Origin of the sequence: Lentibacter sp. (genome assembly GCF_965658795.1) — a bacterium.
In the GTDB taxonomy this organism is placed as follows: Bacteria; Pseudomonadota; Alphaproteobacteria; order Rhodobacterales; family Rhodobacteraceae; genus Lentibacter.
This window is the reverse complement of the sequence record NZ_CBFHTG010000005.1, coordinates 1-56554: the sequence shown is the minus strand read 5'-3', so window position 1 is coordinate 56554 and position 56554 is coordinate 1. Positions and strand designations below refer to the sequence as shown.

53 protein-coding genes and 1 other RNA gene (1 of these 54 cut by a window edge) are annotated in these 56554 nt (G+C 57.8%); 20 read left to right on the top strand and 34 right to left on the bottom strand.

Annotated features, from left to right (window positions below):
- The 3 genes in view from ACTG3X_RS05140 to ACTG3X_RS05130 are tightly spaced (at most 40 nt apart) and all read right to left on the bottom strand, a layout consistent with a single transcriptional unit that may run on beyond the window.
- Positions 1–871, bottom strand: partial view of a branched-chain amino acid ABC transporter permease gene (locus ACTG3X_RS05140; protein WP_439110173.1) — the 5' portion only. Its footprint begins 131 nt before the window's first position; the window shows 871 of its 1002 coding nt (coding positions 1–871); its start codon is at positions 869–871; the stop codon falls past the left edge of the window.
- A 40-nt stretch (positions 872–911) separates the two neighbouring features.
- Positions 912–1733, bottom strand: a complete 822-nt coding sequence (locus ACTG3X_RS05135; RefSeq protein ID WP_439110172.1) for an ABC transporter ATP-binding protein — start codon at positions 1731–1733, stop codon at positions 912–914.
- Positions 1730–3703 (bottom strand): AMP-binding protein, encoded by a 1974-nt coding sequence (locus ACTG3X_RS05130; protein ID WP_439110171.1) that lies wholly within the window; start codon positions 3701–3703, stop codon positions 1730–1732. The genes ACTG3X_RS05135 and ACTG3X_RS05130 overlap by 4 nt, the downstream gene beginning before the upstream one ends.
- A gap of 206 nt (positions 3704–3909) precedes the next feature.
- On the opposite strand from ACTG3X_RS05130, the gene ACTG3X_RS05125 reads away from it, so the two are divergent.
- Positions 3910–5820 carry a PAS-domain containing protein gene (locus ACTG3X_RS05125; protein ID WP_439110170.1) on the top strand — a complete coding sequence of 637 codons (1911 nt, stop codon included), beginning with the start codon at positions 3910–3912 and terminating at the stop codon, positions 5818–5820.
- The gene (locus tag ACTG3X_RS05120) at positions 5817–6518 is read left to right on the top strand and encodes a response regulator transcription factor (protein WP_439110169.1); all 702 of its coding nucleotides are present in this window, start codon (positions 5817–5819) and stop codon (positions 6516–6518) included. The genes ACTG3X_RS05125 and ACTG3X_RS05120 overlap by 4 nt, the downstream gene beginning before the upstream one ends.
- A 28-nt stretch (positions 6519–6546) precedes the next feature.
- On the opposite strand, the gene ACTG3X_RS05115 is transcribed toward ACTG3X_RS05120, so the two are convergent.
- Genes ACTG3X_RS05115 through fdhF form a run of 3 tightly spaced genes read right to left on the bottom strand, consistent with a single transcriptional unit; the run spans position 6547 to position 11476 of the window.
- Positions 6547–7752, bottom strand: coding sequence for a hydantoinase/carbamoylase family amidase (locus ACTG3X_RS05115; RefSeq protein ID WP_439110168.1), 1206 nt, complete (start codon positions 7750–7752; stop codon positions 6547–6549).
- Positions 7749–8660 carry an HNH endonuclease gene (locus ACTG3X_RS05110; RefSeq protein ID WP_439110167.1) on the bottom strand — a complete coding sequence of 304 codons (912 nt, stop codon included), beginning with the start codon at positions 8658–8660 and terminating at the stop codon, positions 7749–7751. Before ACTG3X_RS05110 ends, ACTG3X_RS05115 begins: the two co-directional genes overlap by 4 nt.
- Before the next feature lie 38 nt (positions 8661–8698).
- Positions 8699–11476, bottom strand: coding sequence for a formate dehydrogenase subunit alpha (gene fdhF / locus ACTG3X_RS05105; RefSeq protein WP_439110166.1), 2778 nt, complete (start codon positions 11474–11476; stop codon positions 8699–8701).
- A 233-nt stretch (positions 11477–11709) separates the two neighbouring features.
- Here fdhF and ACTG3X_RS05100 point away from each other — a divergent pair, with 233 nt between their 5' ends.
- The 4 genes from ACTG3X_RS05100 to ACTG3X_RS05085 all read left to right on the top strand — a co-directional run bounded on the left by ACTG3X_RS05100 (position 11710) and on the right by ACTG3X_RS05085 (position 15251).
- Positions 11710–12336, top strand: coding sequence for a thermonuclease family protein (locus ACTG3X_RS05100; protein WP_439110165.1), 627 nt, complete (start codon positions 11710–11712; stop codon positions 12334–12336).
- Positions 12337–12398: 62 nt separating this feature from the next.
- Positions 12399–13049 carry a histidine phosphatase family protein gene (locus tag ACTG3X_RS05095; protein ID WP_439110164.1) on the top strand — a complete coding sequence of 217 codons (651 nt, stop codon included), beginning with the start codon at positions 12399–12401 and terminating at the stop codon, positions 13047–13049.
- A 13-nt stretch (positions 13050–13062) separates the two neighbouring features.
- Positions 13063–14106: a saccharopine dehydrogenase gene (locus ACTG3X_RS05090; protein WP_439110163.1), complete on the top strand. Its 1044-nt coding sequence runs from the start codon at positions 13063–13065 to the stop codon at positions 14104–14106.
- A gap of 2 nt (positions 14107–14108) precedes the next feature.
- On the top strand, positions 14109–15251 hold the full coding sequence (locus ACTG3X_RS05085; RefSeq protein ID WP_439110162.1) for a saccharopine dehydrogenase family protein: 1143 nt from the start codon (positions 14109–14111) through the stop codon (positions 15249–15251).
- Between the two features lie 89 nt (positions 15252–15340).
- On the opposite strand, the gene ACTG3X_RS05080 is transcribed toward ACTG3X_RS05085, so the two are convergent.
- The 5 genes from ACTG3X_RS05080 to ACTG3X_RS05060 all read right to left on the bottom strand — a co-directional run bounded on the left by ACTG3X_RS05080 (position 15341) and on the right by ACTG3X_RS05060 (position 20517).
- Positions 15341–15667, bottom strand: a complete 327-nt coding sequence (locus ACTG3X_RS05080) for a DUF3775 domain-containing protein (RefSeq protein ID WP_439110161.1) — start codon at positions 15665–15667, stop codon at positions 15341–15343.
- A gap of 75 nt (positions 15668–15742) precedes the next feature.
- Positions 15743–16897 (bottom strand): DNA recombination protein RmuC, encoded by a 1155-nt coding sequence (locus ACTG3X_RS05075; protein ID WP_439110160.1) that lies wholly within the window; start codon positions 16895–16897, stop codon positions 15743–15745.
- On the bottom strand, positions 16894–18732 hold the full coding sequence (gene mutL / locus ACTG3X_RS05070; protein WP_439110159.1) for a DNA mismatch repair endonuclease MutL: 1839 nt from the start codon (positions 18730–18732) through the stop codon (positions 16894–16896). Before mutL ends, ACTG3X_RS05075 begins: the two co-directional genes overlap by 4 nt.
- Positions 18733–18840: 108 nt before the next feature.
- Positions 18841–20157 carry an ammonium transporter gene (locus ACTG3X_RS05065; protein WP_439110158.1) on the bottom strand — a complete coding sequence of 439 codons (1317 nt, stop codon included), beginning with the start codon at positions 20155–20157 and terminating at the stop codon, positions 18841–18843.
- A gap of 21 nt (positions 20158–20178) precedes the next feature.
- Positions 20179–20517, bottom strand: a complete 339-nt coding sequence (locus tag ACTG3X_RS05060) for a P-II family nitrogen regulator (RefSeq protein ID WP_439110157.1) — start codon at positions 20515–20517, stop codon at positions 20179–20181.
- 255 nt (positions 20518–20772) lie between these two features.
- On the opposite strand from ACTG3X_RS05060, the gene ACTG3X_RS05055 reads away from it, so the two are divergent.
- Positions 20773–22974, top strand: coding sequence for a transglycosylase domain-containing protein (locus ACTG3X_RS05055; protein WP_439110156.1), 2202 nt, complete (start codon positions 20773–20775; stop codon positions 22972–22974).
- Here the strand turns inward: ACTG3X_RS05055 and ACTG3X_RS05050 are convergent.
- Complete coding sequence (locus tag ACTG3X_RS05050; protein WP_439110155.1) at positions 22971–23312, bottom strand: hypothetical protein; 342 nt, start codon at positions 23310–23312, stop codon at positions 22971–22973. The genes ACTG3X_RS05055 and ACTG3X_RS05050 overlap by 4 nt on opposite strands.
- A gap of 145 nt (positions 23313–23457) precedes the next feature.
- Here ACTG3X_RS05050 and ACTG3X_RS05045 point away from each other — a divergent pair, with 145 nt between their 5' ends.
- Positions 23458–24672, top strand: a complete 1215-nt coding sequence (locus ACTG3X_RS05045; RefSeq protein ID WP_439110154.1) for a TsoY family (seleno)protein — start codon at positions 23458–23460, stop codon at positions 24670–24672.
- 119 nt (positions 24673–24791) lie between these two features.
- The gene (locus tag ACTG3X_RS05040) at positions 24792–25559 is read left to right on the top strand and encodes a FadR/GntR family transcriptional regulator (protein WP_439110153.1); all 768 of its coding nucleotides are present in this window, start codon (positions 24792–24794) and stop codon (positions 25557–25559) included.
- Between the two features lie 67 nt (positions 25560–25626).
- On the opposite strand, the gene ACTG3X_RS05035 is transcribed toward ACTG3X_RS05040, so the two are convergent.
- From ACTG3X_RS05035 to ACTG3X_RS05015, 5 genes are all read right to left on the bottom strand, one after another.
- The gene (locus ACTG3X_RS05035; RefSeq protein WP_439110152.1) at positions 25627–26199 is read right to left on the bottom strand and encodes a F0F1 ATP synthase subunit B; all 573 of its coding nucleotides are present in this window, start codon (positions 26197–26199) and stop codon (positions 25627–25629) included.
- A 4-nt stretch (positions 26200–26203) separates the two neighbouring features.
- Positions 26204–26740, bottom strand: a complete 537-nt coding sequence (locus ACTG3X_RS05030; RefSeq protein ID WP_439110151.1) for a F0F1 ATP synthase subunit B' — start codon at positions 26738–26740, stop codon at positions 26204–26206.
- Between the two features lie 82 nt (positions 26741–26822).
- Positions 26823–27047: a F0F1 ATP synthase subunit C gene (locus ACTG3X_RS05025; protein WP_439110150.1), complete on the bottom strand. Its 225-nt coding sequence runs from the start codon at positions 27045–27047 to the stop codon at positions 26823–26825.
- A gap of 43 nt (positions 27048–27090) precedes the next feature.
- The gene (locus ACTG3X_RS05020; protein ID WP_439110149.1) at positions 27091–27846 is read right to left on the bottom strand and encodes a F0F1 ATP synthase subunit A; all 756 of its coding nucleotides are present in this window, start codon (positions 27844–27846) and stop codon (positions 27091–27093) included.
- Between the two features lie 2 nt (positions 27847–27848).
- A complete protein-coding gene (locus ACTG3X_RS05015) occupies positions 27849–28178 on the bottom strand; it encodes an AtpZ/AtpI family protein (RefSeq protein ID WP_439110148.1) in 330 nt (109 codons plus the stop codon).
- A gap of 272 nt (positions 28179–28450) precedes the next feature.
- Here ACTG3X_RS05015 and ACTG3X_RS05010 point away from each other — a divergent pair, with 272 nt between their 5' ends.
- Positions 28451–28780, top strand: coding sequence for an ArsR/SmtB family transcription factor (locus ACTG3X_RS05010; RefSeq protein WP_439110147.1), 330 nt, complete (start codon positions 28451–28453; stop codon positions 28778–28780).
- Here ACTG3X_RS05010 and ACTG3X_RS05005 read toward each other — a convergent pair.
- Both ACTG3X_RS05005 and ACTG3X_RS05000 read right to left on the bottom strand, forming a co-directional pair.
- The gene (locus ACTG3X_RS05005) at positions 28777–29652 is read right to left on the bottom strand and encodes a LysR family transcriptional regulator (protein WP_439110146.1); all 876 of its coding nucleotides are present in this window, start codon (positions 29650–29652) and stop codon (positions 28777–28779) included. The two genes, ACTG3X_RS05010 and ACTG3X_RS05005, sit on opposite strands and share 4 nt — an antisense overlap.
- 205 nt (positions 29653–29857) lie before the next feature.
- Positions 29858–30079, bottom strand: coding sequence for a hypothetical protein (locus tag ACTG3X_RS05000; protein ID WP_439110145.1), 222 nt, complete (start codon positions 30077–30079; stop codon positions 29858–29860).
- A 311-nt stretch (positions 30080–30390) separates the two neighbouring features.
- Between ACTG3X_RS05000 and ffh the strand changes: the two genes are divergently transcribed.
- The 7 genes from ffh (at position 30391) to ACTG3X_RS04965 (ending at position 35394) form a co-directional block, all read left to right on the top strand.
- On the top strand, positions 30391–31890 hold the full coding sequence (ffh, locus tag ACTG3X_RS04995; RefSeq protein WP_439110144.1) for a signal recognition particle protein: 1500 nt from the start codon (positions 30391–30393) through the stop codon (positions 31888–31890).
- A gap of 3 nt (positions 31891–31893) precedes the next feature.
- The gene (locus ACTG3X_RS04990) at positions 31894–32442 is read left to right on the top strand and encodes a GNAT family N-acetyltransferase (protein WP_439110143.1); all 549 of its coding nucleotides are present in this window, start codon (positions 31894–31896) and stop codon (positions 32440–32442) included.
- The gene (locus tag ACTG3X_RS04985) at positions 32442–33047 is read left to right on the top strand and encodes a GNAT family N-acetyltransferase (protein WP_439110142.1); all 606 of its coding nucleotides are present in this window, start codon (positions 32442–32444) and stop codon (positions 33045–33047) included. Before ACTG3X_RS04990 ends, ACTG3X_RS04985 begins: the two co-directional genes overlap by 1 nt.
- 120 nt (positions 33048–33167) lie before the next feature.
- Complete coding sequence (locus ACTG3X_RS04980) at positions 33168–33464, top strand: chorismate mutase (protein ID WP_439110141.1); 297 nt, start codon at positions 33168–33170, stop codon at positions 33462–33464.
- A 39-nt stretch (positions 33465–33503) separates the two neighbouring features.
- Entirely contained in the window at positions 33504–33908 is a 405-nt protein-coding gene (gene rpsP / locus ACTG3X_RS04975; protein WP_439110140.1) for a 30S ribosomal protein S16, read from the top strand.
- Positions 33909–34108: 200 nt separating this feature from the next.
- Entirely contained in the window at positions 34109–34612 is a 504-nt protein-coding gene (gene rimM / locus ACTG3X_RS04970) for a ribosome maturation factor RimM (protein ID WP_439110139.1), read from the top strand.
- Complete coding sequence (locus ACTG3X_RS04965) at positions 34612–35394, top strand: hypothetical protein (protein WP_439110138.1); 783 nt, start codon at positions 34612–34614, stop codon at positions 35392–35394. The genes rimM and ACTG3X_RS04965 overlap by 1 nt, the downstream gene beginning before the upstream one ends.
- A 3-nt stretch (positions 35395–35397) precedes the next feature.
- Here ACTG3X_RS04965 and ACTG3X_RS04960 read toward each other — a convergent pair whose 3' ends face one another.
- The 7 genes from ACTG3X_RS04960 to nudC all read right to left on the bottom strand — a co-directional run bounded on the left by ACTG3X_RS04960 (position 35398) and on the right by nudC (position 42810).
- On the bottom strand, positions 35398–37425 hold the full coding sequence (locus ACTG3X_RS04960) for an FAD-dependent oxidoreductase (protein WP_439110137.1): 2028 nt from the start codon (positions 37423–37425) through the stop codon (positions 35398–35400).
- A 123-nt stretch (positions 37426–37548) separates the two neighbouring features.
- Positions 37549–37929: a hypothetical protein gene (locus tag ACTG3X_RS04955; protein WP_439110136.1), complete on the bottom strand. Its 381-nt coding sequence runs from the start codon at positions 37927–37929 to the stop codon at positions 37549–37551.
- 9 nt (positions 37930–37938) lie between these two features.
- Positions 37939–38715, bottom strand: a complete 777-nt coding sequence (locus ACTG3X_RS04950) for a DUF6478 family protein (RefSeq protein ID WP_439110135.1) — start codon at positions 38713–38715, stop codon at positions 37939–37941.
- A gap of 150 nt (positions 38716–38865) precedes the next feature.
- Entirely contained in the window at positions 38866–39510 is a 645-nt protein-coding gene (locus tag ACTG3X_RS04945) for a hypothetical protein (RefSeq protein ID WP_439110134.1), read from the bottom strand.
- Positions 39491–41248: a dihydroxy-acid dehydratase gene (gene ilvD, locus ACTG3X_RS04940; RefSeq protein WP_439110133.1), complete on the bottom strand. Its 1758-nt coding sequence runs from the start codon at positions 41246–41248 to the stop codon at positions 39491–39493. Before ilvD ends, ACTG3X_RS04945 begins: the two co-directional genes overlap by 20 nt.
- Positions 41249–41322: 74 nt before the next feature.
- The gene (locus tag ACTG3X_RS04935) at positions 41323–41790 is read right to left on the bottom strand and encodes an SRPBCC family protein (RefSeq protein ID WP_439110132.1); all 468 of its coding nucleotides are present in this window, start codon (positions 41788–41790) and stop codon (positions 41323–41325) included.
- Positions 41791–41838: 48 nt separating this feature from the next.
- Positions 41839–42810: an NAD(+) diphosphatase gene (gene nudC, locus ACTG3X_RS04930; protein WP_439110131.1), complete on the bottom strand. Its 972-nt coding sequence runs from the start codon at positions 42808–42810 to the stop codon at positions 41839–41841.
- Positions 42811–43068: 258 nt separating this feature from the next.
- Between nudC and ACTG3X_RS04925 the strand changes: the two genes are divergently transcribed.
- Entirely contained in the window at positions 43069–44901 is a 1833-nt protein-coding gene (locus ACTG3X_RS04925) for a 5'-nucleotidase C-terminal domain-containing protein (protein ID WP_439110130.1), read from the top strand.
- An RNA gene (ffs, locus tag ACTG3X_RS04920) (signal recognition particle sRNA small type) lies at positions 44899–44996 on the top strand. Before ACTG3X_RS04925 ends, ffs begins: the two co-directional genes overlap by 3 nt.
- Before the next feature lie 66 nt (positions 44997–45062).
- Here ffs and ACTG3X_RS04915 read toward each other — a convergent pair.
- The 3 genes from ACTG3X_RS04915 to ACTG3X_RS04905 all read right to left on the bottom strand — a co-directional run bounded on the left by ACTG3X_RS04915 (position 45063) and on the right by ACTG3X_RS04905 (position 51314).
- Positions 45063–48470 (bottom strand): translocation/assembly module TamB domain-containing protein, encoded by a 3408-nt coding sequence (locus ACTG3X_RS04915; RefSeq protein ID WP_439110129.1) that lies wholly within the window; start codon positions 48468–48470, stop codon positions 45063–45065.
- Positions 48470–50263 carry an autotransporter assembly complex protein TamA gene (locus tag ACTG3X_RS04910; protein ID WP_439110128.1) on the bottom strand — a complete coding sequence of 598 codons (1794 nt, stop codon included), beginning with the start codon at positions 50261–50263 and terminating at the stop codon, positions 48470–48472. The genes ACTG3X_RS04915 and ACTG3X_RS04910 overlap by 1 nt, the downstream gene beginning before the upstream one ends.
- Positions 50264–50417: 154 nt before the next feature.
- Positions 50418–51314 carry a LysR substrate-binding domain-containing protein gene (locus ACTG3X_RS04905; protein ID WP_439110127.1) on the bottom strand — a complete coding sequence of 299 codons (897 nt, stop codon included), beginning with the start codon at positions 51312–51314 and terminating at the stop codon, positions 50418–50420.
- Between the two features lie 124 nt (positions 51315–51438).
- Here ACTG3X_RS04905 and katG point away from each other — a divergent pair, with 124 nt between their 5' ends.
- A complete protein-coding gene (gene katG, locus ACTG3X_RS04900; protein ID WP_439110126.1) occupies positions 51439–53604 on the top strand; it encodes a catalase/peroxidase HPI in 2166 nt (721 codons plus the stop codon).
- 65 nt (positions 53605–53669) lie between these two features.
- On the opposite strand, the gene ACTG3X_RS04895 is transcribed toward katG, so the two are convergent.
- From ACTG3X_RS04895 to ACTG3X_RS04875, 5 genes are all read right to left on the bottom strand, one after another.
- Positions 53670–54368, bottom strand: coding sequence for a fumarylacetoacetate hydrolase family protein (locus ACTG3X_RS04895; RefSeq protein ID WP_439110125.1), 699 nt, complete (start codon positions 54366–54368; stop codon positions 53670–53672).
- A 57-nt stretch (positions 54369–54425) separates the two neighbouring features.
- On the bottom strand, positions 54426–54935 hold the full coding sequence (locus ACTG3X_RS04890; RefSeq protein ID WP_439110124.1) for a PhnA domain-containing protein: 510 nt from the start codon (positions 54933–54935) through the stop codon (positions 54426–54428).
- A 55-nt stretch (positions 54936–54990) separates the two neighbouring features.
- Positions 54991–55176 carry a CTP synthetase gene (locus ACTG3X_RS04885; protein ID WP_439110123.1) on the bottom strand — a complete coding sequence of 62 codons (186 nt, stop codon included), beginning with the start codon at positions 55174–55176 and terminating at the stop codon, positions 54991–54993.
- 84 nt (positions 55177–55260) lie between these two features.
- The gene (locus ACTG3X_RS04880; RefSeq protein ID WP_439110122.1) at positions 55261–55575 is read right to left on the bottom strand and encodes a TraR/DksA family transcriptional regulator; all 315 of its coding nucleotides are present in this window, start codon (positions 55573–55575) and stop codon (positions 55261–55263) included.
- A 363-nt stretch (positions 55576–55938) separates the two neighbouring features.
- On the bottom strand, positions 55939–56514 hold the full coding sequence (locus tag ACTG3X_RS04875) for a hypothetical protein (protein WP_439110121.1): 576 nt from the start codon (positions 56512–56514) through the stop codon (positions 55939–55941).
- Positions 56515–56554 lie beyond the last annotated feature (40 nt).

Genomic DNA, 56554 nt, shown 5'->3' with positions numbered 1-56554 from the left:
GCTTCTCACCCACACCAATGATCAGGCCACCGACGATCGCCCCAGGAATAGAGGTGAAACCTCCGAGCATGAGAACGGGCAGCGCCTTGAGAGCAATCAGCGAGAGCGAGAATTGTACGCCCGACTTTGTACCCCACATGATGCCTGCGACAAGGGCAACAAACCCCGCCAAAGACCAGACCATCACCCAGATAAAGTTGAGGTTGATCCCGACAGACAGAGCAGCCTGGTGATCATCCGCCACAGCGCGCATGGCACGGCCCTGCTTTGTGTACTGGCTGAATATCACCAGAGACAGAACAAGGATTGCGGCGATAGCCGTTGCCACCATATCGAGCTTGTCGATGAAGAAGCCGTAGAAGTTCTCGTTGCCAAAGCCGAGCCACTGCGTGTTTTCTTCGAGCCAGAAGCTCGCACCCTGCGGCAGGCCAACATCAAGCTTCTTGATCTCGGAACCCCACATCAGATCGCTCACGCCCTCAAGGAAGTAAGCAAGGCCAATGGTAGCCATGAAAAGAATGATCGGCTCTTGGCCCACCAGATGGCGGAACACAAACTTCTGTACCAGCCAGGCCAATACAACCATGACAGCCGCAGTCAGCAAAATTCCCGCAATCGCGGGCAAATGCCAACCGAAGTAATGCAGGTCTGTGCCAAAGATCGCATTGATCAGGTGGCTGAAGGGCACTTGCCCCTTCATGATGCCCACAAGCGTTGCTGCCGCGAAAAGCGCCATCACACCTTGAGCATAGTTAAAGATACCCGACGCCTTGTAGATAAGAACAAAGCCCAGAGCCACAAGCGCATAGAGCACCCCGGCCATCAGGCCGTTGAGGAAGACTTCAGCCCCGAAGATTAAGTTGTCAGACATGGCTCAGGCCTCCAGATTTCGTTGGATGTTCAGGGTGTGATCAGTCATGGCTCACCCCCAAATATGCGTCGATCACAGCTTGGTTGTTGCGCACCTCATCAGGCGTGCCATCACCGATCTTCTTGCCGTAATCCATCACGACAACACGGTCGCTCAAGTCCATAACCACGCCCATATCGTGCTCGATCAGCGCAATCGTCGTGCCAAATTCGTCGTTCACATCAAGAATAAAGCGGCTCATGTCCTCTTTTTCTTCAACGTTCATACCGGCCATCGGCTCGTCCAGCAGCAAAAGCGAAGGCTCCGCCGCAAGCGCACGCGCCAACTCAACACGCTTCTTCAGGCCATAGGGCAGCCGCGAAACGGGCGTCTTGCGGATCGCCTGAATCTCGAGGAAGTCGATGATCTTCTCGGCCTTCTCACGGTTTTCTACTTCTTCAGCCTCGGCTTTGCCCTTCCAGAGACCTTGGGCAAAAAGCCCTGTCGTCATGTGGTTCAGGCGGCCTGTCATCACGTTGTCGAGCACGCTCATACCGTCAAACAAAGCAATGTTCTGAAATGTCCGCGCAATCCCGAGACGGGCCACTTCGTAGGGCTTCATCTGGGGGCGCTTCTCGCCTTTGTACCAGACTTCACCCTGCTGCGGGATGTAAAAGCCCGAGATCACATTGAGCATCGAGGATTTGCCAGCGCCATTCGGGCCGATAATGGCACGAATTTCACCTTCCTTGATGTCAAAACTGATATCCGTGATCGCTTTCACACCACCAAAGCTCAGCGTGATGTTCTTCATCTCCATCAGAGTGCCGCCAATTTTGCGGCCGTCTTCGGTGGTGTAGCCCTCTGTGCTCATATCGTTCATTCTGCTGCCACCTTCTGTGTCGTCACGGCCTGAACTTTGGCGTCCATGATGCTCAAAGTTGCGCTGATCGAGCCTTTACGGCCGTCCTCATAGGTCACTTCCGTTACTGTCGAGATTTCGCTGGAGCCGTCATAAAGCGCATCGACAATATCCTTGAACTTGTCGGCTACGATCACGCGGCGCACTTTGCGGGTACGCGTCATTTCACCGTCATCCGCATCAAGCTCTTTGTGCAGCACAACAAAGCGGTGCACCTGACAGCCCGAAAGCATCTCGTCTTGAGCAACCGATTTGTTCACCTCTTCAACATGGCTCTGGATCGAGGCAAGAACCTTGGGGTGACCCGCAAGCTCTTGGTAGGACGCGTAAGCGATGTTATTGCGCTCGGCCCAGTTCCCCACCGCGGTCAGGTCAATGTTGATAAACGCAACACAACGGTCTTTGCCGTTACCAAAGAGCACGGCTTCGAGAATATCGGGGTAGAACTTGAGTTTGTTCTCAACATACTTGGGCGCAAACAGGCTTCCATCAGCCATTTTGCCAACATCTTTGGCACGGTCGATGATGCGCAGATGCCCTGTGTCGGGCTCAAAGAACCCAGCATCGCCCGTAGCAACCCAGCCTTCGGGGTCTTTGGTCGAGGCCGTGCTCTCGGCGTTTTTGTAGTATTCTACAAAAGTACCTTCGGAGCGGTAATAGATTTCGCCGTTGTCTTCGATACGAATTTCTACGCCCTTTGCTGGCACACCAACGGTATCAGCGCGCACTTCGCCATCAGGCTGTACCGTGATGAAAACAGACGCTTCTGTCTGGCCGTAGAGCTGCTTGAGGTTGATCCCGAGCGAGCGATAGAAATCAAAAATCTCCGGGCCAATGGCCTCACCGGCAGTATAGCCGACACGCACGCGGCTAAAGCCAAGCGTGTTCTTGAGCGGGCCATAAATCATCAGTTCGCCAAGCTTGTATTTCAGACGGTCCATCAACCCGACAGGCTTGCCATCAAGGATCGCAGGGCCAACTTTTTTGGCATGCGCCATAAACACGTCAAACAAGCGTTTCTTGAACTTGCTCGCATCCTCCATGCGGATCATCACATTGGTGAGCTGCGTTTCAAAAATACGGGGCGGCGCAAAATAATAGGTCGGCCCGATCTCGCGCAAATCCGTCATCATCGTCTCGGGGCTTTCAGGGCAGTTCGTGCAGAAGCCCGTCCAGTAAGCCTGCCCCAACGAGAAGATAAAATCACCCACCCACGCCATAGGCAGATAGGCAAGAATTTCGTCGCCTGCGTTCAGCCCGTCAAACTCGCTGGCGTTCTTTGCAGTCTCGATGATGTTGCGGTTCGAAAGAACAACGCCCTTTGGTTTGCCCGTCGTGCCCGATGTGTAAAGCATCACACAGGTGCTGTCATAGGTCAGCTTTTCGCGGCGCGCTTTCAGCTCTTCGATCTGCTCGTAGTAAGCCGCTCGGCCCTGCGCCTGAATGTCGACAAAGCGGTGCAGCGCACGGTGGTCATATTTGCGCAGGCCGCGCGGATCGACATAAATCATATGTTCGAACTGGTGCAGCCCGTCCTGAATCTCGATGACTTTATCGACTTGTTCCTGATCCTGGCACACCACAAAGCGCGCGCCACAGTGCTCCATCACATAAGCCATCTCTTCGGCAGAGGCGTCTTGATACAGCGGCACAGGCACAGCCCCAACCGACTGCGCAGCAACCATCGACCAGTAAAAATGTGGACGGTTGCGCCCGATGATGGCGATAAAGTCGCCCTCATTGACACCGAGGTTGATAAAGCCAAGCGCCAGAGCCTCGATTTCTTTCTCGGCTTCGGCCCATGTCCAGCTTTGCCAGATGCCAAATTCTTTTTCACGATAGGCAGCCTTGCCACCAAATTCGCGTACGTTCCGCTGCAACAGCGCTGGAACGGAGCTAAGCCCGCCCGTCGCCTCTGACGACTGTGTCAAAATGTATCCTCCCTTTGTCCCTTACGGGGCAAATCCGCCACTTACCGGGCGATTCTCCTCCCCCTAGCGTGACGATCACAGCTTCAACGTCAACTTTTACCTGAACATTTCCCGAATCTAACAAATTGTAACAAGCGCCAGATGGCGCGCCACAGGGCTTTGCCAAAGCGTCTTGGGGTGCTAGCACGGGCACAGAAAGGCAGATCATGAGCACACATTCCAGCGATCAAGCCATGACAATGGCGGGGCTCAACCTCATCCAACAGGCCCTGTCCATCTATGACAGCGACTTGCGCCTCGTGGTGTCCAACGAGCGCTTTCGTTCCATGTTTGCCTTGCCCGACTGGATCGTCTCACCGGGGGCCGATTTTTCCGCTACCATCCGCTACCTTGCAGAGCGCGGTGAATACGGCGCGGTTGATGATATCGACGCCTTCGTTAAAGAGCGCGTTGACCTCGCAGGCGCTTTTGAGCCGCATTACATCGAACGGCAGATGGGAAACGGACGCTGGATCTCAGTTGAAGGCTCGCCTCTGCCCAACGGTGGCTGGGTTGCGGTTTATACCGACATCACAGGCACCAAGCGGCAAGAAGAGCTGCTGCGCACCCGCTCTGAAACCCTCTCCGACCAGCTGCTCAACCGCGCCGAAGAGCTGGCCACCACAAACCGCGAGCTTGAAGCCACGGTGACCGCGCTGGAAGAAGCCAAGCGCCAGCTCACAGCTATGGAAGCCCGCACCCGCCTCACAACCGAGATGATGCCCGCGCACATCGCCCATGTGAATCCCGACCAAGTCTACACATTTTCCAACCGTCGCGTAAGTTCGGTCATGCCGGGGAGCTTGGCAGATCCGGTGGGCCACCACGCCGCCGAAGTGCTCGGCCCGCAACCCTACAGCGTAATCGGGCCACATCTTGAACGCGGCTTTGCGGGCAAAGCCTCCGTCTTTGAGTTCAACCACGACCCAAGCTCGCGCCGCATCCGCGTGGCGCTCACCCCTGACTCGAGCACAGGGGGGGTCTACATTCTCTCGATGGATATCACAGAAGAAACCCAGACCCGCGCAGCCCTGCAGCAAACCCGCCGCCGCGAGCTGGCAGCACAAATGGTATCAGGCCTTGCACATGATTTCTCCAATCTGCTTACCATTGTCCTCGGCTCCCAAAGCCGCCTCCAGAACCTTGAGCTACCACCCAAGGCAACTGCTCTCATCCAAGCGACCCTGACAGCTGCACGGCGTGGGGGCGACCTTCTCAATCGTATTGCAGACATGACAGGTCACCGCGATGTGCACCCCGCTCCAACCCGCCTCACTCCGTTCTTGGCCGAATTCAACACACTGGCAGATACGGCGCTTCCACAGGGTGTAACCCTGACCACAGACACACATGCCACCCCGCCGGGCCTCACCCTCATGCTTGACGCAGGCATGCTCCAAGACAGCCTCCTGAATCTCGTTCTCAACGCGCGCGATGCCTGCAAAGGCGACGGCGAGATCACCCTGTCTGTGCAGGTGGTTAAGGATACATGGATAGAATTCATGGTGTCAGACACCGGTCCCGGCTTCTCCGAGCGCGCGCTGGCACATGTATTTGACCCGTTTTTCACAACCAAAGGCGATGACGGCTCAGGCCTTGGGCTCGCCATGGTCTATGATATGGCCAAGCTCTCTGGCGGACATGTCAAAGCGCAAAACGGCCAGAGAGGCGCGGAAGTCATTCTGCGCATTCCTTTGCGCCACGCACCTGCGCCCGTCGCCCCCGGCCTTGCGCTCCTGGTTGAGGACAACCCGGAAATCCGCACCAACGTGCGCGAAATGCTTGTGGCACAAGGACACTCGGTCATTGAAGCCACAAGCGCTGACGAAGCACTGTTGCTCGCGCAAGACCTGCCAGATATTGCGCTTGTTCTCTCGGACATATCGCTTGAAGGTGACGCCACTGGCCTTGATCTTCTCGACAGCTTGGGCACACACCGCCCCCCCAGCTTTCTCATGACATCCCTACCAGACACCGACCCGCTCTTTCAGCGTGCACTCAAGCTCTCGCCTGTGCTGCGCAAACCCTTCACAGCCGAGACGCTGGCCTCCTACCTCGGAACGGACGACACCCTATGACCAAACCGCTTGTCACCATCCTCGACGATGAACGCGCCATTCGCGATATGCTTACAGACGCCCTGGAAGAGGCGGGCTTTGACACACTCAGCTTTGCACGTGCAACCGAATTTGAGGCGGCGCTCAAGACCACGGCACCTGATGTGTGCCTCGTCGACCTCTCGCTGCCCGACAAAGACGGGCTAACACTGGTGCACCGGCTTGCGCTGGAACAGGGCGCGAGTGTCATCATCATTTCAGGTCGCGCTCAAGTACAAGACCGCGTCACCGGCCTTGAGTTGGGCGCGGATGACTACATCATCAAACCGTTCGAGCCAGCCGAAGTGGTTGCCCGTGTGCGCGCCCGTTTGCGCAAGGCAACACCCTCGCCTCAAAGCACAGAAACCGCCCGCTTCAACGGCTGGACAGCCTATTTTGACCGTTACATGCTGGTAGATGAAACAGGCACAGAGACAGCCTTCTCCCATGCAGAAGGCGAAGTTCTCAGGCTGTTTCTCGAGCGCCCCAAGCGTCTTATTTCCCGCGCCAACATGCAAGAAACACTTGGCGGCGCTGCTGGCGAAAGCTTTGACCGCGCAATGGATGTCCGCATCTCGCGACTGCGGACAAAACTGGGCGAAGACCCCAAAAATCCGCGGCTGATCAAGACCATTTACGGCGCGGGCTATATCTTCTTGGGCGACGTGAGTTGGGGCTAGTCCTCTAGCGGAAGAGGCAGGCACCGCGTCACGCAGACAGACGGTCAACAGCCCCTGCCAAGACCTCAAGCCCTTTCACAAGATCAGCCTCGGCTGTATCCTCCTCAAAGGCGTGGCTAATTCCGTTTATCGAAGGCACAAACAGCATCGCAACAGGCATATACTGCGCCACGTTGGTGGCATCATGAAGCGCGCCGGAGGGCATCTTGCGCCACGTCCCTTTAGCATGCTGCTCCGCGCTGGCCTCTAGCGCCGCGCGCAGGTTGTCATCCATCGCCACTGGCTCAAGCCCCAACATCGGCCCGAAGGACAGCCTAAGCCCCCGCGCCTCCGCCACCTCTTCTGCAGCTTCGCGGATGACCGTTTCCATACGCGCCAAGCGATCCGCATCCCCATCGCGCCACTGCATCGAAAATGTCGCCCGCCCCGGAACGATTGAATGCGCATCAGGATGCAGCTTTACATGACCAATTGTCCAAACCGTCTGATGTGTCACCACGTTTTGAAAGCGTTCGCCAATCAGCGCATTAAAGGCCCCCAAAGCCTGAAACGCATCTTTGCGCAGATGCATGGGCGTTGTTCCTGCGTGGTTCTGCTCGCCATCAAAGGTGATACGCATATCGCGGATACCGACAATGTCACTCACCACGCCCACAGCATCCCCCGCCTTGTCCAGCCAAGGGCCCTGCTCAATGTGCATTTCGATAAAACCTGTGAATTGGGATGGGTCAACGAAATCACCCACCAGATCCGCCATCGCACCACGCGCCTGTGCAAGGCTCTCGCCGCTGCGATCAGTCAGCATATCGGCATCTTCAAGGTCCAGCTGGCCCGACCAGACAGTGCTCCCTGTCGTCACCCCAAAGCGGCCCTCTTCGTCTTGAAAGCTAACAACAGAAACAGCTGGCCCACCTGCCTCTTTGGCCGCCCGCGCCACTTCAAGCGCAGCAATCACGCCGAGCGCCCCGTCAAGCCAGCCCCCTTCAGGCTGGCTGTCAGAGTGAGATCCCAGCAAAAGAGACGGCCCCTCTGCCAACCCGAAGAGCGAGCCCATCGGATCATAGTGAACGCGCAGTCCCGCCTCTTCAAATTTCCGGGCCAGCCAGGCCCGCGCCGCAATATCGGCCTGCGAATAAGCAGGGCGCACAACCCCTTTACCCACACCCGAAGCCCCAAACTCGCGCAGAGTGTGAAGGTCTTCAAGAAAGCGGGTCGGGTTCGGGGAGAGTGTCATGCAGTCATTCCGTAAATATTTTCTCGGTGATACTTCAGATAAGCAGGGTGTGGGTGATGGCGCGGGTCATCAGGCAAATGTAGCTTGCCAGAGGGACTAATCAGCCTCTGTCGAACCTCCGAAGGTACCTTATTGTCAGATACAAGTATCTCATGGTTTTCCCCAACAGAGATTAATCCCCTATCGAACATCCAATGCAAAGTACCCGACAAAGCGAGACCATTTTTTACAACATCGGGGCCTTTTTCCGCTACAGGTCGGATATGCGCCGCTTGAACCTCTGCCCGTCCGCCACCATTCCGAAGGTCGAGACCTGAAATTGCACAGCGCCCTTGATAGGCCGCCTTCACAAGCCGCGCAAACGAAGCGTCTCGCTTGGCCCTCGAAACGAGGACAGTGTCACGAATATCGAGCGCTTCGGCACCCACAAATAGAGCGGCCGTTTCAGCAAAAGCATATCCGTCCGTCACGTCCCTTGGTAGCGCCTCTGGTCCTTCAAGGGGTTTCAGACCAGCAGTGACAATAGCGCTGAACTCAGTAAAGCTTAGACGGCGGACTGCCGCTACACTGACCCCGCCAGACATAGCGGCCCCGTCAGCGCCCCTGAGTGACTCTTCATACGCTTTGCCAAATGGAGTGTTACGGGGAACAACCTGTTCAAATTGCCACTCCTTGCCGCGTTCGAAATAGGCATAATAATGGTCTTGCTGTGTATTATCTGGCACGACACTTTCCACCTTCAAGACAGACGTATAGCCAAAGGCCCCCTTGCGGCCTTCATAGACAATTACCCAGTCACCAATAGTTTCTTCAACCATCCTGAGATAGCGCTTGGGAAAGTGATAAGCTACGCCCGGCTCGTCCTTATAGATGGAGTGTGGGTTTTGAATAAAAACAGCATTGGCCATGCCACAAGAAAACTCCGCGCAGTAAACTCTTGCAAGCCCTATTCCGCCGCGACCGCGCCTTCGGCCTTCTCCACCTTTACGGCGGAGAATTTGAACTCGGGGATTTTCCCGTAAGGGTCAAGGGCAGGGTTTGTCAGGATATTGGCCGCTGCTTCAACGTAAGCAAAGGGCACAAACACCATGTCCTCGGCCACAGCCCGATCCGCACGCGCCATGATCGTGATACTCCCCCGCCGCGTGCTCAGACGCACATGTTCGCCCGGCTCCACGCCAAGGCGGCGCAGTGTCTTGGGGTGTAATGAGCAGTTCGCCTCGGGCTCCACTGCGTCCAACACATTGGAGCGCCGCGTCATCGAGCCTGTGTGCCAATGCTCTAGCTGGCGGCCCGTGGTCATAATCATCGGGTAATCTGCATCAGGCGCTTCATCAGGCGCAATGACACTGGCGGGTGTGAACTTTGCTCGGCCCTCCGCACGCGGGAAGCCGTCACCAAAAACAATCGCCTGCCCCGGGTCTGTTTCGGAGAGCGAGGGGTATGTGATCGTCTCTGTCTTGAGGCGCTCCCACGTGATGTTGTCAAGCGAAGGCATGTTCAGCTTCATCTCGTTGAAGACTTCTGACACATCAGAGTAATCCCAGTTGAGGCCCACACGCTGCGCCAGCTCAACGGTGATTTTCCAATCTTCCCGCGCCTCTCCAGGGGGTGCCACAGCAGGGCGCACACGCTGCACTTGACGGTTGGTGTTGCTGACCGTGCCGTTCTTTTCATAAAGCGCCGAGGCAGGCAAAATCACGTCAGCATAGTTTGCCGTTTCCGTCAGGAAAATGTCCTGCACCACAAGGCACTCGAGCTTGGCCAAAGCGTCGCGCGCGTGCTCCACATCAGGGTCAGACATGGCTGGGTTTTCGCCCTGAATATACATGCCCTTGATGTTGCCCGCATAGGCTTCATCCATAATCTCAGTCACAGTCAGCCCCTTCTCCGCAGAGAAGTCGCCAGAGCCCCATACATCGGTAAAGGCCTTGCGGATGCCGTCATCCATCACACTCTGATAATCAGGCAGGAACATCGGAATAAGCCCAGCATCAGAGGCGCCTTGTACATTGTTCTGGCCACGCAACGGGTGCAGACCTGCGCCCGATTTGCCGACATTTCCCGTCATCAGCGCAAGGCTGATCAAACAGCGCGAATTGTCTGTTCCGTGAATGTGTTGGCTAACGCCCATCCCCCAGAAAATCATCCCGGCTTCGGCGCCTGCAAAAATGCGCGCAACACGGCGGATCTGATCAGGGCTGACGCCACAGATCGCGCTCATGGCCTCCGGGCTAAAGTCTTTCAGGTGGGCTTTTTCGGCCTCCCAGTTTTCCGTCCAGCGGTGAATATACTGGCTGTCATAAAGCTCTTCTTCCACGATCACATGCATGACCGCGTTGAGCAGGCTCACATCTGCACCGGGGCGGAACTGCACCATCTCTTCGGCAAACCGCTTCAGGCCCACGCCACGCGGGTCCATCACGATAAGCTTGCCACCGCGTTTCACAAACTGCTTGAAGTAGGTCGCCGCAACAGGGTGGTTCTCAACGGGGTTCGCCCCGATGATGATCGCCACATCCGCGTTCTCAATCTCGTTAAAGGTCGCGGTCACAGCGCCAGAACCGACATTTTCGATCAACGCCGAAACAGAGCTGGCGTGGCAAAGTCGCGTGCAGTGGTCAACGTTGTTGTGCAGAAATCCCTGGCGAATAAACTTCTGGAAAAGGTAGGCCTCTTCATTGGTACATTTGGCCGACCCGAAGCCAGCCACAGCTTTGCCACCCTCACGCTCGCGCAGGCCCGCAAGGCCACCCGCGGCAAAGTCCATCGCCTCATCCCAGCTCGCTTCGCGAAAGAACTCACCCCAGTTGTCAGGGTGTACGTTCAGCCCCTTGGCAGGCGCATCCGCGCGGCGGATCAGCGGTTTGGTCAAACGGTGGGGGTGGTGGATATAGTCAAATCCAAAGCGCCCTTTCACACAGAGGCGGCCTTCGTTGGCGGGGCCGTTGATGCCCTCGACATATTTCACCTTGCCGTCTTTCACCTTGAGCGAGACCTTACAGCCCACACCGCAGAACGGGCAGACGCTCTCGGTTTCGCTGTCGAAATCCTTGCTATCGCCCTTTTGCTCCGCGTCCAGCACGGTGGCAGGCATGAGCGCGCCCGTCGGACAGGCCTGCACACATTCGCCGCACGCCACGCACGAGCTTTCGCCCATAGGGTCGTCCATATCAAACACAGGGTAGGCACTATGGCCCCGCCCCGCCATGCCGATCACGTCGTTCACTTGCACTTCGCGGCAGGCGCGCACGCAAAGGCTACAAGAAATACAGGCATCAAGATTGACACGCATCGCAACATGACTGTCATCCAGAAGCGGGATGTGCCCCTCGTCTAGCGTCGGAAAGCGGCTTTCGCTCACGCCATTAAGATCTGCCATGTCCCACATATGCGCAGAGGCATCGTGGCTGTCTTGACGCGCGGGCATATCCGCCAAGAGCATCTCGACAACCATCTTGCGCGCACTTGTCGCTCGGGCGTTGTTGGTGACAACAACCATGCCCTCTTGCGGCTCACGAATACAGGACGCAGCCAGCGTGCGCTCGCCCTCAATCTCGACCATACAGGCGCGGCAGTTGCCATCAGGGCGGTAGCCCGGCGCCGGCTTGTGACACAGATGCGGGATGATGAGACCGCGCCCATTGGCAACTTCCCAGATCGTCATGCCCTTTTCGGCCACAACCTGCTCACCATCGAGCGTAAACTTAACTGTCTCAGACATCGCACGTCTCCTGTCGGCCTTGCTTCACAGCATAACCAGATTTGCTCGATTTCACATCCTTCAATCGCGACAGGCACGAGACGATTTGCGGCAGGGGCAAGCCGCATTGACCACCACACGTTTTAGGATAAAATTAGGAAATATATTCGCCTTAAAGGCCGTTAACTGTCCGTATCACTCGGGTCAAACCAGTTGTAACGGTGCTATCGTTTGAGAAGAAAGTTTGTTTTCACGTGTTCGAAGCTCTTTTAATTGCGGCCGCATTTACGGCGCTCGTCGCCACCATCATTCATAAAAAAGGCCAACAGCGTCCAAGCCGCAAACAGCGACGTATCCATCGTATCACCCAAGAGCATACACCAGCCCGCCTGCTAGAGCCGTCGCCCGAAAGCCACGCGCGCCCCTTTGAAGCCGATAGCGCAGAAGCGCCTTCAAGCAGCCGTGTTATCAAGGGCCCGGCCTATGTCATCGACGGCGACTCCCTCGTTATAAATAAAACCCAGGTCCGCCTGCACGGCATCGACGCCCCAGAGATAAACCACCCCTATGGCAAAAAGGCCAAATGGGCGATGGTCACACTGTGCAAAGGCCAAACCATTTCAGCCGAAATACTGGCCGAAGATGACCACGGTCGCACCGTCGCCCGATGCCGCCTCGCACACGGGCGCGACCTCTCGGCAGAATTGGTCAAACTTGGTTTGGCAATCGACTGGCCAAAATTCTCAGGCGGCGAATACCGCGCGCTTGAGGTCGACGATGCGCGACGCAAGATGTGGCTCGCAGACGCCCGCCAAAAGGGGCGCATGTATGTCTGGAAGCGGTTCGAAGCCCGACAGGCAGCCCAAAAAGGCGAAAGCTAAGCCCCCTTTAACCTCCCCCCATGCCCCGCTAGTTTGCCCCCAAATTAAAGAGGCACATACCAATGGCAGAACTGATTCTGGTCCGGCACGGGCAGGCCAACAGCCACGCGACCGATGAGGCGAGCTATGACAAGCTCTCCGAGCTGGGCCATACACAGGCGCGCTGGCTGGGCGAACATTTGCGCACAACCAACCCGCATTTTGACCATGTCATCACAGGCACTTTGCGTCGCCAGAAAGAGACCGCGGCAGGCATGGGCTACAGCGACACGCGTGTAGATGCCCGCCTTGACGAGCTACAGTATTTCGCCATGGCCGCCGCCCTTGAGGCAGAGCACGGCATCGTCACACCTCAAGACCCCACAGAATTTGCAGCGCATCTTCCCAAGATGATCGGCTTTTGGGCGGCTGACAAAGTCAAAACAGTGCCAGAGCGCTTTGACGACTTTTACGCGCGCACGACAGGTCTCGTCGAAGAGGTCTGCGAGGGCCACGGCCGCGTGCTTCTGGTCACCTCAGGCGGCGTCATCGGCACCATCCTGCGCCATGTGCTGCACCTGTCTGATGAAGGCATGGCCAAAATCATGCTACAAGTGATGAACTCGTCTGTGCACCGCCTTGAGTATGTCCACGGGCAGCTCTTTCTTGGCAGCTTCAACGCCACGCCCCACCTTGATATCCCGGGCCGTGAACACGCCCGCACCTTTGTCTGAACAGGAGCATTCCATGACCCATCTCTGGCTCAGAGCCGAACAGCGCGCCCATGAAGAGCGTGTCGGCCTCACCCCCGAAGGCGCAGCCGCGCTCATCAAAGCGGGCATCCGCCTGACTGTTGAAGAAAGCTCCGTGCGGGCAATCCCGCTGCAAGGCTATATCGACGCGGGTGCCGAAATCGCTCCTGAAAACAGCTGGCCCGATGCGCCCCGCGACGCCATCATCTTTGGCCTCAAAGAGCTGCCCGATGACGGCACCCCCCTGCCACACCGCCACATCATGTTTGGCCACGCCTACAAAGGCCAGTTTTCAGGCGCGGCCCTGCTCAAGCGCTTCAAGGCAGGTGGCGGCACGCTCTATGACCTTGAATATCTCGTCGATGAAACAGGCCGCCGCGTCGCAGCCTTCGGCTATTGGGCTGGCTTTGCAGGCGCAGCCGTCACTCTCAAAACATGGATCGCCCAGCAAAACGGCGCGCTCTGCGCTCCTGTTGGGGCCTATGCCAACAAAGATGCCCTGCTCACAGAGCTGCGCGACGAATTGGCAGGGACACCCTCAGCCATTGTGATTGGCGCTTTGGGCCGCGTCGGCACAGGCGCAAGCGACCTGCTCGAGGCCATGGGCCTCACCGTCACCAAATGGGACATGGCCGAAACAGCCAGTGGCGGCCCCTTCCCCGAGATCCTCGCGCATGACATTTTTATCAACTGCATCCTTGCGCGCCCGGGCACACCGCAGTTTGTGCCCTTGTCCGCCAAAGACGCCCCGCGCAAGCTCACAGCAATTGGCGATGTCGCCTGCGACCCCGACAGCGATTACAACCCGATCCCTGTCTACGCCGAGGCCACGACATGGGAGGCTCCCGCCCTGCGCGTTCACAACACGCCAATCCTCGATGTGATGGCGATCGACAATCTCCCCTCCATGCTCCCGCGCGAAAGCTCCGAGGATTTCGCCGCACAGCTGTTGCCTTCCCTGCTCACACTGAGCAGCCTTGACGCGGGCGTCTGGGCGCGAGCCGCGGCTGACTTCAACACACACATAAAAGAGGTATGAACATGACAATCCATTGGTGCGGCACAGGTCTTTCCGCCATTCCGGGTCTTCGCAAACTGATTGAGGAGGGCCATAAAGTTGTGGTCTGGAACCGCACAGTCGCCAAAGCCGAAGAAGCCGTGGGAGACATCGCCACAGACATTCGCGCCTTTGACATGGGGGCCATCACCGCAGCCACCGAAAAAGGCGATATCGTTGTCTCCATGCTCCCGGGCGACTGGCACGTACCACTCGCCGAAATGTGCATCGCCCAAGGCGCAAACTTTGTCAGCTCCAGCTACATCGCCCCCGAAATGCGCGCGCTTGATACCCGCTTCCGCGACGCCGGCCTTGTCTGTGTCAACGAAGTTGGCCTTGACCCGGGGATAGACCACCTCATGGCGCACGCCCTCGTGGCCGACTACCGCGCCGCATCAGGTTATGATGCCGCCAATGATGTCTCCTTCATCTCCTATTGCGGCGGCATTCCCAAACAGCCGAACCCGTTCCGTTATAAATTCAGCTGGTCGCCTCTCGGTGTGCTCAAAGCCCTGCGCTCGCCCTCAAAATCGATCAAGAATTATACAGAGCTCAATGTCTCACGTCCGTGGGATGCGATCAGCAGTTACGAAGCCCCCCTCGCAAGCCCTGAGACATTCGAAGTTTACCCCAACCGTGACAGCCTGCCCTTCATGGCCGACTACCACTTTGAAGACAGCTGGCGCGTGAAAGAATTTGTCCGTGGCACGCTACGTCTCAACGGCTGGAAAGACGCGTGGGCCGATGTCTTCTCCGAAATCGAGACCCTCACAGGCCCCGAAGGCGACGCCCGCCTGAAAGAAATGTCCGACGGCTTCTGGGCCGAAAACGCCTACGACGAAGGCGAGCCTGATCGTGTTGTGATGTGCGTCGGCCTCAAGGCCGAAAACGATGGCACAGCGGTCTACAACAAAACCTACACCATGGACGCCTGGGGCGACGCCCGCGGCACAGCTATGGCGCGGCTTGTCTCAATCCCTGTATCACTGGCTGTGAATGCGGTTGCCAACCGCCAGATCGGCGCAGGCGTTCACCCGGCGCCACACGACCCCAAGCTCGTGCAAGACTGGCTCGCCGAGATCGACACACTGGCTCAACACCTGCAAGTGGTCGATCACCTGGCATAATCTGGCTTTCTTTTTGCCAGAAATATCCTGGGGGGTCTGGGGGGCTAGCCCCCCGGCGGATCGGATTGCGCACAGCGCAATTCGATCCCCTATCCCTTACGGATCAAATCATCTTCCTCATCCGCGGCCGACAAGCCCAGCGCCTCAAGTCCGTTCTCCAGATGATCAGAGAGATGGGGGGTGCCCAGCAGGTAATCCGGCGTTGGCACAGTCGCCTCGGCGACAGCCGTTGCACGCGCTTCGGCCAGTTCCTCCGCCTCAAAGCTTCCCCGCCCGATCCACATCAAAGCGACCAGATCGACGAGTTCTTCCTCGCGAAGCGTTTCGAAAAAGCCCGCAAGCTCGACTTCGGCCCGCCCTAGCTCTCGCGACATCAGAATAATCTGGGCAATCTTGTTGATACTGATCTCTAGCATGGCTCATCCTCCTGTCAGCGCATAGCTGACACATTGGAGGACTCATCCCGATCCAGCCTTGATCTGGCGCAAGCCTTACTCAGGCGCCTTGAGCGGCACCACAGTGGGCGGCTCCGGAGCCAGCTCTTCAAAGTCAAAGTTATCAAGCTTGGCTGCGCGCTTACCCGCGCGCTCGGCTGCTGTGCTGATCCCTTCCACATCGCGGCGTGCTTGGTCAAAATGCGTTTCCAGCTTTCCCGCGCGCTCAAGAACAATCTCCACATCACGGTGCAAATGCCGCAGCATCGTGCGGATCGCTCCCGCCTGCTCGCGCATCCGCGCATCTTTCAAAATCGCGCGCATCGTGTTGAGCGTCGCCATGCACGTGGTCGGCGAAACGATCCAGACTTTCGCCGCAAACCCTTCGCGCACAAGCTCGGGAAAGTTCGCATGAAGCTCAGCATAAATGGCTTCCGATGGCAGAAACATAAGCGCGCCATCGGCGGTTTCACCATCCAGAATATACTTCTCCGAAATGTCCTTGATGTGCTTTTTGATCGAGATCCGCAGCATTTTGGCCGCTTCGTTTGCCTGCCAGTCCGTCTCTGCCCGGCGCAGTGCCTCATAGGCCTCCAGCGGAAATTTCGCATCAATCGCAATCGGCCCCGGAGGGTTCGGCAAGTGGATCAGACAATCCGCGCGCTTGCCGTTGCTCAGCGTCGCCTGCATTGTATAGGCGTCGCTTGGCAAAGCCTTGGTCACAATATCGGTCAACTGGATCTCGCCAAACGCGCCGCGTGTTTGTTTGTTGCTCAAAATATCCTGCAAACTCAAAACATCGCCAGACAGCTTGGTGATGTTGTCTTGAGCCTTATCAATCGCAATCAGCCGCGCTTGCAACTCGCCTAGGCTTTTGGCCGTGCTTTGCGCCGAGCCGGTGAGGTTTTCGCTCATCTTGCCGCTCACATCGGCAAGGCGCTTTTCCATGAGCTGGAGCATATTCGCCTGCGAGGCCGCCTGCGCCTCACTGACATGGGTAAGCCCGCCCGCAAGCTGCTGCTGTCCGTCTGAAAGCTGCTGCACCCGCACGCCGAGGTTGCCAAGCTGGTGCACCAAAGGCTCCGTCATTCTGGCAGAGCGCGCCGCAGAGCGCATGCCCAAGAACAGCATAAGAAACAGCAAAAACACCAAGACAAGCACGCCCACCACAAGCGCAGCTTCGGCCACTTCAATTCCAGCAATCTCAATCATGTGCGCCCGAAAAGCCTCTCGATGTCACTCAGTTTCAGTTCAATATAAGTGGGGCGCCCGTGGTTGCACTGCCCCGAATGCGGCGTTGCTTCCATCTCGCGCAGCAGCGCGTTCATTTCTTCCGCGCGCATCCGCCGCCCCGACCGGATCGACCCGTGACATGCCACGCGGCTCAACACCGCTTCCAGTTTGTCTTTCACCGTGCTCGTCGTTCCGCCGTCTGTCAGCTCGTCTACAATATCGCGCAGCATCGCCTCCGCGTTGACCTCTCCCAAAATAGCAGGCGTCTCTCGCACCGCCACAGAGCCTGCGCCAAACGGCTCAAGGCTCAGCCCCAGTGTCGCCAGTTCTTCGGCGGCTTCCAACAGAAGCGCACAGTCGCCCTCACTCATGCTCACAATCTCAGGGATCAGCAGCGCCTGCGCGCGCACACCATTTTCCGCCATCTGCGTCTTGAGCCGCTCATAGACAAGCCGCTCGTGTGCTGCGTGCTGATCCACAAGGATCATACCTGTCTCGGTCTGCGCCACAATGTAGTTCTCATGCACCTGCGCCCGTGCGGCCCCCAAAGGCAGCGCCTCAAGCGGCGTCTCGCGCTCAAACACCTCCTCAGGCTCGACGCGGGCAGAATAGCCGCCCGCCATCTCGGCAAAGCCCTGGCTTGGCGGCTGGTGCCGAGGTGCACTCGCCCCCGCATAAGGCCGGTCCATCTGGTAGATCCGTGGCTCGACAACTTCGGGCCGCATCGCGCCCAGTGCCGCATCGGCCACTGTCGAGCTGGCTCTGTGCCCTGCTTCGGCCAAAGCGTGCTTCAACGCGCTCACAATCAGCCCGCGCACAAGCCCGGGGTCGCGAAAGCGCACCTCTGACTTCGCCGGGTGCACATTCACATCCACAAGGTTTGGCGCGCAGGTGACAAACAATGCAACAGCAGGGTGCCTGTCACGGCTGAGAAAATCCGAATACGCCCCGCGCAGCGCACCGATCAGGAGTTTGTCGCGCACAGGGCGGTCATTCACAAAGAAAAACTGCGCCACGGCCGAGCCACGCGAATAGGTGGGCAAAGCCGCATAGCCCGTCAGGCTGATCCCCTCACGTTCCGCATCAATGGCAAGCGAGTTGGCGGCAAACTCCCGCCCCATCACCTGCGCCAGCCGCCCGTGTAGAGCCTTGAACAAATCGCCGCTTTCCGCCTCAACGCGGAACTTCACCTGTGGCTCGCCTCCGCCTGACACATCGGACAACGTAAAGCCCACATAGGGCTCCGCCATCGCCAGCCGCTTGATCACATCGGCAATCGCCTGCATCTCGGCGCGATCAGAGCGCATGAACTTCAGCCGCGCAGGCGTCGCATAGAAGATATCGCGCAGCTCAACCCGCGTGCCGCCAGCCAAAGCAGCAGGCTTAACCGCGCTCATCACACCGCCCGACACCTCAACGCTTGCGCCCTCGTTCCCTGCGGCGCGCGAGGCGATGCTCAGCCGCCCGACAGCCCCCAGAGAAGGCAGTGCCTCACCGCGAAACCCGAAGGTGTGGATGTTGAGCAAATCCGAGCCGTCAATCTTGGACGTCGCGTGCCGCGACAATGCCAAGGGCAGATCAGAGGCAGACATGCCGCAGCCGTCATCCACAACACGAATAAGCGTTTTGCCCCCATCAGCCACCTCAACGCGAATGCGCGTCGCACCCGCATCAATGGCATTCTCCACAAGTTCCTTCACAGCCGAAGCGGGCCGCTCCACAACCTCGCCAGCGGCGATACGGTTGATCGCTGCATCATCCAGTTGGCGGATCACAGGCTGGTTTTGGCTTATGTTGGGGTGTGCTTCAGACATGCCGCAAGACTTAGCATATCTGCGCGCGATTCTGCCATGACAGAAACAGCGCAAAAGAAAGGGCCAGCCAGAGAGTATCTGGCTGGCCCAAAGCTTGGTTGTCAGAGCTTAGCTCTTGGAGAACTCGGGGTAAGCTTCCATGCCCAGCTCAGCCTTATCGAGGCCGTTGATCTCGGCTTCTTCGCTAACGCGGATGCCGATTGTCGCTTTCAGGATCAACCAGAACACCAGTGAGACAACGAAGGTGAAGACACCGTAGGCAAGGATACCTGTAAGCTGTGTCACAATGCTTGTGTCTGCGTTGTAGAAGACAACTGCGATTGTGCCCCAGATACCTGCAAGCAGGTGAACAGGGATCGCACCAACAACATCATCGATTTTCAGCTTGTCGAGCATCGGAACCGCGAAGACCACGATCACACCACCCACAGCACCGATCCAGAGCGAACCGAAGAGCGTTGGCGCAAGAGGCTCGGCTGTGATGGCGACGAGACCGGCAAGGGCACCGTTGAGAACCATTGTCAGGTCGACCTTCTTGTAGAGAAGCTGTGTGAGGATCAGAGCAGCAACCGAACCGGCAGACGCTGCCATGTTGGTGTTCGCAAAGATACGGCCTACGTCGGTGATGTCGCCAACTGTACCAGCAGCAAGCTGTGAGCCACCGTTGAAGCCGAACCAGCCGAGCCACAGGATGAACGTACCCAGTGTTGCAAGGGCAAGGTTTGAACCCGGCATCGGAACCGTGCGGCCTTCTTTGTATTTGCCAAGACGTGGGCCAAGCACGATTGCGCCTGCAAGAGCTGCCCAGCCACCGACCGAGTGTACAACTGTGGAACCGGCGAAGTCAGAGAAACCCATCTCCGAAAGGAAGCCGCCGCCCCACTGCCATGAGCCTGAAATCGGGTACATGAAACCCGTCAGAACGACGACAAAGGCAAGAAACGGCCACAGCTTGATGCGCTCGGCAAGAGCACCCGAGACGATTGAAGCTGTCGCAGCCACAAACATCAGCTGGAAGAAGAAGTCTGACGCAACCGAGGCATAGTCCAGTGCGGCATCGGCAGCTGAAAGACCAACAGGCTCAAGCTCGGTGACAACAAAGAAGCTGCCAATGTAGCCGTTGAAGTCGCCCGGGTACATCAGGTTGAAGCCGACGAGCCAATACATGATGCCCGCAATCGAGAAGAGCGCCATGTTCTTGGTCAGCTGCATCGCAACGTTCTTGCCGCGCACGAGGCCGGCTTCGAGCATGGCAAAACCAGCGGCCATCCAGAAGACAAGGAAGCCACCCACAAGGAACAGCAGGGTGGTCATGATATACGGGCCGATCTCGTCAAAAGTCGGGGCAGCGGCGTCTTGCGCCATAGCTGCAGCTGGAAGAAGCGCAAAAGCGGTTCCCAGCAGATATGTCAGTTTCTTAGTCATGGTTTTTCCCTTTCCCCGCGCTTACAGCGCATCTTGTCCTGTTTCGCCTGTGCGCACGCGTACGGCCTGCGCCAGATCGAGCACAAAAATCTTCCCATCACCGATTTTGCCGGTACGAGCGGTCTTGGTGATTGTCTCGACGATGCTGTCGGCCATGTCCGAAGGCACAGCGATCTCGAGCTTGATCTTTGGCACGAAGTTCACAGCGTATTCTGCGCCACGGTAGATCTCGGTGTGACCTGACTGCGCGCCAAAGCCCTTGATCTCACTGACCATCATGCCGCGCACGCCGATCCCCGTCAGCGCTTCGCGCACGTCTTCAAGCTTATAAGGCTTGATGGTTGCTATAATGAGTTTCACCTCTTTGTCCCCTTCTCTAAGCCGCTTGGCGCGGCACTTTGCATTTGCAGCATTTGCGCGGGATGCTCGCAAAAGAAGCCCGCACCCTGCAAAAGCGACTCAAAAAGCGGCGGAGTCTGAAAATTTCGGCAGTTTCCGTGCAGGCTGCACAAAAAATGTGCACACGGATGAGCGAGATACGGTGTCTTTCCCCTCTACATTTTCGCACCAGCGCGATATGGTCAGGCAAAATAATGGCTCCGAGCAGGGCAAATCATGAGTACATCAGGACGTAAAAAGCCACCGCTGGTCGCCGAGCGCCGCTACCCGAAGAAGGCCGCGGCCGCCCCGAAAGCGGCGCCCAAAAAACGGGCACCCAGCAAGCGCAAGCCAAACAAGCCCAAGCGTGGCTTCTTGGCGCGGATGGTGTTTGGGCTCTTTGGCTGGATCTTCCGCATCCTCTGGGGCTTTGGCTGGCGCATGACACTTGTCTGCACGCTTATCCTCGGGCTGGCGGTTGGATATGTCGCGCTGACCCTGCCACCCGTTGAGCAGCTTTTTGACGGGCGCGCGCGCGGTTCTGTCACGCTTCTGGATGATGCTGGCGATGTCTTCGCATGGCGCGGTGACCAGTTCGGCGGTGCCGTCACGGCCACCTCCGTATCGCCCCACCTGAAAAACGCAATCGTCGCCACCGAAGACAAACGCTTCTACTCCCACTTCGGCCTCAGCCCCCGCGGCATCGCCTCGGCGGTGCGGATCAACCTGCGCGAAGGGCGCGGCCCGCTTTCAGGCCACGGCGGCTCGACCCTGACACAGCAAACAGCCAAGCTCATCTGTCTTGGCGTGCCGTTTGACGCCGCCATCTGGAAAAACGAAGCCGCCTACGAGGCCGACTGCCGCGAAGGCTCACTGGCGCGCAAAGCCAAAGAAGCCATCTACGCCATGGCCATGGAGGTGAAATACTCCAAAGACGAAATCCTCACTGTCTACATCAACCGCGCTTTCTTGGGCGCAGGCGCGCGTGGCTTTGAAGCCGCTGCACAGCGCTACTTTGGCAAGTCAGCCGCTCTTGTCGCCCCCAACGAAGCCGCCATGTTGGCTGGCCTGCTTGTCGCGCCCACGCGCTTTGCCCCCACCAACGATCTGGAGCGCAGCCAGGAACGCGCCGCAACCGTCGTGCGCCTGATGGGAGAGCAAGGCTATCTCTCGCCAGCAGAAGCGCGCGATGCACAAGAAAACCCCGCAACACTCTCGGAGGCCGCCCAAGCCAAAGCCGGCGGCTACTTCGCCGACTGGGTCATGACCTCGGGCCCCGAATTTTTCACCCGCAACACAACCGAAGATGTGATCATCCGCACAACACTCGACCAACGCATCCAGCGCGCAGCCGAAGATGCGATGAAAGAGATCTTTGACACAAAAGTGCGCGAAGGCTCCAAAGCCCAAGCTGCCATCGTGATCATGTCCGCCGATGGCGCCGTGCGCGCCATGGTAGGTGGACGCCAGACCCAAGTGTCTGGCGCGTTCAACCGCGCAACAATGGCCAAGCGCCAGCCCGGCTCGTCGTTCAAGCCCTTCGTCTACGCAGCCGCGCTTGATGTGGGCCGCTCTCCGCTCGATCTGATCGAAGATGCGCCCTATTGCATCCGCGTGCCCGGCTCGGGCGAATACTGCCCCAACAATTACGACAAGAAGTTTCACGGCACGATCACACTGACAGATGCACTGAAATACTCCTTCAACATCCCGGCCGTAAAGCTGGCCGAAGAAGTCGGACTGGAAACCGTACGCAAGGTCGCCTCCGAATTCGGCATCGCATCTGACCTTGCCCAAGGCCCTGCGCTAGCCCTCGGCGCATCCGAATCGAGCCTGCTAGAAATGACAGGGGCCTACGCAGGTATCCTCAATGGCGGCAGCGCCGTCACACCTTATGGCCTTGTCGAGCTGAAGCTGCTGGGCAATACCGACCCGCTCATGAGCGCGACAGGCGGTATCGGCGAACGTGTCATCCAGCAAGAAACAGCCGAAGAGCTGATCTGGATGATGAACAAAGTCGTCACCGAAGGCACAGGCGGGCGCGCAGCGCTCCCGGACCGAGACGTCGCAGGCAAGACCGGCACCTCCCAGTCGGCCAAAGACGCGCTCTTCATCGGCTTTACCGCAGATTACGTTGCAGGGGTCTGGATGGGCTATGACGACAACACGCCGCTTTCAGGCGTCACAGGCTCGGGCCTGCCTGCCGAAATCTGGCACGAAGCCATGCGCCGCACCCACGAAGGCCTGCCCGCTCATGTGCTGCCCATGCGCGCGCCCGACCCGAACGAAGGGCAGCGGCTTGATCCTGCCAACGGCCCAAGTGGCAACGGGCGCACCCAAGGCGTAATCGAACAATTGCTCCAAGGTATCTTCGGGGGCTCATCCCAAAACGAGGCTGACCGCCAACAGCGGCAAGATCAAAACCGCGAAAACCGCTAGCCGCAGATCAGGTCAACAAACACTTCCCCTGATAGCTGCCGTGGTGCGCCATCCAGCTCACAGGTGAGCGGCGCTTGCGGCGGCAGCGGTACTGAGGCAGCGCCACATTGAAGGTCTGCCACCATCATCGCCTGATCGCCGCGCACCCGTGCCACCTTGCAGCCTGACACCTTCTCAATAGCGGCCCGTGCACGCGGCTCTACCGCCGCCAAGCGCGGGGCCCACTCACTGTTGAGGCGCAAGGCCTCAGCACGATTGTCTTTGACACGCACATCAAATGTGCTTTGCCCCACAGTGATCCGCTGGGCTTCAACCCCCATAAAAGCAGTGCTCGGCATATCGCAGCCCATCACCAAAACACACAACACAAAAACATATCTCATGAAGGAAGGGTTACCCAGACTTGGTAAACAAATGGTAAACCACGGCCTCCTTGCATTCCAATTTCAGAATGTGTATATATTCCATAATTAGAATATAAGGATGCACGCAATGCAACATAGACCCGCCGATACCTATTCCCCGCTCTACTTTCTTGGCGCGCTCGGTGCTGGCGGGCTGGCTGTAACCTTCTTCATGTATCTCATGTTCTGGGTTCCACACGGCACACGTCCTGTCCCTGTCTTTGAAGACATCCTTGCGGCGCTCACCACAGGCTCGCTTGCCCTCCAAGCGGCCGTCGTGCTCGCTATTGTCGGCATCGCCGCAGCGACCTTTCTCAATGTAAAGTACCTGCTCTGGAACTTCGCCGCCCTCGCGCGCTTCCAGAAAACCGAGGCCTACACAGCGCTCCGTGCCTCAAACGCCGAAACAACTCTGCTGGCGGCACCACTGGCAACAGCCATGACGGTGAACGCCCTCTTTATCGTCGGGCTCGTGTTTGTACCCAATTTGTGGAGCATCATCGAGTATCTCTTCCCGCTCGCCCTCGTTGCCTTTGGCGCTCTGGGTGTCTGGGCATTGCGCCTGATTGGAGATTTCCTTGGCCGTGTTCTCAGCGAAGGCGGCTTGTTTGATGTCACCGCCCACAACAGCTTTGCGCAGCTTCTCCCTGCCTTTGCGCTGGCGATGATCGGTGTTGGCTTCTCGGCACCTGCCTCCATGTCCCTCGCGCCCGCAACGGTCGCAATCTCCCTGATCATTTCCACATTCTTCGCCGTTGCCGCGCTCATCTATACAATTGTGGCGCTCACAACCGCCTTCAGCTCTATGCTGCAACACGGCACAGCCCGCGAATCTGGCCCGACCCTGATGGTCATCGTTCCGATTGTGACGATCCTTTCGATTCTCTTTCTGCGCCAGAGCCACGGGCTGCACACAACTTTCGACGCTCACGCAGAAGCGGGCACAACCATGGTCTGGCTAGCGCAGATGGTGGCCATACAGGTTGTCTTCCTCTTGCTGGGCCTTACCGTTCTGCGCCGCCAAGGCTACTTTACTGACTTCGTGTTTGGGTCAAAAACTTCACCAGGTTCCTATGCACTTGTTTGCCCGGGCGTCGCCTTTTCTGTGCTTCTCCATTTCTTTGTGAACAAGGGCCTCGTCGCTGCAGGCGTGGTCACAAAGTTCGGCATCGCTTACTGGGGCGTGACAGCCATCGCGCTTGCCTCGCAAATACTTATGATTGCTTTGGTATTGCGCCTGAACCGTCAGCACTTCGGCGCAAGCGCCAAAGGAAGCGCAGTCCCGGCAGAGTGACCAAGAGCGCCCGAAAGACACTGACAGGCGGGCCCCATATGGCCCGCCTCTTTTTTAAGCATAGGCTTGCCGCACTGGCAATTTGGTAATATCGTTTTACCAATTAACCGAGAGTGCCCATGCCGTTTCAACCAGTACACCCCGAAAAGCTCAGCCGCGCAGTCGTTCGCCAGATCGAACAGCTCGTGCTGCGCGGCATCCTGCGCCCCGGTGAGCGCCTGCCCTCAGAGCGCGAACTCGCTGACAAGCTCAATGTGTCACGCCCGTCACTGCGCGAAGCCATCGGCGAGCTTCAGGAGCGCGGACTTCTGACCGCCAAAGCCAGCTCGGGAGTCTATGTGGCCGATGTGCTTGGCTCGGCCTTCTCTGATGCGCTGATTGAGCTCTTCTCGTCACACGAAGAAGCGGTGTTTGATTACCTCGCATTCCGCCGTGACCTAGAAGGGATCGCAGCCGAGCGTGCCGCGCGCCTTGCCTCCGAGACCGACCTCAAAGTTATCAATCAGGCCTACGAGCGCATGGTAAAAGCCGACAAGCGCACCGGGGCCCAAAAGGAAGCCGAGCTTGACGCAGCCTTCCACATGTCCATCATCGAGGCCAGCAACAACGTAGTCATGCTCCATATGATGCGTTCGATCTTTGATCTTCTCAAAGAAGGCGTCTTCTACAACCGCGCCCGCATTTTCCAGCAAAACGCCACGCGCGAAGACCTGCTCACCCAACACAGCGCCATCAACGATGCCCTTCAGGCCCGCGACCCGGCCCGCGCACGACAAGCCGTTGAAAGCCACCTCAACTTCGTTAACGCCGCCCTGGCCGACCAGATCAAGTCAGACAAAAACGAAGACATCGCCCGCCTGCGCTTTGAGCACGACCGCGAAGACTAAGCCCCGCTCCAAAACGAAAAAACCCGGCCATAAAGACCGGGTTCTTTAATAAGCTATGCTCCGCTGCTTAGTGGAGCTTCGCGTCCACTTGGGCAATCGCATCATCAATGAGCTGGTTGCCTGTGGCCGCCGTCATCTGCTTGGCCACAACATCACGTGCGGCGCCAACAGCCACCACAATCGCGCTGTCGCGAACTTCTTTGATAGCTGACGCTTCCGCGCTCTTGAGCTGCTCTTCCGCAGAGGTCAAACGACGCGCGATTGACGCTTTGATATCAGCCTTGGCTTGCTCGGCAGCGGCTGCTGCTTCGTCCTTGGCCGCTTCAACAATGCGGTTGGCCTGCTCTTGAACTTCTTTTTGCTTGCGCTCGTAATCAGCCAGAACTTTCTGGGCTTCGTCGCGCAGCGCACGGGCTTCATCAAGATCGCTCTTGATACCGTCCGCACGCGCATCAAGCATTCCGCCAACCATCGACGGAACTTTGAAATACAGCAGAATACCAACAAACACACAGAAACCCATCAGAACGATCAGGTCTGTGTTGCCAAGGCTCCAGAAATACGCCGAGAACGGGTTCTTGCTGGCCGCCATAGCAGGCGTTGCGGCGGTGAGGGCGAGGAGAATTGAGAGTTTCCGCATCTTCTTAGCCCTTCATCCGTGCTGTCACAGCTGCTGTGATGGTCTTGGCATCTGCCGTTCCACCCATCGCTGCAACAAGTTCTTTTGCCGTGTCTTTCGCAACGGCCTTTACGCTCTCAAGCGCGCCTTCGCGAATGGCGGCAATCGCCTTTTCGCCCTCGGCCGTTTTGGCGGCAATCTCGGCGTCGGCCTTGGCCAACGCGACATCGAGGTCTTTTTGAATATCGGCTTTTGTCGTCGCAATGATGCCGTTGGCTTCAGTGCGCGCATCTGCCAGCGCTTGGTTGTAGGCTTCTTCAGCCTCAGCCGCGCGTTGCTTAAGCTCTTCAGCCGCTGCAATATCGTTGCTGATCGTGCCCTGACGTTCCGCCAAGATTGCCGCAATGCGGGGCAATGCAACACGAGACAGAACAAGGTAGATCACGACAAGTGTGAGCAAAAGCCAGAAAACTTGATTTGCCCAAGTGGAAGGATCCAGCTGGGGCATGCCTGACTTGGCTTCGGCCGCTTTGCCCGCGGCCTCGTACGTATTGGTCGCCATGTGGCCCTCCTTCGGGAACTTGCCTGATCACCAGGTGAGCGCGATGCGCCCACCCGGCCGTAAGGATCGTTATCCGAAAAAGTTAGACAGCGAACATCAGCAGAAGCGCGACGAGGAACGAGAAGATCCCCAGAGCTTCAGCAAAAGCAATACCGATGAAGAGCGTGGCTGTTTGTGAAGCCGCTGCTGATGGGTTGCGCAGTGCGCCTGCGAGGAAGTTGGCAGCTACGTTGCCAACACCAAGTGCCGCGATGCCTGTGCCGAGTGCCGCAATACCTGCGCCGATGTGTGCGAGTTCGCCTTCCATGAGTATTCTCCTTACGATTGGAAGTTTAGATTACAATCAGACCTTAGTGGGAAGGATGCAGAGCATCTTTCAGATACACGCAGGTCAGAATGGTGAACACGTATGCCTGAATAAAGGATACGAGAACTTCGAGGCCGTACATCGCCGTAATGGCAAGTACAGAGACAGGGCTGATAACAGCGATTGCTGCAAACCCTGCAAAAACTTTGATAACCGCGTGGCCCGCCATCACGTTACCCGCAAGACGGATAGAGTGGCTCATGGGGCGTACGAAGTATGAGATGATTTCGATGATCGCGAGCACGGGGCGCAGCGCCAGTGGCGCGCTTGACACCCAGAACAGCGCAAGGAACTTGGCACCGTTTTTCACAAAACCCACAACTGTCACGGTGACAAACACCAGGAGCGCCAGAACAACCGTCACAGCAAAGTGTGATGTGGGCGTAAACGACATCGGGATAAGGCCGAGGAAGTTTGAGAACACGATGAACATGAACAGTGTCATGATATACGGGAAGAAGCCGACAGCATCTTTGCCTGCAACATCTTCAACCATTTTGTAGATAAAGCCGTAGGCAAGCTCGGCAACCGACTGTGCACGACCAGGGATCGTGGCGCGGCGCGCAGTGCCCAGAACCATCATGGCGAAGATACCGACAATCGCCAAAACCATCCAGAGTGTGGTGTTGGTGATGGTGAAGACACCCAGCTCGCCGCCAAACAAAGGCTGCACGATAAACTGATCCATCGGTTTGAATACGAGGCCTGTGCCTTCTGTGCCGTGCGTCTCAGTCGCCATGACTAACCCTTCTCGTCTCTTGCGGCCTCAGCCGCTTCTTGTGTCTTCTGGATCTCTTGTGCGGAGCGAAGCATTGTCTTCACACCAGCCGCAAGGCCCATAAATGTAAACAGCACCATGAATATCGGGAGTGTCCCGAAGGCCCAGTCGAGCCCGTATCCGATGCCAAAGCCAAGGCCCAAACCAGCCACCAGCTCGATCACCATCCGCCACGCGAGTTGCGCTTGGGAGTAGTGCTCCTCCATGTGGTCTTTCGGTGTGTGCGCCGCCTTGACCTCTTTTATGCGCTTATCAAGCTCACTCAGCCGGTCATCTTTATCGCGTATCGACACGTCAAAAGCCCCCATGGACAGTTGATGAGTAGCTATTGCGCAGCCGCCTCTGAGTCAAGTTACCTTAACGCACCCGCAAGATGAAGTTAACCCACTGATAAACATGGCATTATTAAGCCACAGCCATCTGGCGGAGATTCCGCCGCACCCGCAAAACCCTCAAAATTGAGTCAAAAGCTTTATTCAACCAACAGGTTGATCTTTGCTTTTCAGGGCAGACAAACACTCAACCAAATGGTTGACGAAAACCACAGCGCAAGCCACACAAAGCCATGACACAAACGCTTGATCTCGTCTTCTCGGCTCTCGCCGATCCAACGCGCCGCAGCATCCTCACGATGCTGCTCGAAGACGACATGGCCGTAACAGATGTGGCCGAGCCCTTCGAGATGAGCCTCGCAGCCATCTCAAAACATTTGGGGCTGCTCACCCGCGCGGGCCTGATCTCTCAAGAGAAGCGTGGCCGCGTGAAGTGGTGCAAGCTTGAGCCGGACGCGCTCAAACAGGCCTCTGTCTGGATGCAGGGGTTTGGCCAGTTCGACCCTGTCAATCTGGACGCGTTTGAGCGCTTTCTGGAACGAGAGTTTCCCGAGGCGACTTAGTCGCAGCTCAGCCGCTCTTTCAAAAACTGCGCAATCGCCTGTACTTTTGCGGTGCGGTGCAGATCCATATGCGTCACCAGCCAGAGGCTTGTGCCCCACGCCTCCTCAGGCCCCGCAACCTTGACCAGCTCTGGTATCTGCGCCTCAGCGCCATCCGCCATAAAGCCAAGCCCGATACCAGCCCGCACAGCGGCACTGGCAATCTGGAAGTCACCCGCGCGAAAGACGATCTGGCTGGGCGCCACATGCGCAGCCAGCCACTGGTAATAAGGCGCGCGTGCCTCTGCATCGACATTGCCCACAAAGCGATGGCCCGCAAGGTCATCCAGCCCGCTGGGCGCACCGTGGGCATCAATGTAGGCTTTGGAGGCATAGAGGCTCACTTCGGCGCGGCAAAGCTGCTGCACCACATTGTCCGGCTCGTCGGGCTTGCGCGCCCCCGCCCGAATCGCCACATGCGCCTCGCCGTATTCCAGCTTGAACACACGGTCCCCCGCCAGATAGCGCAGCGAGAGCCCCTCGTGCATGTCCTGAAACTCTTTGAGCAGCGGCACGATCTTGGGCGCGATCTCGGTGAGCGATGTAATCACAAGCTCGCCGCCCACCCCCGTGCTGGTCCCATGGATAAGCGACTGAAGCTGCGAGAACTGCTCGGCTGTCGCCTGCCCCACGCGCAAAAGCTCCTGGCCGGCCTCTGTCGGCGTGTAGCCGCGGGCGTGGCGCTGAAATAACTTGGCCTTCAACCGCTCTTCCAGCGCATCAATGTGACGAATCACAGTGGCATGATGAATCCCGAGGACTTCCGCAGCCCGACTCACCGTCCCCTCGCGCGCCACATGGTAGGCCGTTCTGATTTCGTCCCAATTGTCCATCTGCTCGCCCGCTCGCCCTCTATCTCAGCTTCTAGCAGCCAAGCTTAGCGCACGAGGCGGCGTTTGCAATCAGTCCCGCAGCTATCTTCTGCGCCGCTCTGCGCAAAGACACACGGCCCAAACGAAAACGGCGCCCCCGAACTCCCGCTGCGAGAAACCGCAACCAAGAGCCCGAGGGCGCCGAAAGTGTCGTCGTTCGAGTGGCTTAGGTGCCGCTTGACGCTGCAACCGCAAGCACAACCAGAGCCGCTGCCGCGATACCTGCGCCTGAGCCCATTGAACCCAGTGAGCCTGACGAACCGCCAGCTACTGGTGTTGTGTCTACGAATACGTCTGATTCCATAACCGCTGTGTCTTTGCCGCCAGCGGACGCGAATGTAGGTGCTGCGATCAGTGCGATTGCGGCGAATTTTGCTACAGTTTTCATACTTGTTACCTCGAGTTAAAATTGGCAATTACCACGAGCAACGTAAACACACCGATAATACGCATCAAGCACTTTGTATCTAAAGATGCGACTTTCGATTTTCTGTGGCAAAAATATGCTCGCCTCACCCCAGACTTGACCCCACGCACCCAAAGTCGTAGACAGCGCGCAATCATACGGAAGCCTAAACACTTCCGGTCTCGCTTGCCGAGATCGCCCCCCGTCAGCGAGTTTCGCCCACGGGGGCTTATTGTCATTGGGCGGCCCGCTCACCTCGTCGGGTCAAAACGCAGCGGTAAGGAGCCGACAAGATGTTTGAAAATCTGTCCGAACGCCTCTCAGGTGTCTTCGACCGCCTCACCAAACAAGGCGCGCTCTCCGACGAAGATGTCAAAACAGCCCTGCGCGAAGTCCGCGTGGCTCTGCTCGAAGCCGACGTCTCCCTGCCCGTTGCCCGCGCGTTCGTCAAAAAGGTGCAAGATCAGGCCACAGGCCAGTCTGTTACCAAGTCGGTCACACCGGGCCAGCAAGTTGTCAAAATCGTCCACGACGCTCTTGTCGATACGCTGCGCGGTGCCGAAGACCCCGGCAAACTCAAGATCGACAATCCCCCCGCGCCGATCCTCATGGTCGGCCTGCAAGGCGGCGGTAAAACCACAACAACAGGTAAGCTCGCCAAGCGCCTCAAAGACCGCGAGGGCAAAAAAGTCCTCATGGCCTCGCTCGATATTTACCGCCCCGCCGCAATGGACCAGCTCGCCATCCTCGGCACACAGATCGGCGTTGATACGCTGCCCATCGTCAAGGGTCAAAGCCCCGTCGACATCGCCAAGCGCGCCAAGCAGCAAGCGGCCCTTGGCGGCTATGATGTCTATATGCTCGACACCGCGGGCCGCCTTCAGATTGACGAAGTCCTGATGAAAGAGGTGGCCGATGTGGCCGCCATTGTCGACCCGCGCGAAACGCTTCTCGTGGTTGACGGCCTCACAGGGCAAGTCGCTGTTGAAGTCGCCGAAGAGTTTGATGCCAAGATCGGCATCACTGGCGTTGTCCTCACCCGTATGGATGGTGACGGACGCGGCGGTGCAGCCCTCTCTATGCGTGCCGTAACTGGCAAGCCCATCCGCTTCGTCGGCCTCGGCGAGAAGATGGACGCGCTCGAAACCTTCGAGCCAGAGCGTATCGCAGGCCGTATTCTTGGCATGGGCGATATCGTTGCGCTTGTTGAAAAAGCCCAAGACACAATCGAGGCCGAGCAAGCCGAGCGCATGATGAAGCGCTTCCAGAAAGGTCAGTTCAATATGAACGACCTGAAAATGCAGCTCGAGCAAATGCAAAAAATGGGCGGCATGGAAGGCGTGATGGGGATGATGCCCGGCATGGGCAAAATGGCCAAACAAGTGCAAGACTCAGGCTTTGATGACAAGATCATCGCGCGCCAGATCGCCCTTGTTCAATCCATGACAAAACGCGAGCGCGCCAACCCGCAGATCCTCCAAGCCTCCCGCAAGAAGCGCATCGCCAAAGGCGCTGGCCTTGAGGTCTCCGAGTTGAACAAGCTTCTCAAAATGCACCGTCAGATGTCGGACATGATGAAGAAGCTCGGCAAAGGCAAAGGCGGCATGCTGAAACAAGCCATGAAAGGTATGTTCGGCGGCAAAGGTGGCCTGCCAGCAGAAATGGGCCAAGGCATGGACCCCGCCGCGATGGAAGCCGCGGCCAAGCAGCTCGGTGCCTCGGGCAAGCTGCCAGGTCTCGGCGGCGGCATGGGCCTGCCCTCGGGTCTCTCCGGCTTTGGGAAGAAAAAGTAACCCATGCTCAACCTCGCCATCCCCACACTAGAAACCGAACGCCTTGTTCTGCGCGCCCCATGTGAGGCCGACGCGGAGCAGGAGTTTGCGTTCTGGGCGTCGGATGCGTCAAAGTTCGTTGGCGGGCCATTGCGCCCTGATGAAGCATGGCGCGCCATTGGCGGGATCTTGGGCCACTGGGTTATGCGTGGCTATGGCTTCTGGGCTGTCGATGACAAAGAGACAGGCACATATCTTGGTCGTGTCGGTCTCTGGAACCCGCTCGGCTGGCCTGAGCGCGAAATCGGCTGGACGCTGATGCCACAGGCGACGGGCAAAGGCTATGCAACCGAAGCAGGCGAAGCCGCCCGCGCACATGCCTATGATGTGCTCGGCTGGGACACTGCCATCAGCCTGATCGCGCCAGACAACACAGCCAGCAAAGCTGTCGCCACACGTCTTGGTGCCGCATTTGACTATCACTACGAGCACCCGAAGTTCGGCCAAACCGAAGTCTGGCGCCACCCCGCGCCAGAGGCGCTCGTCAACGGCGGCATGGAGGCCTACGCATAATGCACACAGCCAATATTCCCGTTCTGGAAACCAAACGCCTCGTTCTGCGCGGCCCCGAAGCCGAGGATTATCCGGACTTCAAGGCCACGTTTTCAAGCTACCGCTCGCGCTTTATGGGCGGGCCACTCAACGCCTATGAAGCTTGGATGCTCTATGCTGCCGAAATCGGTCACTGGAACATTCGCGGCTTTGGGATGTGGATGATCCACGACAAAGAGACCGACGAGACCTACGGCATGGCTGGCGGCTGGAAGCCTGCCAAATGGCCCGAAGCCGAGATCGCCTGGATCATCTGGCCAGATAAGGCGGGCAAGGGCTACGCACTTGAGGCCACCCACGCCGCGCGCGACTTCTACTACAAGCAGCGCGGCTGGGAGACAGCCGTGAGCTATCTTGACCCGAAGAACCTCGACAGTATCCGCCTTGCCGAGCGCCTTGGCGCAAAACGCGACAATGAGGCGACAAGCATCGACGGCTCTGATGCAGTCTACCGCCACCCGTCACCAGCCCAGCTGGATGGCACACAGCTGGCCCATGGCATCGACATGGAAATCAGCCACTACGCGGATCCCTTGTTCAAACCGAAAGGATGGGCGCTTGACTGATCTTCGCGCAGCCTTCGGTGTTAACGCTTTTGTAACAAAGTCTGTTCAGGCGGTGCACGCATGGTGCACGGGTTGTGCACGCTTTTCACCCCCCCTTTCCAACCGTTTTAGAGGTGCAAAATGACCGACGCTGTAACCCGCGCCGCAGCTCTTCTGAAAGAGCACCGCGACAGCATCGACCGCCTCGATGCCATCCTTGTTTATACTCTCGGCGAGCGTTTCAAGCACACCCAATCGGTGGGCAAGCTCAAAGCCGAACACGCCCTTCCCCCGTCTGATCCGGCCCGCGAAACGGCCCAGATTGCACGGCTCGAAGATTTGGCAGTTCAGGCCGATCTGGACCCTGAATTTGCCAAGAAGTTTCTCAACTTCATCATCGCTGAAGTCATTCAGCACCACCAAAAACACCAAGAATAACAGGCACATGCCTGCCACGCCATTTAAGGAGAACACACCATGGCTATGAAAATTCGTCTCGCCCGCGGCGGCTCAAAAAAGCGCCCTTTCTACCGCGTTGTTGCATCTGACAGCCGCATGCCACGCGATGGCCGCTTCATCGAGAAGCTCGGCACATACAACCCGCTTCTCGCCAAAGACAGCGAAGAGCGCGTGAAGCTTGACCTTGACCGTATCAAATACTGGCTCGGCGAAGGCGCACAGCCAACAGACCGCGTTTCACGCATGCTCGAAGCCGCTGGCGTCCTCGAGAAGAAAGAACGCTCAAACCTGAAAAAAGGTCTCCCAGGCAAAAAAGCCACAGACCGCGCCGAAGAAAAAGCAGCCAAAGCAGCAGCCGCTGCCGAAGCCGCAGCAGCTCCTGCTGAAGAAGCTCCTGCAGCCGACGAAGCTGCTGAAAGCTAAGCACTTTCGGGCTGGGGTGCCACGTGCTCCAGCCCGCATTGCGGCCCCGATATGCGCCTCCTGCTTCGCCCCTTTCGCACACTGTTTTTGATTGGCACAGCCTTTCTTGCAGGTGTAACCTACGAAAAATATTCTCACGATGATCGCTGCCAAACCGCTGGTGGGCAGGTGTCATCTGGTCTCTGTGAAGGAGCCCGCCCATGAGCGAGCGTGTCTGTGTTGGTGCCATTGCTGGCGCCTTTGGTGTCCGCGGAGAGATCCGCCTCAAGAGCTTCACAGCCGACCCACAGGATATCGCGAGCTATACGCCACTCTACACTGAAGACGGCGCAAAAAGCTTCACCCTGTCGATCACACGCCAAATAAACAACGGGTTTTCCGCCCGACTTAGCGGCGTGAACACCAAAGAAGACGCCGACAGCCTGCGTGGCGTTCAGCTCTACGCCGAGCGCAGCCAGCTGCCCTCACTGCCTGACGATGAGTTTTACCACGCCGACCTCATAGGTCTGACGGTTCTGGACACAGGCGGCACCGAGCTTGGGCGCGTCAAGGCCGTTCAAAACCACGGCGCAGGTGACCTGCTGGAAATTCAAACAACGGGCAGCAGCGCAACGGTTCTGATGCCCTTCTCACAGGCGGCCGTCCCCACAGTTGATCTGGCAACAGGCCGCATAATTGCTGACCCGCCCGAGGGTCTTTTTTGATGACACGCGTTGTGGTCCACGCAGGCTTCCACAAAACGGGAACAACAAGCCTGCAAGACTTCATGAGCCACAATAAAACAGCGCTTGGGCCCCACGTCGCTTACTATGGCAAAACAGATTTCCTCAATGCTGGCGCCCATGCGCGTATCTACGCACAGCGCCCCTTTCCGCATCGGCTTTTCAAATTCCGTCGTGCCTTGCGCAGCTTTCTCGCCGCGGTGCCTGATCATCACACCATCGTCTTGTCACGCGAGACGTTCTCTGGCGGCATGCCCGGTCATCATACTGTCTCGGGGCGGTTGATGACATCCTACCAGCGCCCCGCCAAACGGCTCGCCAAAGTTATTATTTCCGAGGTGCGCCGCAGATTTGGCGACGCGACTGACATCACGTTTTTTTACACCACGCGAGAACGCGAGGCATGGATCCGCTCAGTCTACGGCCACTTGCTGCGCTCCATTCGCCTTACAGATGACTTTGACACATTTCGCGCACGTTTCACCGAGCTCTTGGGCCCGGAAGCTGAAGCCGAGAAGCTCGCCGCAGCCTTGCCAGTGCAGGTACAGGCCGCGCGACTTGAGGACTTTGCAAAAGCACCAGAAGGCCCCGCAGCAGCTCTGCTTGATATTCTGAAAGTCCCAATGGCTACGCGCCAGAGCCTTAATGCCGTGCCGCCGCAAAACACGGGAAACACCGCCGCGCAGCAGGTCGCATTTCTGAGCCTCAACCGCGAGATTAAAAACAAGACAGCTCTCAAAGCCGCCAAGGATGCCCTGCTGTAAGCGCTAAAGCGCAGCGGCCAGTCGTGTGCCCTGGTCAATGGCACGCTTGGCATCAAGTTCGCCAGCCACATCGGCGCCGCCGATCACGTGCACCTTCACACCCTTGGCTTCCAACGCGTCCGCCAGAGAGCGCTCGCTGACTTGCCCTGCGCACATCACAATATTGTCGCACTCGATCAACCTTGGGTTCTCACGCGCCTCGCCAAAGCTCACATGCAGACCATTTTCATCAATCCGTTCGTAGTTGACCCCAGCGACCATCTCGACGTTCTTCATCTTGAGCGCAGCACGGTGAATCCAGCCCGTTGTTTTGCCAAGCCGCTTGCCGTGGCGCTCTGCCTTACGCTGAAGCAGCGTAACCTGCCGCGCAGCCGGGTCTGGCTGTGGGCCTTCAGGCGCAAGCCCACCACGTGTTTGGGAAGGGTCACCCACCCCCCACTCTTCTTTCCACTCGGCAAGGTCCATCGTTGGGCTCACGCCCTGATGAACCAGAAATTCGCTTACATCAAAGCCGATCCCGCCAGCGCCCACAACAGCCACCCGCTTGCCCACAGGCACTTTACCCCGCAACACATCAACATAGCTAAGCACATGTGGCATATCTTGCCCCTCGATCTGAGGATCACGTGGTAAGACACCTGTAGCAACGATGACCTCGTCATAGCCGACAAGGTCTTCAGCGCGCACAGCCTCACCCAGCTCTAGCGCAACACCGTACTTGGCAGCCATCGTGCCAAACCAGTCGACAAAGCCCCAAAACTCTTCTTTGCCAGGGATTTGCTTGGCCATATTCAGCTGCCCACCGATCTCTTGCTCTCGGTCAAACACTGTCACGGTGTGGCCGCGCTCGGCCGCTGCAATCGCTGCGCTCATGCCTGCTGGCCCCGCGCCCACAACTGCTATTTTCTTGGGAGCCGATGTTGCCTCAAGCGTCAATTCTGTCTCAAAGCAAGCGCGCGGATTTACAAGGCAGCTTGAAATCTTGCCTTGAAAGGTATGGTCAAGGCAGGCCTGATTGCAGGCAATACAAGGCGCAATCTCGGCGCTGCGGCCCTCTTCAGCCTTTTTCACAAAATTGGGGTCTGCCAAAAAAGGGCGCGCCATACTCACAAGGTCGGCACAGCCGTCTGCCAAAACCGCTTCGGCCACCTCGGGCATATTGATCCTGTTTGAAGTGATCAGCGGAATACCCACTTTACCCATCAGCTTTTTTGTCACCCAAGCAAAGCCCGCGCGTGGCACGCTTGTTGCAATCGTGGGGATGCGGGCCTCGTGCCAGCCGATCCCGGTATTGATCATAGTTGCGCCAGCCTTCTCCACCTCTTGGGCCAGTTGCACCACTTCATCATGCGTCGAGCCATTGGGGATCAGATCAATCATCGACAGGCGATAGATGATGATAAAATCATCACCCACAGCGGCCCGTACCCGCTTCATTATTTCGATCGGGAGGCGCATACGGTTTTCGTAAGAGCCACCCCAACGGTCAGTGCGCTTGTTCACATGTGTGACAAGGAACTGGTTGATAAAGTACCCCTCCGATCCCATCACCTCGACGCCGTCATAGCCTGCCGCTTTCGCATTGGCCGCAGTACGGGCAAAATCGGCAATCTGCTTCTCGATACCGTCTTCGTCGAGCTCCTTGGGCGCAAAAGGCGAAATAGGAGATTTGACAGGCGAAGCGCTTACACATTCAGGCCCGTAAGCATAGCGCCCGGCATGCAAAATCTGCATCGCGATCTTGCCCCCTGCCGCATGGACGCGGTCTGTCACGATCTTGTGGTTGGCTATGTCGGCTTCAGTATAGAGCCCCGCCGCACCGGGGAAAACGCCGCCCTCATTGTTCGGGGCTATCCCGCCTGTTACCATCAGAGACACACCACCACGCGCGCGCTCGGCATAAAACTCTGCCACACGGTTCCAATCTTTGGTTTCTTCCAGATTGGTGTGCATCGACCCCATGATGACGCGGTTTTTCAGCGTGGTATGGCCCAGATCAAGTGGCGCGAGCATATGTGGGTAGTGCGTCATGATGAAACTCCCTGTTTGAGAGCCAAAATGCCTTATCTGACAGCTCCTGTCACCCACTACGCCGCGTCAAATATCAGCCACCTTCATCAGCCTTCATGGCGATTTGGTGTTGCCAGAGTTACCTCAAGTGCTCTCTACACAGTGGCGTCTGAAAGCCCGCTTCAGCATATCAAGCTCTTGGCGCAAAAGGTCGACTTCAGCGCGCAAATCCTCATCCAGAGCTTCGCCAGACAAAAGCGAAAAGCTCGCGAGGCTTTCATCGGTCACGCTGTCTTGTACGATGATCGTTCTGATCCCGTCCGAAACGGCTTCGGCAGGCACAGGCACAATCATCTCCCAATCGCCTTCACCGCCCGCCTTCAAGCTCACACCCAGCACCGGCTTGCCATCAAGCGTCACACTCAGCTTTGGCGTCTCTGCAATGGCCGTACCGTCAGCACGGCTGACAACAGCATTCCAACGCGCCTCAATCATTCGGCGCTTTGTGACCACAAATTCGCTCATTTCGCCTCCTTAAAGCTCGGCTCTTGGCCGCCGGCTCAATGTTAGATCCCTAATAACAACCTGGTTCATCTCAGGCCCCTCAAAGATCAGATCAAGCCAGATCCGTTCGACCCGTTTCTCGTTTAACTTCGTGTAAGCCAAGTCAAACTCAACCATCACATCCTGTTGGTTCAGCGGCAGCTCCCGCACAATTTGCTCTGTGTTCGGCCCATGCTTGATGTTAAGCCGCGCAAATATCTCAAGCGGCTTCTCAAGCTCGACAATCGTCTGAATACGCAGCAAATGCTTGCGCAAAAGCCCGCGCGCTGCCTCTTCGGGCAGATCCACTACAACAGACAAAAACGAGCCATCAAACCGAAACACATCCAGCCGCAACCCATAAGGCGCCAAGTCGGCTTCACGACGATTTCTGATCTGGCGCAGGGTCAGCTCTGAATGCTGGCAATCGTGAAAGAGGGTCACTTCGCGCCCCAACATCGACTTCGTTTCAGCCGAGCTCAAACCAGGGCTGGCCAAAGGCCCACGCCACAGCTCGGGTCGCCAGGCCCATTCAGAGTCAAAGGGCTTATCAAAAGCTTGAGAGCCGATCATCGGAAGAGCCAGCCGTTCATCAGCGATATGAATAAGTGTATCCAGCTGTGTCTTGATCTTACGCGCATCGGCCCGCTCTGCGCGCAGCTTTTCAAGGCCTGTGCCACGAGCGCGGCGCGCGGCGCGCTGCCAGCGCTTCAAAGACAGCCGGTAAAGCCCACGTTTTAAAACTGCACCGCCAAAGGAAAACGCCATCACACAAAACTGCCAAAACACAAAACTGGATTAATTGTCACTCTACTGGAAACAGAGTTAACGAAAAGGCCTCATTTCATAAAATAGCTAAACAATTTCAGTGATTTTCGCCCAAAGAGACGTGCACAAACAGCCAGAACAACCCTAGGATTATTGGCTGGGAGCCTCTGTGCTCGCGCTCAAAACAGCCTCTGCAAAATCAATGAGCAGCGTCTTGCCCACATCACCTGCAGCAGCACCGCCCACTTCAGCATAAACAGCCAAGCCCACAAGGTAGCCATTCACTTTCAACGCACCCCGCCAGTGCGTTGGGTCAGATTGCGGAATGATTGCTTCGCCACCAGCCGCCAATTGCACCAAACTGATGCCATCGCCATCTTCAAGATAAATCGGCTCTTCGGCGGCAAACACCTCTGCCAGTGCCTGAGCTGAAATATCACCACCCAAAGCGCCAACAGGCTGCACTTGAAGTGTCAGAATTGCGGTTTCAAGCCCCAGACCATCGGCGCGCGCATCCAGCGCAGCACAGGGCGCAATCAAGGCAAAGCCGCCTGTGCGCCCCGTTTTGACTGATCGTTTGTCAATGCAAAACCCCGGGGGGCCTTTCGCCGTCACACCGCTCGGTACAATCACGGAGCTGGCCAAAGCAAAACTGCGCTGGCCAGTCTGGGCTGTGTCCGTTCCACCCGCACCAGTGTCTTGAGCCTGTAGCTCAAGACACCCGCTCAGGGAAAAAGCCGCAATAAGCGCAACACCCGCGCGCCAGAGCGCTGGCCTAGAGGTCCATGTAAACATGCTTTTCAGCCTTGGCACCCGGATGCGTAACCGCACCCTTGTAAGTTGCGCCCACAAGCTGGGAGAACTTCCAGACAGCCCCAGAAGCGTAAATCGTCTCGCGCGGGCCTTTCCATTCAGCCTTGCGCTTGGCCATCTCATCTTCCGTCAAATCAACAGAAAGCTCACCCTTGATTGCATCAATCGTGATCATGTCACCCGTTTTCAAAAAGGCGATCGGCCCGCCATGGGCCGCTTCAGGCCCGACATGCCCCACACAGAAACCGCGTGTTGCGCCAGAAAAGCGCCCATCGGTGATGAGAGCAACCTTCTTGCCCATACCCTGCCCCGAGAGAGCCGCCGTTGTCGAAAGCATCTCGCGCATACCCGGGCCACCCGCGGGGCCTTCGTTGCGGATCACCAGCACTTCGCCTTCTTTATAGGCTCGGTTTTGCACAGCTTCAAAAGCGTCTTCTTCACACTCAAACACACGTGCAGGGCCAGTGAACACCTGATCTTTCGCAGCAATACCAGCCACTTTGACAATAGCACCCTCAGGCGCAACATTTCCTTTGAGGCCTACAACGCCCCCAGTCTTTGTGATCGGTGTTTCGATCGGGTAGATGACTTTTCCGTCGGCCTCACCCTCAATCTGGTCGAGCGCCTCGCCCAAGCTCATGGCTGCAACGGTCATACAGTCTTCATGCAACAAGCCAGCTTTGCGCAGCTCTTTCATCACAACAGGGATCCCCCCCGCCTCGTACAAGTCTTTCGCAACATATTCGCCACCTGGCTTCAGGTCGACAAAGTAAGGCGTGTCACGGAAAATGTCGCAAACATCTTCAAGGTAGAACTCGATGCCCGCCTCATGCGCCATCGCTGGCAAGTGCAGCGCGGCATTGGTGCTGCCCCCCGTACAGGCAACCACACGCGCCGCGTTTTCAAGCGACTTGCGCGTGACAATATCGCGCGCACGAATGTTCTTCTCCAACAGGTTCATAACAGCAGTGCCCGAGGCCGCCGCATATTGGTCACGGCTCTCGTAAGGGGCTGGTGCGCCTGATGAGTTGAGCAGCGCAAGCCCGATAGCTTCGCTGACGCAAGCCATGGTGTTGGCCGTAAATTGCCCGCCACACGCGCCCGCACTCGGGCAGGCCACCCGCTCCAAGACAGCCAGCGCCTCGCTTGAAAGCGTCCCGTTCTGGTGGCGGCCAACCGCCTCAAACATGTCTTGCACCGTCAGATCACGCCCCGCGAGATCTTCAGGAATACCCGCATCCGTCGGCGCACGGCCCGGCAAAATAGAGCCCCCATAAACAAACACAGACGGCACATTGAGACGGATCATCGCCATCATCATCCCAGGCAAGGATTTATCACATCCCGCAAGACCGACGAGCGCATCATAGCAATGCCCCCGCATTGTAAGCTCGACAGTGTCGGCAATAGCCTCACGGCTTGCCAAAGACGAGCGCATGCCCTCATGGCCCATCGCGATACCGTCGGTCACAGTGATCGTCGTAAATTCGCGTGGACTCCCATGCGCCTCACGCACACCAGCCTTGGCTGATTGTGCCTGACGGTTCAGAGAGATGTTACAGGGAGCCGCTTCGTTCCAGCATGAGGCGACACCAACAAGCGGCTGATGAATTTCTTCCTCAGTCATACCCATCGCGTGATAAAACGAGCGATGCGGCGCCTTTGAAGGCCCCTCGGTTACGTGGCGGCTCGGCAGTTTTGATTTGTCAAATTTGGTCATTTTGTTGTCCCCCCTGTCAGCGTTGACACAAGAGATAGGCAGACAACGGGCATGGCACAAGTAGAGATGCCGCCTCATCCAAGGCTGCGGTAGCTCTCTTCCGTCGTTTGCGCAAAAGCTCCAAGTCGTTTCTTGAGCCGCTTTGAGACATTTCCACGCGCCAGTTTGAGCGATTGCACAAGCAGCCGCGCTGCCAATGTCTGTGGAACCAGCTCCAGATCGATGCTCATGCGCGTGCGCTCTTTTGACATGGCAACCAGCTGCAAAACCAAAACAATCTCCAAGCCCTTTGTGCTGCTTTTGGCCGTCAGGCTGTTGGGCACATCCACATCGAGAAGCTCGATCCGCATTGTGCGCTCTTTGCCGCGAAAGCTGAAAATGGCTTTCCAAGCCATGCCTGCACAAGGCCCTTCCAGCGCGTCCAGCCTTGTCACATCCGCCCCGCGCCGCAGCGCTTGGCGTGTGAAGCCATCAAAGTCGCTCACGGCGGCAAAGACATGCGCGATAGGAGCCTCGATATCTTGTTTGCCGGAAAAATTCATACTCGTTATGCCTCGTTAGGGTCTGCTACGCGTCTTGGAGTTTAGAGATCATGTAAGCCGATCTGCCAGCCAGTTCCAAAGTAAAAAATGTGCAATTGCGCCTTTTCTTGCGGGTTGAAGCATCGGGTGCTCACCCGCAAAGGCTTGCGCGATCTCTTCGCGCGTGAACCACGCCGCATCTTCCAGCTCGTTTGGGTCAAGCGTGATCTCGCTGTTTTCAGCCAGACCAGCGCATCCGATCATCAGCGAACTCGGGAACGCCCAAGGTTGGCTGGCCAGATAACCGACCTCACCGACACGGATACCCGCCTCTTCAAAGACCTCACGGCGCACCGCCGCCTCAACAGTTTCGCCCGGCTCCACAAAGCCGGCCAAAAGCGAATACATTCCCTCAGGCCAACCTGGCGAACGCCCCAGCAACACAGAGTTCCCCCGCGTAATCAACATAATCACAACAGGGTCGGTGCGCGGAAAGTGCTGTGTGTTACAACTGGGGCAAGAGCGCTGCCAGCCCGCCATCACCATCTGGCTCTCGGCTCCACAGGCCGCACAAAACCGGTGGGAGCGATGCCAACCAAGCACAGCCCGCGCCACGGCAGCCAATTCCGCATCTCGCGCCGAAAGGCGTGTCATTGCGCTGCGCAGCTCAAGAAAGCTCTGCGCCTCCTCAAGCATAGGGTGCTGCTGTTCTGTGGGGTCTGCAAACGCACCGAGCGCCGCCTCATCCACCTCATGCGGGATCCAATCAGAAATATCGCTCACAAAGACCAGCTTGCCGCCCTCTTCGCGCCCCAGAAGCAACGGCGCGTTGCCATGCTCTTGCAAGACAACATGATCCATCGGCAGGCGCGCCAGCCTGTCTTTTTCGGCTCCCTCCAAAAGCGGTTTGCCCCGCCAAAGCAAGATCGTCTCGGCATTGCCCTGCGCAATGGCCTCAGCTAAATGATCTGAATTTCCTCGGATCTCTGCCGCACGGTCAAGCCCCGAGCCGCCGAAAGTAACTGTTTCTGCAAGCTTCATCTGATCCCCGCTTGATACCTGTTCGCAGGCTCTGCGCAATCTGGCGCGACCTGGTTGCTTTGACTACCCCGCATAAACACGCGCAAAACAGATAGGGCAAGCAGCGCACGTTGCCGCAACGACATTTATTGAACAATTCAACCCATACGTGCTACACTTGTGAAGAGCTCTCGCCAATGTCGGTTTATGTAAAGGCCCAAGCACCTGACACGTCCAGTCTCCCCACGCCAAGCGGCATGCGTCGTAAATCTTCGGGTTTTGCAGACATCCGATATTCACGGCCACGTTCTGGCGTTTGATTACAACAATAACAAAACATTCAAGCACCGCGGTCTCTCGCGCACAGCGGTCTATATCAAGCAAGCTCGTGCAGAAACACAGCACAGCCTTTTGCTGGATGTGGGTGACTTCCTACAAGGCTCGCCGCTGGCTGACACCCACGCGAATACGTCACAATCTGGCGCGCACCCGGTGATCACAGCTATGAATACGCTGGCATATGATGCGGTCACACTTGGCAATCACGATCTTGATTTTGGCCTTGAGCACCTTGCAGAGGCTCTGAGCACAGCCAACTTCCCAGTTGTATCGGCAAACCTCAGGCTACCAGCCAGCCACAGGCTCTCCAAGCAGATCAAACGCTTCACAATCCTTGAGCGCGAAATACCCGAGCAGAACGAACCACTGCGCATCGGTGTCACTGGCTTCTTACCCGACGATACGCTCGACAGTTCTACATCCCAAAACAGTTTGGTAGACTGCACTCCTGTGGCCCCTGCGCTCGCGCAAGCTTTGAGCGATATGGAGCAAGCAGGCGTCGACGTCATCATCGTTCTCGCGCACTCGGCTCTGGACGCCGACGCAGGTACCGAAACCAAGGAAGCTCTTGTCAATGTTCTGGCCAAAAATGAAAAAGTTTCCCTGATACTTGGCGGACATACCCATGAAGTCAGCGCCACAAACGGGGTCGGCACAAACACGGCAGCCCTATCTGGCCACCCAACCCTCATTGCAGGCGCTTGGGGCGAACATATGGGCCAAGCCGACCTGACACTGACCTCAAACACATCAGGCTGGGACGTCAGCAAAACGCAGCTTCAAACCCATCGCAATCCGGCTGAAGCACGCGAGTGCGTCATGATCGTTGATGCCTTACAAGGCCATCACCGCAAAACCTTGTCAGAGGTGTCTCGCCCCCTCGGCGAAACCACCCAACAGATCGACAGTTTCTTTGCCTTGGCAAAAGACAACGCAGGCCTCCAGCTTTTAGCCAAGAGCTTTGAAGACCATATCCGCACAGCCCTTGCCAACACAGAGCATAAAGACACACCTGTTCTCTCGGTCGTGTCTCCCTTCCGCTCGGGCGGACGGGCAGGCGCAACCCACTATTGCCACATCCCGAAAGGCACAGTCGCCCATCGCGATATCGACAAGCTCTACAGCTTTCACGACACGCTCTGCGCGCAAAGCATCACAGGCAAAGCGCTGCGCATCTGGCTTGAAATGAGCGCAAGCGTCTTCGCTCACCTCTCCCAAGGTGCACAAGACGCCCCCCTGCTTGACCCAACCTTCCCCGGCTATTTGTTTGATGTGATCCCCCAGCTTGACTACGAAATCGATATCTCGCGCCCCGCGCTCTTTGACGCGCAGCGCCGCTATCTCAGCGGGCCAAAAAGCGAGGGGCGCATCTCGCGGCTCAGCTACCGCGGCAAACCCGTGCAAGACAAAGACCACTTCATACTCGCCTCCAGCTCCTATCGCGCCAAGACGAAGTGGCCAGAGCCTTCGTGCCCAGAAGTGCCCAAGCTTATTCTGGACACTCAAGAAACCTGCCGCAGTGTGCTGAGCACACATATCAGCAACCAAGGCACAATCAGCCCTGTGGCGCACCCGTCATGGCGCTTTAAGCCAATGCCCCACACAACAGCCAGTTTTCTAACATCACCCAAGGCTGAAAGCTGCCCCGCGCAAGGGATCGAGTTTATCCGAGCAACAGCAGCGGGTTTCTCCGAAATGCGCCTCTCCCTTTCAGGAACAGGCCATGCACAGCCTCTTGCGAATCCGCTCGGAGCGGCCTATATCCTCCCTTGAGAGGTTGGCGCGGGCAGGCGCCTCGCCAACCCGGTCAGATCCGGAAGGAAGCAGCCGCAACGAGACCCGCTTGGGTCGTGTTCAGCCTCTCACCCAGCTCCCTTTTGGGCTGGTTCGGCCACAGAGCCACTCTAACGAGCTGGCATGAGTGGCATTAGACGTCAGTAGTCTTTCTCAAAAAACAGCCCGATTCCCGTCTTGCCTTCTGTGTCAACAGACCCGCGCAGCTTGGCCGCGTTTGAGAGATCAAGGTTAAGGTTGATGGTGCTTTGACCAGTGCTATCAATTTCAACCTCGGTATAAGCCCCATCGCTGATGTACTTCCCCGCGCGCAAAGAGGTTTCGCCTGTATCACTCGTACTGATATCAAGTTCATCCACGCCCGTTTTCTGGCGTAGCTTCTCCACAACTCCGGTACCACCTCGGCCCGCAAGCGTGGCCACAGCCGAAGCGAGCTGCACGGCCTGAAGCGCAGACATAGAGGTCACATCGCGGCCAAAAAGCAGCTGGGCCAAAACCTCGTCACTCGGCAGTTCCGGCTCCGACGTAAATTCGATCTCGGGCGCATCCGCAGGCCCCGACACAGTGACAAACACAACTGCGTCATCCGTGCTCGTGCTCGCCACCAGCCGCAACTGAGGGATCAGGCTGCCTTGCAACAGCGCCGAACCCTCTTCAAGATTGAGGCGCTTGCCCAGGATATCCAGCCGGCCACGGATCAGCTCAAACCGCCCCTTCGGAACAATATCGGCCGTTGTCCCCGTCATCTGCACGCGCCCCCCAAGCTCGGCGTCAAGCCCGCGACCACGCACAAAAATCTGCTTCTCCGCGACGATCTCTACATCAATCCCAAGGCCCGAGCCTTGCTGTGCCTCCGCACTCGCCGCCTCGGCCAGAAGCCCTGCAAATGAGCGTGTCTGGCGCACCGCAGCAGGCTCGTTCACATGCGTGATATCAGGAACATCTCCAAAAGCGCCAATCCCCGTCGACGGGATCCGCAGCTCCGTCTCATCCAAAAAGAGCCGCCCCGTGACAATCGGCTGGCGCGCGAGCGCCCCCCCGAGCGTTAGGGCACCGTTCACGCGCGTAGAATAGAGCTTGGCGCTACTCACCGTAACATTGCCAACATCCATCTCCACACTGGCCGCATAGGGCGCGCGCAAGCTCACTCGGCCTTGCGCCTCAACCTTGCCACCTGACGCGACATTTGAAGTCGCACGAACCTGCGCATTGCCCTCGGCAAGGGTCACCACGGCGTCAATATCCGTCAGCGCATTGCGCACAGCAGGCAGCGACAGCCGCGCATCCGACGTCCGCACCTCGCCCCTCAAGGACGAAAGCGCCAACGGGCCGTTCAAAACAATATCAAACTGCGCAAACCCCTGCGCCGAGTTGGGCTTGAGCCTGCGGTTCAACAGGCCAAGCGGCACTCTCCCTGTCATGTTGAGAGCGGCCGTCTGCCCCGTGGCAGCCACCTGTCCATCTACAGTGACAGCGCTGCCGCCCGGCCCGGCAGCACGCGCCGCAAGCCCCCAGTTTTCGCCAGCTTGCTCAAGAGTGGCATCAAGGCTGGCGGCTCCGTCCAAGTCAGGCAAAATCCAGGCGATCGACCCAATCTTCCCACTCACATTGGCGCGTATGGCGCCTCCGTTTGGCACAGTGACTTGCGATGTCAGCTCAATGGCGCGCGGCCCCGTGCCCGCGACTGTCACACGCCAGCCTGCCGCATCTTCCAGCGCCTCACCAGTGACTGTGGCAGGCCCGTTCAACCCCTCCACATAAGCCCCCGCATCCTTGAGCATCGCAGCAAATGTCACGGCGCCATCTCCCGTGGCCAAACGCCCCCGCGCATCGACCGTGCCTCCAGCCGCCTCGATATCAAACCCGCGCAGCAAGAGCCCGCTTCCGTCGCGCACAACAGACGCCTGCATCGTGCTCACCCCCCCGAGCAACCGATCCACCTCTGCGATGCCGACACTCAGGTCTGTCGCCTCGGCGCTCACCGCGAGATCGCCTTCTCCACTCAGCAGCGCAGCACGCCCCGTCAGCTGCGCAGATAAAGCACCAGCGAGCGGCTGCCCCGCAAGGTTTGAAAACCTTGCAAGGCTCGCAGCTCTCACCGTCACAGCTCCGTCCACGGCAAAAGCCTCGTCCAAACCAGAGACCCGCGCCGCACCCGTAACACTCATGCCAGTGGCCTCAGCGGCAAAGGTCTTTACATCCAGCGGCGCACCGTCCTGCCACGCCAGATCAGCCAGCAGGCTCACGCGCGTGCCAATCGCCTCGGCCAAGGCCTCATCCCCAAGAGAAATAGCGTCAGCACGCCCGTCAATCCGCGCGGTAACCTGTCGTTTTGCGCCGCGCTTGATCTGCCCACCCGCAGAAACATCAAGCGTGCCAAGGCTCACATCATCCCGCTGGAATCCAAGCATCTGGGAGCGTAGTGACCACGTGTCGCCAGAGCGGCTGTCAAACTGAGCGTTCAGCGTGGCCCGCTGAACCCGCGTTTCGGCTCCACCAATCGGCAAGAGCGAAGGCGCACCAGAGGCATCTTGCAAAATCCCGTCCAAAGCAAAGGCCTCTGGCAAGCCATCCGCCGCCAAAACCATATTGCCCGAAAGCTGCAAGCCCGCCGCTTTAAGCGCAAGCTCATCAAGCGCCACACGCCCATCGTCAAAAAGGCTCACCTGCGTGGTCAGCGCCACATCTTCGCCAAGAAAGCGACGGTACTGCGGCGCAAAGAGCGGGGTCAAATCGCCAGCGATATCAGCCTCGATCAACCTCGCGACACCCTCCAGAGTGCCTGCGCCTGCTTGCGTGCTGATCTCTCCCACAAGGCGCTCCTGCCCCGCACTGCTCAACGCCACGCGCGCCGTAAAGTCATCAATAGGAGCTGCGCCTGCAATACGCACATCCAAGGGCGGCTTATCTGGCAAGTTCAGAAGAGTGGCGACGATACCATCTGCCCCCTCGCGCAAAGACAGATCCAGCGAAAGCGCGCGGCTCTCGTTTGCAAAACCTGCGGTCAGGTTAAAGGCCCCGTCAGGCCCGCCCTGACGCACAATCGCAAGTTTGGCCGCCCCCTGCCCCCCTGCAAGCGTCACATTCCCGCTCACCGTGGCTTGCACCGCCACACCCACAACGGGTTGGCCAAGCGTCACTTTCTTAAGAGAGATTGCCCCGACCCGCAGGCTCACGGGCAGCTCGGGCAAAGCAAACGGCGTAGCCTCGGGGCTGGGTGTTGCACCCCCACTCTCTGGCAAACGTGGCATATCCAGCTCTGCGGCCGACAGCTCGTTGATGTCAATTTCACCGCGCAACACAGAGGCGCGGTTCCAGTCGAGCACAGCATCTGACAAAATAAGCCAGACACCTTTCTCATCGGCGATTGTAAGCTTTTCCATCGTCGCGCGCGAACTCAGCGCGCCTGCAAACCCCGTGATGCTCACCTGATAGCCACTGCCAGACAGCGCATCCTCAAGGTAGCGGGTCATCATGTCTTTGTCGTCTTCTGCGGCAGCCGAAGCCGCTTGCACCATAAACAACAGAAGAGCAAATATCAGCCGCATCAAAACGCCTGCCCAATGCCGACATAGACTTCAAAGCTGTTGTCACTTTCCCCCGAAACAGGCACCGCCAGATCAAGCCTGATCGGCCCAAGCCCGGTCTGATAGCGCAGCCCAACGCCCGCGCCACTGTGCCAATCACCCGAGCCATCATAGCCACTGTTCGCCCCGATATAACCAAGGTCATAAAAGCCAACGGCAGAGAACGTGTCATTGAGCTTCACCCGCGCCTCCCCAGACAGGCCAACAAAAGCGCGCCCGCCCGTCTCGACCCCACCCGTGGTCACAAAAAGCGACTGGTAGGAATGGCCGCGCACCGTGCCGCTCCCGCCAGAGAGGAACAAAAGATCAGGCGGTGTCTCGTCAATCTCTGAGCCAACAACTGTCCCGAGCTGAAAGCGCGCCGCCAGAACGACAGTCTCATCAGCGCCAAGCCCGCGGTAAGCACGCGCGTCCAGATATCCGCGCGCACCAGAAGACGAGTCCCCCAGCCCGTAATAGGGCATCGCTTCCGCGCGCAGAAATGTTCCGCGCGTCGGGTTCAACTTGTCGTCGCGGCTATCCCAAGTTGCGCCTATGCGCAGCATAAGGTGGGAATAAAGCGTGGTCACAGTATCGACCCGCGCATCACTATATTCATAGATCAGCGCCGTATCGCCCGTGAGCGCTTCGGAGTAATATTTGCTGAAGCCCACTTCAAGACTGCCTTGGCGCAAGAAGTACAGCGGCTCATCGAGCTGGCTGATCTCGGCCAGCAGCTTCAGGTCGGTGTCTTTCTCCAGTGTCGAGGGCCGTGTGAGGCTGGCTTGGAGGCTATAGTCAGGCTCGTCATCCTCCCCCAGCAGCCCCGCAACTTCGCCTTCAATCCGAAAGCGCTCGGCACCGCCACTCAGGTTGCGATGCAACCAGAAGCCAGAGAGTGTCAGCCCCTCCGCCGAGTGCAACTCCGCCCCAAAGCCATAGCGGCGCGGTTTGGCATCGGCGAGTGCAAGCTCCACATCCATTGTGCCATCCGCGCGCACAGTGTCCGCCTCGCGCAGTGCCACAGAGGCAAAAACACCCGTACGGCGCAAACGCGTGGCAGCCCGCTCCAATGCTTCAGGGTCAAAAATTTCACCCGTCGGAACCCCAGCAATCTTGCGAATACGGTTGAGGCGCACCGCGCTGCCCTCTTCGATGTTAAGGGCCCCAAAGCGCACACGGGGGCCTGTGTCGATCCCGAGATCGACATCAAGCTCGCCACGCCCGTGGTTGGCTACGACGCTCTCTCGAGCCACACGCGCCTTGGCATATCCAACCGCGCGCCACCCGCCCACGCCCGCCTGCGCGGCATCTCGAATGGTCGAAAGCTCGGCGACGGCACCGCTGCGAAACCGGTCAGGCGCCGCCGTTCCCTCCGGGAGCGGTGCAATCTTTGCCACCCCCAGCTTGAAAGCGCGCCCAGACTCAACACGCAGGTCAACGCGGACAACCGGCCCCAAGCGGGCCAACGGCGGGATATCCGCGGCTTCACGACCATCAACTCTGATAGAGACAACGGGGCCATAGTATCCACGCTCGTAAAGGGCGCTCACTAATCGGCCATAATCTGCCTGTGCGGCAGCCAGAATGTCTTGCGCACTTGCAACACCTTCGCGCCGCACCGCCAAGACAAGCGAGGCCGCCGAAAGCTCGTCCTTGAGCGCCTCCACCTCGGGTGAAAGTTGCAAATTGGCGTCAAACGCAGAAACAGGGCCGCAGACACAGGCAAAACCGAACGATATCAGCGCAATACGCGCCCTGAAAAAACTGATCATCACATTCATTGATTGCCAACTTTCGACATCACGGCGTCACGCAGCCGTTCGGTCACCTCGTGAAAAGCCACTCTGCTCTTTGCTGGCAAAGAAATAAATGCCCCCCAGTGAAAGAACAAGGCAAGAAACCGTGACACGCCAAGGCGCACCCGCCTCAAGCCCCCTCCGCAGCCGCCGCACGCACAACGGTCGCCATCTCGCGCAACTCGCCTATCAGCGGGCTGCTCTTGCGCCACACCATACCGACACTGCGTGTTGGCTCAGGCGCAGCAAACCGCGCCAAAGAAACCGCCGCAGAGCGGGTTTCAACAGGCACCGCCATTTCAGGTATCAGCGTCACGCCCATTCCAGCGCCAACCATCTGCACCAGTGTCGACAAAGAGCTCGCGTCAAACCCGTCGCGCGGGCGCACCTGCGGGATGGAACACACCGAAAGCGCCTGATCACGAAAGCAGTGCCCTTCCTCCAGCAAAAGCAGCCGCATCTGGCTGAGGCTGTCAGCACTCGGCACAGGCAGGCCCGCCTCGCCTTCGGGGCGCACAAGCACAAAGCGCTCCTCAAACAAAGTCACCTCCTCAAAGCTCGGCTCCGACACAGGCAAAGCAAGGATCGCCGTGTCCAGCCGCCCTTCGTCGAGCTCGGCCACGAGCCTTGAGGTCAGCGTCTCGCGCACCTGAATGTCCAGCCGAGGGTAGCGCGCCGCAAGTGCCTTGAAGACACGGGGCAAAAGATAGGGGGCAATCGTCGGGATAACCCCGAGCCTGAGCCGCCCGCTAAACTGCTCTTGCGCCTTACGCGCCATTTCTTCCAGCGCTTCGGCGCCCCGCAACACATCGCGCGCATGGCGGGCAAAGTCTTCGCCAAAGGCTGTCAGACGCACCTGTCGTGCGGCCCGCTCAAACAGCGCCATACCAAGCTGGCCTTCCAGCTCTTTGATCTGCATCGACAAGGCAGGTTGCGACACCGAGCAGACTTCCGCCGCACGGCCAAAATGCCCCTGCCCCGCCAGAGCCTCAAAATAACGCAACTGCCTAAGTGTAATATTTGCCATAAGAATAAATTATAATAACAATTAGAAAATGCAACTTATTCCTATCGTAACTTTCAGTTAGACCTGTTCCAGGAAACGTAAGATTCGGCGCCAAGCGCGCTCAACTTTTAGGGAGATACAGACCATGGACGGAAACGCAGCAGGCAAATGCCCGGTTATGCACGGAGGCAACACAGCCTCGGGCAATTCAAACATGGAGTGGTGGCCAAACGCCCTGAACCTTGAAATCTTGCACCAGCATGACTCCAAATCCAGCCCGATGGCGCCGAGCTTCAACTATCGCGAAGAGCTGAAAAAGCTTGACGTAGACGCCCTCAAGAAGGACCTGACGGCCCTTATGACTGACAGCCAAGACTGGTGGCCCGCCGATTGGGGCCACTATGGCGGCCTGATGGTGCGCATGGCATGGCACGCTGCAGGCTCCTACCGTCTCGCAGATGGCCGTGGCGGCGGCGGCACAGGCAACCAGCGTTTTGCGCCGCTCAACAGCTGGCCAGACAACGCCAACCTCGACAAAGCACGCCGCCTTCTTTGGCCCGTGAAAAAGAAATACGGCAACAAAATCAGCTGGGCAGACCTTATCCTTCTGGCAGGAAACGTTGCGTATGAGTCCATGGGCTTCAAAACCTTCGGCTTCTCATTTGGCCGCGAAGACATCTGGCATCCTGAGCTTGATACATATTGGGGCGCAGAGAAAGAATGGCTTGCACCTTCAGACTCTCGCTACGGTGACTTGGAAAACCCTGCGACAATGGAAAACCCTCTTGCGGCCGTGCAAATGGGTTTGATCTATGTGAACCCCGAAGGCGTAAACGGGACCCCAGATCCGTTGAAAACCGCCGAGCAAGTGCGCGAAACTTTTGCACGTATGGCGATGGATGATGAAGAAACCGTCGCTCTGACGGCAGGCGGCCATACGGTTGGCAAATGCCACGGCAATGGTGACGCCTCTCTCTTGGGTCCTGAGCCTGAGGCCGCCGATATCCATGAGCAAGGGCTTGGGTGGAACAACCACACCTCACGTGGCGTGGGTCGCAACACGGTTACCAGCGGTATCGAAGGCGCATGGACGACACACCCGACCCAATGGGACAACGGGTATTTCGAGCTTCTGCTGAACCATGACTGGGAACTGAAGAAGAGTCCGGCTGGCGCATGGCAGTGGGAACCCGTCGACATGAAAGAGGAAGACAAGCCAGTTGATGTGGAAGATCCCTCTATTCGCTACAATCCGATCATGACCGACGCCGACATGGCTATGAAAATGGATCCGAAATATCGCGCAATCTCGGAGCGTTTCTATAACAACCCCAAAGAGTTTGACGACGCCTTCGCGCGTGCATGGTTCAAACTCACACACCGCGACATGGGCCCAAAATCCAACTATTTCGGCCCGGAAGTGCCTCAGGAAGACCTCGTGTGGCAAGACCCGATCCCTGCGGGATCAACAAGCTATGATGTCGCCGCAGTCAAAGCGAAAATCGCAGCAAGCGGCTTGTCACTTGAAGAAATGGTCGCAACCGCATGGGACAGCGCTCGCACATACCGCGGCTCCGATATGCGTGGCGGAGCCAATGGTGCACGCATCCGTCTTGCCCCTCAAAAGGACTGGGACGGCAACGAGCCAGCACGCCTTGCACGTGTACTCGAGGTGCTCGAAGCTATCGCAGCCGAAACCGGCGCAAGCGTTGCAGATGTGATCGTTCTCGCGGGCAACCTGGGTGTTGAACAAGCTGCAAAAGCAGCGGGATACGATATCGAAGTTCCGTTTGCGCCAGGCCGTGGAGACGCCACCGACGACATGACAGATGCAGAGAGCTTTGATGTGCTTGAGCCGCTGGCTGATGGCTTCCGCAACTGGCAAAAGCAGGACTATGTGGTCTCACCCGAAGAAATGCTACTCGACCGAGCGCAGCTCATGGGGCTTACAGCACCGGAAATGGCTGTTCTTGTTGGGGGTATGCGTGCAATGGGAACAAACCATGGCAACAGCAAGCATGGCGTTTTCACCGACAGAGCAGGTATGTTGACAACCGATTTCTTCGTCAACCTGACGGATATGGGCAACACTTGGAACCCGACAGAAAAGGGCCTCTATGAGATCCGTGATCGGGCAACGGGCGCAACCAAATGGACTGCAACACGCGTTGATCTCGTCTTCGGTTCCAACTCAATTCTGCGCGCCTATGCAGAGCTTTACGCTCAGGACGACAACGCAGAAAAGTTCGTCGCCGACTTTGTCGCCGCATGGACAAAAGTGATGAACGCAGACCGCTTCGATCTGGCGTAAATCCAAAGCACACAAACGAAAGGGCGCGAAGGCAACTTCGCGCCCTTTTTATGTTTCAGTGCAGCTTACTCGGCAGCCGTCAGGCGCAGCTCGACATCTGCCAGCCCGTCAATCCCGCCAACAATCGTATCCCCCGCCACGACAGGCCCAACGCCCGCAGGCGTCCCTGTCAGGATCACATCCCCCGCGCCCAGATGGTAATAGCGCGACAAGTGGCTGACAATTTCTGCGCAACTCCAGACCATCTCTTCAAGGCACGCATCCTGCCGTATCTCGCCATTCACCGCGAGATGAATCCGCTGGGCAGACACAGCGCCGAATGCCTCAGCGCGTGTGAGCGGCCCGAACACGGCAGAGCCCTCCACATCCTTGCCAAGCGACCAGGGCCTGCGGTTGTCCTTGCCGTCTTGCTGGCGGTCCCGCCGCGTCATATCGAGCGCAGATCCATAAGCATAAATCGCCGCCTGCGCCTCGCCCTCGCCCGCCTGAAACACGGGCGCGCCAAGCGCCATAACCAGCTCCATCTCGTGATGGTAGTTCGCCGTACCGGGCGGATAGGGCAACACCGCGCCGCTCTTCACAGCATGGGCCGCCTGCTTGGTAAAATACCAAGGCGCTTCGCGGTCTACCTCGTTGCCCATCTCGGCGGCATGAGCCGCATAATTGCGCCCCACACAGAATATCCGCCGCACAGGATACAGCCCTGACGTGCCCTGCACATCCAGCGCAAAGACCTCCGGGACATCAAACAAATAGTCGCTCATGGCGTTCTCCCTCTTTTGACCTAGCTTTAGCGAAGGTCACGCCAAGGGAAAAGCGGCTTACTTCTTCTTCACGTATTGGGTGAGAATAACAATCCGCTGCCCTTCAACACGGCCCTCGATGTGCTCGGGGTTCTCCGCCACAAGGCTGATCCCGCGCACCGCCGTGCCACGCTTGGCCGTAAAGCCCGCGCCTTTGACAGGCAGATCCTTGATCAACACCACCGTATCGCCCTGCGCGAGGGGGGCACCGTTGGCATCTTTATGGTTGCTCGCCGCAGCCACATTATCGGCCCAAGCCTGCGTTTCGTCGTCCAGATAAAGCTGCTCGGCCAAGTCCCGCGCCCAGCCTTCGCCGTCCAGCCGCTTGAGCATCCGCGCGGCGAGCACCTGCACCGCCACATCCTCGCTCCACATAGCCGAAGCCAGCCCGCGCCAATGGTTGGCATCAGGCTCACCCGCAATCTGCTCGGCACAAACGCCACACAGATCAACAGACGCGCCCACAGGCCCGCCCTCTACGTCAAAAGCAATCAACTCCGCATCAGCGGCGCACATCGGGCAAGTCATAAGGCAATCTTTCTTTTTGTTCGCCCCGCCTTACAGGCGCGCGCGTGCAATGTCTTCAGCTGTTGTCGTAGACCGCCTTGGCCACATACCATGTGACAGGAAGAGACACGAGAAAGCCCAGCAACGCTGACAACAAAACAGGCTGGAGCGTGTCATAGCCCATCGTCAGGGCTGCAATCATGGCCACACCTGCAAGTGTCGTGCCGATAAACAAGTGAAAGATAAGCGCAATACGGAGCATGAATGTCCCTTTCCATGGCTGATATTTGAAGCGACCCTAGGCGCGCCCGCACAGGCCGTCTTTGATCTGGGTCAGATGTGCGCTCTACGTGGCGCACGCCGCACACAGCGGCGTCGCAGGGAGCAGCTCCAGCCGCGCTGCGGCGATATCGCCACCACACTTGACACACACACCATAGGTGCCCGCCTCAACCCGTGCCAAAGCCGCATCGATCTGGCGCACTTCCGCCAACTCCTGCGCACCGAGGGCTTCAAGCACCTCATCGCCCTGCCGCTCGGCGGAGCGGTCCTCCCAGTCTTGCGACACGGGCTCGTCAAGCTGGTGCTCCACCTCTGTCAGATGCGATGTCAGCTCGGCCCGACGCGCGAGAAGGGTCTGCTTTGCGAGTTCAATATCCATGTCCGCCTCCCATTGGGTTTCAAAAGAAGGATGAGACGGATCGGGGGCGCGTGCTTTGATTTGGGTCAAGGGGGGAGGAAGCGCATCGCCAGACCGTGGGCAGGCGACCCTACGCTTGTGAGGCGCACTTTATCCCTGCCAAATCCGAAAACTCCCAGAAGGGCGCGCTGCCCTCACCCAATCGCCAGCCCAAGGGGCGGTCTAAGGCAGTGACTCTACATTGAAGCGATCCCCGCGCCCGAACCGAGGGGCAGGAAGCGAAGCGCCCGCCCCGTGGGGGCGGTTCGGGCGCTGCCAAATCAGAGATTTGGCGAGAAAGGTCCGATAGTCCTATACAATTTAGATATCTGATAATTTTAAGAATTATAGGCTAGAGCCAGATTGAGGCAAGAAGCTTAAAATGAAACCTACAAGACTGAAATCAATGGCGAACAGATTCAAAACGTAAAAAATCAAAAGATAAATGGTACCAAAAAACCCTGTTAAGATAGTAGTAAGAAATACTGGGCCCCATAAGGCGATATGAGCTAGTTGACCCTTAGACGCTTTTCTCTCCAAAACCTCAAGTTCTGCAAGCTTTCGATCAATCGTTTTGTTCGAATCTATCATCAGTTGGGAGTATTTTATTGTCTGCCTCGACACGAGAAAAGAGTTCGAAACCGTCCAGATCGCAAATGTCACGAGAGATATAAAAAGCAGCAAAACAATAATTGCCCAGTCTTTAGCTGGAACTGTGCCAGAAGTATTTTGTAAGAGAAGAAATGCTCCAGCGTAAATGACTGTAACATTTACTGTATTGGCTTTTGTAGCATGTTCAATGGACGCAGACTGAACTTCAATTATTTTGTCAAAATATAGTTTCATTTGGCTGTGCTGACTGCGCTTTGCTGCATCGGCAATCATTCCAGCGCATTTTGCTTTGTTTGTCTCTTCAGCCATATTCAAAACCTAACAATCTTTTACCAAGATTCTCACTTCA

Coding starts and splice junctions, on each gene's coding strand:
- ACTG3X_RS05135 (WP_439110172.1), bottom strand. CDS start 1,733: ATGAACGATATGAGCACAGAGGGCTACACCACCGAAGACGGCCGCAAA.
- ACTG3X_RS05125 (WP_439110170.1), top strand. CDS start 3,910: ATGAGCACACATTCCAGCGATCAAGCCATGACAATGGCGGGGCTCAAC.
- ACTG3X_RS05120 (WP_439110169.1), top strand. CDS start 5,817: ATGACCAAACCGCTTGTCACCATCCTCGACGATGAACGCGCCATTCGC.
- ACTG3X_RS05115 (WP_439110168.1), bottom strand. CDS start 7,752: ATGACACTCTCCCCGAACCCGACCCGCTTTCTTGAAGACCTTCACACT.
- ACTG3X_RS05110 (WP_439110167.1), bottom strand. CDS start 8,660: ATGGCCAATGCTGTTTTTATTCAAAACCCACACTCCATCTATAAGGAC.
- fdhF (WP_439110166.1), bottom strand. CDS start 11,476: ATGTCTGAGACAGTTAAGTTTACGCTCGATGGTGAGCAGGTTGTGGCC.
- ACTG3X_RS05095 (WP_439110164.1), top strand. CDS start 12,399: ATGGCAGAACTGATTCTGGTCCGGCACGGGCAGGCCAACAGCCACGCG.
- ACTG3X_RS05090 (WP_439110163.1), top strand. CDS start 13,063: ATGACCCATCTCTGGCTCAGAGCCGAACAGCGCGCCCATGAAGAGCGT.
- ACTG3X_RS05085 (WP_439110162.1), top strand. CDS start 14,109: ATGACAATCCATTGGTGCGGCACAGGTCTTTCCGCCATTCCGGGTCTT.
- ACTG3X_RS05080 (WP_439110161.1), bottom strand. CDS start 15,667: ATGCTAGAGATCAGTATCAACAAGATTGCCCAGATTATTCTGATGTCG.
- ACTG3X_RS05075 (WP_439110160.1), bottom strand. CDS start 16,897: ATGATTGAGATTGCTGGAATTGAAGTGGCCGAAGCTGCGCTTGTGGTG.
- mutL (WP_439110159.1), bottom strand. CDS start 18,732: ATGTCTGAAGCACACCCCAACATAAGCCAAAACCAGCCTGTGATCCGC.
- ACTG3X_RS05065 (WP_439110158.1), bottom strand. CDS start 20,157: ATGACTAAGAAACTGACATATCTGCTGGGAACCGCTTTTGCGCTTCTT.
- ACTG3X_RS05055 (WP_439110156.1), top strand. CDS start 20,773: ATGAGTACATCAGGACGTAAAAAGCCACCGCTGGTCGCCGAGCGCCGC.
- ACTG3X_RS05050 (WP_439110155.1), bottom strand. CDS start 23,312: ATGCCGAGCACTGCTTTTATGGGGGTTGAAGCCCAGCGGATCACTGTG.
- ACTG3X_RS05045 (WP_439110154.1), top strand. CDS start 23,458: ATGCACGCAATGCAACATAGACCCGCCGATACCTATTCCCCGCTCTAC.
- ACTG3X_RS05040 (WP_439110153.1), top strand. CDS start 24,792: ATGCCGTTTCAACCAGTACACCCCGAAAAGCTCAGCCGCGCAGTCGTT.
- ACTG3X_RS05035 (WP_439110152.1), bottom strand. CDS start 26,199: ATGCGGAAACTCTCAATTCTCCTCGCCCTCACCGCCGCAACGCCTGCT.
- ACTG3X_RS05030 (WP_439110151.1), bottom strand. CDS start 26,740: ATGGCGACCAATACGTACGAGGCCGCGGGCAAAGCGGCCGAAGCCAAG.
- ACTG3X_RS05025 (WP_439110150.1), bottom strand. CDS start 27,047: ATGGAAGGCGAACTCGCACACATCGGCGCAGGTATTGCGGCACTCGGC.
- ACTG3X_RS05020 (WP_439110149.1), bottom strand. CDS start 27,846: ATGGCGACTGAGACGCACGGCACAGAAGGCACAGGCCTCGTATTCAAA.
- ACTG3X_RS05010 (WP_439110147.1), top strand. CDS start 28,451: ATGACACAAACGCTTGATCTCGTCTTCTCGGCTCTCGCCGATCCAACG.
- ACTG3X_RS05005 (WP_439110146.1), bottom strand. CDS start 29,652: ATGGACAATTGGGACGAAATCAGAACGGCCTACCATGTGGCGCGCGAG.
- ACTG3X_RS05000 (WP_439110145.1), bottom strand. CDS start 30,079: ATGAAAACTGTAGCAAAATTCGCCGCAATCGCACTGATCGCAGCACCT.
- ffh (WP_439110144.1), top strand. CDS start 30,391: ATGTTTGAAAATCTGTCCGAACGCCTCTCAGGTGTCTTCGACCGCCTC.
- ACTG3X_RS04990 (WP_439110143.1), top strand. CDS start 31,894: ATGCTCAACCTCGCCATCCCCACACTAGAAACCGAACGCCTTGTTCTG.
- ACTG3X_RS04985 (WP_439110142.1), top strand. CDS start 32,442: ATGCACACAGCCAATATTCCCGTTCTGGAAACCAAACGCCTCGTTCTG.
- ACTG3X_RS04980 (WP_439110141.1), top strand. CDS start 33,168: ATGACCGACGCTGTAACCCGCGCCGCAGCTCTTCTGAAAGAGCACCGC.
- rpsP (WP_439110140.1), top strand. CDS start 33,504: ATGGCTATGAAAATTCGTCTCGCCCGCGGCGGCTCAAAAAAGCGCCCT.
- rimM (WP_439110139.1), top strand. CDS start 34,109: ATGAGCGAGCGTGTCTGTGTTGGTGCCATTGCTGGCGCCTTTGGTGTC.
- ACTG3X_RS04965 (WP_439110138.1), top strand. CDS start 34,612: ATGACACGCGTTGTGGTCCACGCAGGCTTCCACAAAACGGGAACAACA.
- ACTG3X_RS04960 (WP_439110137.1), bottom strand. CDS start 37,425: ATGACGCACTACCCACATATGCTCGCGCCACTTGATCTGGGCCATACC.
- ACTG3X_RS04955 (WP_439110136.1), bottom strand. CDS start 37,929: ATGAGCGAATTTGTGGTCACAAAGCGCCGAATGATTGAGGCGCGTTGG.
- ACTG3X_RS04950 (WP_439110135.1), bottom strand. CDS start 38,715: ATGGCGTTTTCCTTTGGCGGTGCAGTTTTAAAACGTGGGCTTTACCGG.
- ACTG3X_RS04945 (WP_439110134.1), bottom strand. CDS start 39,510: ATGTTTACATGGACCTCTAGGCCAGCGCTCTGGCGCGCGGGTGTTGCG.
- ilvD (WP_439110133.1), bottom strand. CDS start 41,248: ATGACCAAATTTGACAAATCAAAACTGCCGAGCCGCCACGTAACCGAG.
- ACTG3X_RS04935 (WP_439110132.1), bottom strand. CDS start 41,790: ATGAATTTTTCCGGCAAACAAGATATCGAGGCTCCTATCGCGCATGTC.
- nudC (WP_439110131.1), bottom strand. CDS start 42,810: ATGAAGCTTGCAGAAACAGTTACTTTCGGCGGCTCGGGGCTTGACCGT.
- ACTG3X_RS04915 (WP_439110129.1), bottom strand. CDS start 48,470: ATGCGGCTGATATTTGCTCTTCTGTTGTTTATGGTGCAAGCGGCTTCG.
- ACTG3X_RS04910 (WP_439110128.1), bottom strand. CDS start 50,263: ATGATCAGTTTTTTCAGGGCGCGTATTGCGCTGATATCGTTCGGTTTT.
- ACTG3X_RS04905 (WP_439110127.1), bottom strand. CDS start 51,314: ATGGCAAATATTACACTTAGGCAGTTGCGTTATTTTGAGGCTCTGGCG.
- katG (WP_439110126.1), top strand. CDS start 51,439: ATGGACGGAAACGCAGCAGGCAAATGCCCGGTTATGCACGGAGGCAAC.
- ACTG3X_RS04895 (WP_439110125.1), bottom strand. CDS start 54,368: ATGAGCGACTATTTGTTTGATGTCCCGGAGGTCTTTGCGCTGGATGTG.
- ACTG3X_RS04890 (WP_439110124.1), bottom strand. CDS start 54,935: ATGACTTGCCCGATGTGCGCCGCTGATGCGGAGTTGATTGCTTTTGAC.
- ACTG3X_RS04885 (WP_439110123.1), bottom strand. CDS start 55,176: ATGCTCCGTATTGCGCTTATCTTTCACTTGTTTATCGGCACGACACTT.
- ACTG3X_RS04880 (WP_439110122.1), bottom strand. CDS start 55,575: ATGGATATTGAACTCGCAAAGCAGACCCTTCTCGCGCGTCGGGCCGAG.
- ACTG3X_RS04875 (WP_439110121.1), bottom strand. CDS start 56,514: ATGGCTGAAGAGACAAACAAAGCAAAATGCGCTGGAATGATTGCCGAT.